At 42.4% G+C, this 57,671-nt stretch carries 55 protein-coding genes (1 of these 55 running past the window's edge); 19 read left to right on the forward strand and 36 right to left on the reverse strand.

Features of this window, described 5'->3' with window-relative positions:
- Nucleotides 1–70: 70 nt before the first annotated feature.
- Nucleotides 71–655 carry a hypothetical protein gene (locus tag WJR50_RS28820; protein ID WP_341296792.1) on the reverse strand — a complete coding sequence of 195 codons (585 nt, stop codon included), beginning with the start codon at nt 653–655 and terminating at the stop codon, nt 71–73.
- 66 nt (nt 656–721) lie between these two features.
- Nucleotides 722–847, reverse strand: coding sequence for a hypothetical protein (locus WJR50_RS28825; protein WP_341296793.1), 126 nt, complete (start codon nt 845–847; stop codon nt 722–724).
- Nucleotides 848–1,251: 404 nt separating this feature from the next.
- Here WJR50_RS28825 and WJR50_RS28830 point away from each other — a divergent pair, with 404 nt between their 5' ends.
- Nucleotides 1,252–1,677 (forward strand): hypothetical protein, encoded by a 426-nt coding sequence (locus WJR50_RS28830; RefSeq protein ID WP_341296794.1) that lies wholly within the window; start codon nt 1,252–1,254, stop codon nt 1,675–1,677.
- A 713-nt stretch (nt 1,678–2,390) separates the two neighbouring features.
- On the opposite strand, the gene WJR50_RS28835 is transcribed toward WJR50_RS28830, so the two are convergent.
- The 4 genes from WJR50_RS28835 to WJR50_RS28850 all read right to left on the reverse strand — a co-directional run bounded on the left by WJR50_RS28835 (nt 2,391) and on the right by WJR50_RS28850 (nt 5,681).
- Nucleotides 2,391–3,080, reverse strand: a complete 690-nt coding sequence (locus tag WJR50_RS28835) for a DNA-binding domain-containing protein (protein ID WP_341296795.1) — start codon at nt 3,078–3,080, stop codon at nt 2,391–2,393.
- A 184-nt stretch (nt 3,081–3,264) separates the two neighbouring features.
- On the reverse strand, nt 3,265–4,029 hold the full coding sequence (locus tag WJR50_RS28840; protein ID WP_341296796.1) for a phosphoglycerol geranylgeranyltransferase: 765 nt from the start codon (nt 4,027–4,029) through the stop codon (nt 3,265–3,267).
- A complete protein-coding gene (locus WJR50_RS28845; protein WP_341296797.1) occupies nt 4,019–4,378 on the reverse strand; it encodes a hypothetical protein in 360 nt (119 codons plus the stop codon). Before WJR50_RS28845 ends, WJR50_RS28840 begins: the two co-directional genes overlap by 11 nt.
- Before the next feature lie 127 nt (nt 4,379–4,505).
- Nucleotides 4,506–5,681, reverse strand: coding sequence for a Na/Pi symporter (locus WJR50_RS28850; RefSeq protein ID WP_341296798.1), 1,176 nt, complete (start codon nt 5,679–5,681; stop codon nt 4,506–4,508).
- 247 nt (nt 5,682–5,928) lie between these two features.
- Between WJR50_RS28850 and truA the strand changes: the two genes are divergently transcribed.
- Nucleotides 5,929–6,681 carry a tRNA pseudouridine(38-40) synthase TruA gene (gene truA, locus WJR50_RS28855; protein ID WP_341296799.1) on the forward strand — a complete coding sequence of 251 codons (753 nt, stop codon included), beginning with the start codon at nt 5,929–5,931 and terminating at the stop codon, nt 6,679–6,681.
- 50 nt (nt 6,682–6,731) lie between these two features.
- Nucleotides 6,732–8,495: an ABC transporter ATP-binding protein gene (locus tag WJR50_RS28860; protein WP_341296800.1), complete on the forward strand. Its 1,764-nt coding sequence runs from the start codon at nt 6,732–6,734 to the stop codon at nt 8,493–8,495.
- Between the two features lie 30 nt (nt 8,496–8,525).
- Here WJR50_RS28860 and WJR50_RS28865 read toward each other — a convergent pair whose 3' ends face one another.
- Nucleotides 8,526–10,829: an NADP-dependent malic enzyme gene (locus WJR50_RS28865; RefSeq protein ID WP_341296801.1), complete on the reverse strand. Its 2,304-nt coding sequence runs from the start codon at nt 10,827–10,829 to the stop codon at nt 8,526–8,528.
- Between the two features lie 93 nt (nt 10,830–10,922).
- Complete coding sequence (locus tag WJR50_RS28870; protein WP_341296802.1) at nt 10,923–11,903, reverse strand: DUF4837 family protein; 981 nt, start codon at nt 11,901–11,903, stop codon at nt 10,923–10,925.
- Between WJR50_RS28870 and WJR50_RS28875 the strand changes: the two genes are divergently transcribed.
- Entirely contained in the window at nt 11,902–12,066 is a 165-nt protein-coding gene (locus tag WJR50_RS28875; protein WP_341296803.1) for a hypothetical protein, read from the forward strand. The genes WJR50_RS28870 and WJR50_RS28875 overlap by 2 nt on opposite strands.
- Nucleotides 12,067–12,154: 88 nt before the next feature.
- Here the strand turns inward: WJR50_RS28875 and WJR50_RS28880 are convergent, their stop codons facing one another.
- The 10 genes from WJR50_RS28880 to WJR50_RS28925 form a co-directional block, all read right to left on the reverse strand.
- Complete coding sequence (locus WJR50_RS28880; protein WP_341296804.1) at nt 12,155–13,543, reverse strand: lytic transglycosylase domain-containing protein; 1,389 nt, start codon at nt 13,541–13,543, stop codon at nt 12,155–12,157.
- A gap of 119 nt (nt 13,544–13,662) precedes the next feature.
- Nucleotides 13,663–15,090 (reverse strand): Asp-tRNA(Asn)/Glu-tRNA(Gln) amidotransferase subunit GatA, encoded by a 1,428-nt coding sequence (gene gatA / locus WJR50_RS28885; RefSeq protein ID WP_341296805.1) that lies wholly within the window; start codon nt 15,088–15,090, stop codon nt 13,663–13,665.
- 9 nt (nt 15,091–15,099) lie between these two features.
- Complete coding sequence (locus tag WJR50_RS28890; protein ID WP_277476720.1) at nt 15,100–15,306, reverse strand: twin-arginine translocase TatA/TatE family subunit; 207 nt, start codon at nt 15,304–15,306, stop codon at nt 15,100–15,102.
- 191 nt (nt 15,307–15,497) lie between these two features.
- Nucleotides 15,498–16,766: a murein hydrolase activator EnvC family protein gene (locus WJR50_RS28895; RefSeq protein ID WP_341296806.1), complete on the reverse strand. Its 1,269-nt coding sequence runs from the start codon at nt 16,764–16,766 to the stop codon at nt 15,498–15,500.
- Complete coding sequence (lolB1, locus tag WJR50_RS28900) at nt 16,714–17,499, reverse strand: lipoprotein insertase outer membrane protein LolB1 (RefSeq protein WP_341296807.1); 786 nt, start codon at nt 17,497–17,499, stop codon at nt 16,714–16,716. Before lolB1 ends, WJR50_RS28895 begins: the two co-directional genes overlap by 53 nt.
- Nucleotides 17,492–19,243, reverse strand: coding sequence for a tetratricopeptide repeat protein (locus WJR50_RS28905; protein ID WP_341296808.1), 1,752 nt, complete (start codon nt 19,241–19,243; stop codon nt 17,492–17,494). The genes lolB1 and WJR50_RS28905 overlap by 8 nt, the downstream gene beginning before the upstream one ends.
- 152 nt (nt 19,244–19,395) lie before the next feature.
- Nucleotides 19,396–20,412 (reverse strand): sugar phosphate nucleotidyltransferase, encoded by a 1,017-nt coding sequence (locus WJR50_RS28910; protein WP_341296809.1) that lies wholly within the window; start codon nt 20,410–20,412, stop codon nt 19,396–19,398.
- A gap of 30 nt (nt 20,413–20,442) precedes the next feature.
- Complete coding sequence (gene dut, locus WJR50_RS28915) at nt 20,443–20,883, reverse strand: dUTP diphosphatase (RefSeq protein ID WP_341296810.1); 441 nt, start codon at nt 20,881–20,883, stop codon at nt 20,443–20,445.
- A gap of 70 nt (nt 20,884–20,953) precedes the next feature.
- Nucleotides 20,954–22,453, reverse strand: coding sequence for a lipopolysaccharide biosynthesis protein (locus WJR50_RS28920; RefSeq protein WP_341296811.1), 1,500 nt, complete (start codon nt 22,451–22,453; stop codon nt 20,954–20,956).
- A 71-nt stretch (nt 22,454–22,524) separates the two neighbouring features.
- Nucleotides 22,525–23,310: an enoyl-CoA hydratase/isomerase family protein gene (locus WJR50_RS28925; RefSeq protein WP_341296812.1), complete on the reverse strand. Its 786-nt coding sequence runs from the start codon at nt 23,308–23,310 to the stop codon at nt 22,525–22,527.
- Between the two features lie 256 nt (nt 23,311–23,566).
- Between WJR50_RS28925 and WJR50_RS28930 the strand changes: the two genes are divergently transcribed.
- Entirely contained in the window at nt 23,567–25,030 is a 1,464-nt protein-coding gene (locus tag WJR50_RS28930; protein ID WP_341296813.1) for an NADP-dependent isocitrate dehydrogenase, read from the forward strand.
- A gap of 573 nt (nt 25,031–25,603) precedes the next feature.
- Here the strand turns inward: WJR50_RS28930 and WJR50_RS28935 are convergent.
- From WJR50_RS28935 to WJR50_RS28945, 3 genes are all read right to left on the reverse strand, one after another.
- Nucleotides 25,604–26,077 carry a DUF5606 family protein gene (locus WJR50_RS28935; protein WP_341296814.1) on the reverse strand — a complete coding sequence of 158 codons (474 nt, stop codon included), beginning with the start codon at nt 26,075–26,077 and terminating at the stop codon, nt 25,604–25,606.
- Between the two features lie 134 nt (nt 26,078–26,211).
- On the reverse strand, nt 26,212–26,808 hold the full coding sequence (gene yihA, locus WJR50_RS28940) for a ribosome biogenesis GTP-binding protein YihA/YsxC (protein WP_341296815.1): 597 nt from the start codon (nt 26,806–26,808) through the stop codon (nt 26,212–26,214).
- Nucleotides 26,809–26,810: 2 nt separating this feature from the next.
- On the reverse strand, nt 26,811–27,434 hold the full coding sequence (locus WJR50_RS28945; RefSeq protein WP_341296816.1) for a hypothetical protein: 624 nt from the start codon (nt 27,432–27,434) through the stop codon (nt 26,811–26,813).
- A gap of 155 nt (nt 27,435–27,589) precedes the next feature.
- Between WJR50_RS28945 and WJR50_RS28950 the strand changes: the two genes are divergently transcribed.
- Together WJR50_RS28950 and WJR50_RS28955 are read left to right on the forward strand one after the other, a co-directional pair.
- Nucleotides 27,590–28,096 (forward strand): hypothetical protein, encoded by a 507-nt coding sequence (locus WJR50_RS28950; RefSeq protein ID WP_341296817.1) that lies wholly within the window; start codon nt 27,590–27,592, stop codon nt 28,094–28,096.
- On the forward strand, nt 28,086–28,727 hold the full coding sequence (locus WJR50_RS28955; protein WP_341296846.1) for a SprT-like domain-containing protein: 642 nt from the start codon (nt 28,086–28,088) through the stop codon (nt 28,725–28,727). Before WJR50_RS28950 ends, WJR50_RS28955 begins: the two co-directional genes overlap by 11 nt.
- Here WJR50_RS28955 and WJR50_RS28960 read toward each other — a convergent pair.
- The 3 genes from WJR50_RS28960 to WJR50_RS28970 form a co-directional block, all read right to left on the reverse strand.
- Nucleotides 28,702–29,274 (reverse strand): hypothetical protein, encoded by a 573-nt coding sequence (locus WJR50_RS28960; RefSeq protein ID WP_341296818.1) that lies wholly within the window; start codon nt 29,272–29,274, stop codon nt 28,702–28,704. The genes WJR50_RS28955 and WJR50_RS28960 overlap by 26 nt on opposite strands.
- Nucleotides 29,275–29,336: 62 nt before the next feature.
- The gene (murQ, locus tag WJR50_RS28965; protein WP_341296819.1) at nt 29,337–30,146 is read right to left on the reverse strand and encodes an N-acetylmuramic acid 6-phosphate etherase; all 810 of its coding nucleotides are present in this window, start codon (nt 30,144–30,146) and stop codon (nt 29,337–29,339) included.
- Entirely contained in the window at nt 30,143–30,991 is an 849-nt protein-coding gene (locus tag WJR50_RS28970) for a BadF/BadG/BcrA/BcrD ATPase family protein (RefSeq protein ID WP_341296820.1), read from the reverse strand. Before WJR50_RS28970 ends, murQ begins: the two co-directional genes overlap by 4 nt.
- Before the next feature lie 77 nt (nt 30,992–31,068).
- On the opposite strand from WJR50_RS28970, the gene WJR50_RS28975 reads away from it, so the two are divergent.
- Nucleotides 31,069–32,091 (forward strand): SPASM domain-containing protein, encoded by a 1,023-nt coding sequence (locus tag WJR50_RS28975; RefSeq protein ID WP_341296821.1) that lies wholly within the window; start codon nt 31,069–31,071, stop codon nt 32,089–32,091.
- Nucleotides 32,092–32,201: 110 nt separating this feature from the next.
- On the forward strand, nt 32,202–32,378 hold the full coding sequence (locus WJR50_RS28980; protein ID WP_341296822.1) for a hypothetical protein: 177 nt from the start codon (nt 32,202–32,204) through the stop codon (nt 32,376–32,378).
- Here WJR50_RS28980 and WJR50_RS28985 read toward each other — a convergent pair.
- Entirely contained in the window at nt 32,365–33,606 is a 1,242-nt protein-coding gene (locus WJR50_RS28985) for a 3-phosphoshikimate 1-carboxyvinyltransferase (protein WP_341296823.1), read from the reverse strand. The two genes, WJR50_RS28980 and WJR50_RS28985, sit on opposite strands and share 14 nt — an antisense overlap.
- 123 nt (nt 33,607–33,729) lie before the next feature.
- On the opposite strand from WJR50_RS28985, the gene WJR50_RS28990 reads away from it, so the two are divergent.
- Nucleotides 33,730–33,969 (forward strand): YtxH domain-containing protein, encoded by a 240-nt coding sequence (locus WJR50_RS28990; RefSeq protein ID WP_341296824.1) that lies wholly within the window; start codon nt 33,730–33,732, stop codon nt 33,967–33,969.
- Between the two features lie 248 nt (nt 33,970–34,217).
- On the opposite strand, the gene WJR50_RS28995 is transcribed toward WJR50_RS28990, so the two are convergent.
- The 4 genes from WJR50_RS28995 to WJR50_RS29010 form a co-directional block, all read right to left on the reverse strand.
- A complete protein-coding gene (locus WJR50_RS28995; protein WP_341296825.1) occupies nt 34,218–35,270 on the reverse strand; it encodes a linear amide C-N hydrolase in 1,053 nt (350 codons plus the stop codon).
- A gap of 396 nt (nt 35,271–35,666) precedes the next feature.
- Nucleotides 35,667–37,097, reverse strand: a complete 1,431-nt coding sequence (locus WJR50_RS29000; protein WP_341296826.1) for a sulfatase family protein — start codon at nt 37,095–37,097, stop codon at nt 35,667–35,669.
- A 76-nt stretch (nt 37,098–37,173) separates the two neighbouring features.
- Entirely contained in the window at nt 37,174–38,409 is a 1,236-nt protein-coding gene (locus WJR50_RS29005; protein WP_341296827.1) for an NAD(P)/FAD-dependent oxidoreductase, read from the reverse strand.
- Nucleotides 38,410–38,618: 209 nt separating this feature from the next.
- On the reverse strand, nt 38,619–39,290 hold the full coding sequence (locus WJR50_RS29010; RefSeq protein WP_341296828.1) for a hypothetical protein: 672 nt from the start codon (nt 39,288–39,290) through the stop codon (nt 38,619–38,621).
- Nucleotides 39,291–40,174: 884 nt separating this feature from the next.
- Between WJR50_RS29010 and WJR50_RS29015 the strand changes: the two genes are divergently transcribed.
- Nucleotides 40,175–40,816, forward strand: coding sequence for a PQLLE family protein (locus tag WJR50_RS29015; RefSeq protein WP_341296829.1), 642 nt, complete (start codon nt 40,175–40,177; stop codon nt 40,814–40,816).
- Nucleotides 40,817–41,060: 244 nt separating this feature from the next.
- Here WJR50_RS29015 and aroB read toward each other — a convergent pair whose 3' ends face one another.
- Nucleotides 41,061–42,104: a 3-dehydroquinate synthase gene (aroB, locus tag WJR50_RS29020; protein ID WP_341296830.1), complete on the reverse strand. Its 1,044-nt coding sequence runs from the start codon at nt 42,102–42,104 to the stop codon at nt 41,061–41,063.
- Between the two features lie 78 nt (nt 42,105–42,182).
- Nucleotides 42,183–43,283: a chorismate mutase gene (locus WJR50_RS29025; protein ID WP_341296831.1), complete on the reverse strand. Its 1,101-nt coding sequence runs from the start codon at nt 43,281–43,283 to the stop codon at nt 42,183–42,185.
- A 222-nt stretch (nt 43,284–43,505) separates the two neighbouring features.
- On the opposite strand from WJR50_RS29025, the gene WJR50_RS29030 reads away from it, so the two are divergent.
- Entirely contained in the window at nt 43,506–44,696 is a 1,191-nt protein-coding gene (locus WJR50_RS29030) for a proline dehydrogenase family protein (RefSeq protein ID WP_341296832.1), read from the forward strand.
- A 104-nt stretch (nt 44,697–44,800) separates the two neighbouring features.
- On the forward strand, nt 44,801–45,889 hold the full coding sequence (locus WJR50_RS29035; RefSeq protein WP_341296833.1) for a sensor histidine kinase: 1,089 nt from the start codon (nt 44,801–44,803) through the stop codon (nt 45,887–45,889).
- 3 nt (nt 45,890–45,892) lie between these two features.
- Here WJR50_RS29035 and WJR50_RS29040 read toward each other — a convergent pair whose 3' ends face one another.
- The 3 genes from WJR50_RS29040 to uvrA all read right to left on the reverse strand — a co-directional run bounded on the left by WJR50_RS29040 (nt 45,893) and on the right by uvrA (nt 50,153).
- On the reverse strand, nt 45,893–46,327 hold the full coding sequence (locus WJR50_RS29040; RefSeq protein ID WP_341296834.1) for a TerB family tellurite resistance protein: 435 nt from the start codon (nt 46,325–46,327) through the stop codon (nt 45,893–45,895).
- Between the two features lie 24 nt (nt 46,328–46,351).
- Nucleotides 46,352–47,194, reverse strand: coding sequence for an acetyl-CoA carboxylase, carboxyltransferase subunit beta (gene accD, locus WJR50_RS29045; RefSeq protein ID WP_341296835.1), 843 nt, complete (start codon nt 47,192–47,194; stop codon nt 46,352–46,354).
- 115 nt (nt 47,195–47,309) lie between these two features.
- Nucleotides 47,310–50,153 carry an excinuclease ABC subunit UvrA gene (gene uvrA / locus WJR50_RS29050; protein ID WP_341296836.1) on the reverse strand — a complete coding sequence of 948 codons (2,844 nt, stop codon included), beginning with the start codon at nt 50,151–50,153 and terminating at the stop codon, nt 47,310–47,312.
- A gap of 181 nt (nt 50,154–50,334) precedes the next feature.
- On the opposite strand from uvrA, the gene WJR50_RS29055 reads away from it, so the two are divergent.
- The 6 genes from WJR50_RS29055 to WJR50_RS29080 all read left to right on the forward strand — a co-directional run bounded on the left by WJR50_RS29055 (nt 50,335) and on the right by WJR50_RS29080 (nt 55,891).
- Nucleotides 50,335–51,879, forward strand: a complete 1,545-nt coding sequence (locus tag WJR50_RS29055; protein WP_341296837.1) for a hypothetical protein — start codon at nt 50,335–50,337, stop codon at nt 51,877–51,879.
- A 76-nt stretch (nt 51,880–51,955) separates the two neighbouring features.
- The gene (locus tag WJR50_RS29060; RefSeq protein ID WP_341296838.1) at nt 51,956–52,612 is read left to right on the forward strand and encodes a PKD domain-containing protein; all 657 of its coding nucleotides are present in this window, start codon (nt 51,956–51,958) and stop codon (nt 52,610–52,612) included.
- A gap of 301 nt (nt 52,613–52,913) precedes the next feature.
- Complete coding sequence (locus WJR50_RS29065) at nt 52,914–53,513, forward strand: RNA polymerase sigma factor (protein WP_341296839.1); 600 nt, start codon at nt 52,914–52,916, stop codon at nt 53,511–53,513.
- The gene (locus WJR50_RS29070) at nt 53,488–53,733 is read left to right on the forward strand and encodes a hypothetical protein (RefSeq protein ID WP_341296840.1); all 246 of its coding nucleotides are present in this window, start codon (nt 53,488–53,490) and stop codon (nt 53,731–53,733) included. The genes WJR50_RS29065 and WJR50_RS29070 overlap by 26 nt, the downstream gene beginning before the upstream one ends.
- A 2-nt stretch (nt 53,734–53,735) precedes the next feature.
- Nucleotides 53,736–54,383 (forward strand): endonuclease III, encoded by a 648-nt coding sequence (gene nth / locus WJR50_RS29075; protein WP_341296847.1) that lies wholly within the window; start codon nt 53,736–53,738, stop codon nt 54,381–54,383.
- Nucleotides 54,384–54,466: 83 nt separating this feature from the next.
- Nucleotides 54,467–55,891, forward strand: coding sequence for a DASH family cryptochrome (locus tag WJR50_RS29080; RefSeq protein WP_341296841.1), 1,425 nt, complete (start codon nt 54,467–54,469; stop codon nt 55,889–55,891).
- A 43-nt stretch (nt 55,892–55,934) separates the two neighbouring features.
- On the opposite strand, the gene WJR50_RS29085 is transcribed toward WJR50_RS29080, so the two are convergent.
- Both WJR50_RS29085 and WJR50_RS29090 read right to left on the reverse strand, forming a co-directional pair.
- On the reverse strand, nt 55,935–56,387 hold the full coding sequence (locus WJR50_RS29085; RefSeq protein ID WP_341296842.1) for a cytochrome B: 453 nt from the start codon (nt 56,385–56,387) through the stop codon (nt 55,935–55,937).
- A 602-nt stretch (nt 56,388–56,989) separates the two neighbouring features.
- A protein-coding gene (locus WJR50_RS29090; RefSeq protein WP_341296843.1) for a YihY/virulence factor BrkB family protein crosses the window boundary here: on the reverse strand, nt 56,990–57,671 show its 3' portion. The gene runs 269 nt beyond the window's last position; the window shows 682 of its 951 coding nt (coding positions 270–951); its start codon lies off the right edge, out of view; the stop codon is at nt 56,990–56,992.

A 57,671-nucleotide genomic window follows, 5' to 3' on the forward strand; every position in this document is an offset into this window, starting at 1 on the left:
ATTCTGCTCGGTTCTTTCTGGCTAATATCGTAACTTTAATCAACTATAATCCAATCATGCGTAACATCAGTTAATAATACTTGTAAACTTTCTTCTCCACCAAGCCAAAACCCCAGTATGGATCGTAACGTCTGCTTTCTATGCGTTGGTTCGCTTCGTTATAAAAGTATTCCTCAGCTACACCCGGTTCAATATGGTTGGAAGTGGTGTTGGGAATACCATTCGTCCAATATTTTTTTGTTAGCCTTTCCTGCTGATCATACTCATAACGATAAGCATATATCAAAGATAGTTTATTTACACCATGATTGCCACTATAAAAGCTCTCTCGGACAAGCTGCCTTTCATGATATATATGTGTAGTAGAGTCCTTGACCATGAGACTCTCCATGCAAGTCAAAGCAATTTCAGCCGTGTCACCCAGATACAGATAATTCACGCAACTGCCGTCTCCTTCTTTATCCTTTGTGTAGAATTGTTTGATTAACTTTCCTTCAGCATCATATTCATAAGTGGTATAGCCTACAGTACGGTAATTTGAAGTACCGGAAGTGAGTATATACTGCCTTTGCCCAACCAGCCTTCCTGCTTCATCATAGGTTTTGTCATAGTAAGAATATAGCTCATCAGGATACATATAGTATTCTTCCTTCACCAGTTGTGTATCCGTGTCATAAAAAAACTTCGCCAGACGTGCAGGCTGGTCCAGATCTACTGCATCTTAGATGACTATTTCTTTCAGTTTTCCTTCGGGATGAATGATTTCAATCCCCTCTTCTTCCTCTGAGCAGGCAGAGAGAATCAAGCATAAAGCAGAAAATATCAATAACTTTTGTAAGTGTTTCATAATAGTATATGATTAAGGGTAATCCCTTACTAAATATACATAAAAAGAGCCATAGTTTAAATTAAGTTTGGTGGTAATTTATGAATGTGTTGACTCAAATAGAATAACAGTGAATCATTGTTAAAAAGGACATTCTAATCCTTCACAAAGCTTTTGTGTCTCTTAGTAAAAATATTCTAAGAACATCAATAGGAAGCTTATAAAACAATTTGTAAATATACTTAAGCATATCCTCACAAAAATTTTAACCTTAAGTACTTATATATTATTCATAAATACGTTAAATAATCATTGACTAATGATCTTGCACAAGTATACACTTAAAGTACTTAAGATAGTTTTATTCTTTTAATAAACCAGTTTGCTTATGGAGGTATTATCATCACAATTTAAAACAACGTATCATGCTACTCAGAAACTTATTTCAACTGCGGGACAGAAATCTGGAAAGCACACCTGCTCCCCTTGTATTTTTATTAATTATTCTTTCTAGTATCGCCTGTGACCCCTCTGAATGTGCTGATTGCACCTCCCTATCGTGTAACCCTCAGGCTGAGACTGTCAAGAAAGTAAATGACGGGATAGGAATAGTTTCCTATGATTCACTTGAAAATAAATGGGCAATTCATCGCTCAGCCTCCGGTTACGATTCCCAGGATGTCGGTCTTCTTTGTGAACCACTTGCTGAAGAGTACCAGGAAATAGGAAAATTTGTGGTTTTCAGTGGAGAGTATAAAAAATACTCAAAAGACCGACCTGTCCGCTTTCCCGGAGAAACCTTTTACTATTTGTTCATGACTTCTATTAATACTCCTAAAGATGAAGAGTAGCTTTACTATTGGCAAGTGGAAAGGTGTAGCACTTTTCTTAACCCTGCCTTTCTCTTTTTACAAAGAAGCACAAAACTCCTCCTCAATATTGATGTAAGATTTACTGCTTATACCATTACCCTCCTCTATGATATGAGAAGTTTGCACAGGAACTTGTACATAAGCTTCTGAGCGCAACCGTTTTCATACCATTTATTTCTCATCATTTTAGATTCGGCTGGGCTACAGTGAAGCCGGGATAGCATCTACTCCTTGCTGAAAGGGCTGATTAGGTGAAGCAGGAGCTTTGGCTAATACTTGTTATAAGGCTTGCCTACTACTTGCCAGTCTCCCAGACTCCCAGGAGGCAATACGACTGACTACTACTAGGAAAAGGCCTGGTCTAGTACTTGTGAGAAGGACTGACTACTAGTTGTCAGCCCTTCTGTATTTCCTTCCTCAGCCGTTCTCTGTGACAATTCCATAACCTTACTCAGAGTTACCTGCAAGGAACTCTGAGAGTGAGGAAAGCCAAGGGTTGGGGAGCAATCTCTCTTTCTGCATCCTCATGATATGAGTAATTGGCAATACAATCGCTGGTTTCCTTCATCCCCGTCACAGACGCGGACGATACGAGGGAGGCTAGTAAAATCATTAGAACGCATATCTGAACTGGCCTGGATATAAAAAAACCGGCAGTGGGCCGGTTTCAGGTTGTTGCTTAGTAATGAAGTTTAGTTGACCGTCAGGCTATATTTCAGACGGGCACTCACAATTTCGCTATATCCCCGGTTGCGTACTTCCAGCGCATAGACGCCTGCCTTTAAGACGGGAGGTATCAGGAATAAGACCTCAGAAGGCATATTACGGCCTATAGAGCTTATTCTGGTTTCCTGGTTTTTGTCATTGATCAGGTAGATTCCTTCTTCAGCATCCTCAAGGTTGACACTCAGGTTACTTCCTTTCAGGCAAGCCATGTTGCCGGGAGTAAGCAAGCTATTGAGGGCACCACTGCCTATGTCTTCCAGTTTTTTAAGCTCGGGGCTATACTCCTTCGCCTTTACCCGCTTGAGTTTTACCTTTCTGGCAGCCGCTGTCAGCACCTCACCCGGATTGGTATTCACGTTAAAGGAGTGTTTGCCCTCAGTAAAGGATTCATCTTCCGAGTCAAATACACCACGGATGCTGAAGTTGGTATTTACAATGGAAAGGTTCACATTGCCTCCACCTTCTATGATTTCGCGTACAGCTTTTTCAAGGGCAAGATAAGTAGTACGCGCCTCTTCTTCCGTCAGTGTTTTACCTTCACGGATCATCATTTTGATGATATCATCCAGATAGTAGGTTTTTACCTCCACCACCCGTGCCGCATAATCATTGGGATCAGGCGTAAGCTTATTAAGATACAAAGCGTATTTTACCATCACATATATATTTGGTGTTTTATTAAATACTATGATGGTAGTCCCTGCAAATTTGGGGTAGTTTTGAAAGGGTAAAGGGCACTCAGCAACAGTAAAACTTACCGGGTAGGTTTTTGTATGATATTAGGTGATAGCGTTTAGGGTTTGGCGTTTAATTGAACTCAAAAAACCTAAACCCCTAACGTTATATTTTCAATTGCTGATTGTATCGGGCAGTAAGCTCTGCTATTTCAACCAGGAGTTCAGGATTCTTTTCTATGCCATTCCCAATCACAATCGTATCAGCACCCGCCTCATAAGCACGGGCAGCCTTGTGGGCATTGTTGATACCTCCTCCTATAATCAAAGGTACATCTACGGATTTTCTTACCATATTGATCATTTTGCTACTGATAGGCTGCTCGGCCCCGCTGCCTGCATCCATGTAGATAAGTTTCTGTCCCAGCATTTCTCCAGCTACCGCTGTACAGGCAGCTACTGAGGGCTTATCTGCCGGAATCGGCATGGTATTGCTCATATATGACACTGTAGTTGGGTTTCCTGAACCCACTAACATATAGCCGGTGGATAGTACCTCCAGATTGCTACGCTTCAATACTGGCGCAGCTACTACGTGCTGACCTATCAGAAGGTCAGGGTTTCTTCCGGAAATGAGTGACAGAAAGAAAATGGCATCGGCTTCGGGCTCAATATGCATGCTGCTTCCCGGAAAAATGATTACAGGAATATTTGTATGCTCCTTGATGAGCCTTACGATTTGACCGAAGTTGTTCCCGGTAATCAGGCTGCCTCCTACCAGAAAATAATCTACCTTATTCTCCAGAGCCATATTGATTATGCGCATGCAGGCGGCCTGACCTTCAATCTTATCGGGATCAATGAGTACGGCAAAGCTTTTTTTTCCTTCTGCCTGATTGTCTAAAAAGCTACGGTATATGTTAGTCTTCATCAATGAGTTCATTCTCGCGCAGGAACTCCATAATTTTCTTCCTGAAAACTGCAATCAATATCACTACTACTTGTTCTTTTATCATACGTGATATAGAAGTATTACGCTTCATTTTTACTTTAGGCATGTGGCCTTTTTTATTTTCTATATCAACACTTGAGCCCTTGAAAGCACTATTCAGCAATTTGTATATCACGTAAACAGAAATACCTGCTACTAATAATCCAAGTCCCCAATCTTTAATTTTTTGTACATCCTCATCATCGAGATCAAGGGATTCCTGTAAATGAGAGATTGCTTCAAAAAGCTTTTCTTTTTGGTCTTCCAGAGATTCAGTTTCTTTACTCATAGTTATAAAAATAAAAAATTAAGTGAATTACTTATCCAGATTAAAAATTTCCTGATGAGCAAGTTATGCATGTTCCATCAGATAATCAATAATTATAGATAAGCCTTTAGAGTAGAATTCCGCTTTACTAGCGATTGTTTAAATAAATAAGCAGGAATGGAATCAGGAAGAACATTAATACGATGTATATAAATCCGATCAAACGGTTTCGCTGAGTGAGCTTTCCAAACCTTCCGGCAAGTAATCCGGGAATACGACGTAGAGGCTTATAGGGAAGAAATACAAGTACGCCGAATGAGTTGAAAAGAAAGTGAACTAAGGCTATACTTATCGCTGCCTCAGATTTATAAATAGCCGCTATTAAGGCTGTTACAGTAGTCCCGATATTGGCTCCTATGATAAAAGGAAAAGACTTTTGCAATGACACTTTGCTGGTCGCTACCAAAGGCACCATCAATGAGGTAGTGATAGAACTGGACTGTACTGCTGCAGTAATGACACTTCCCCAGGCAAATGACTTATAAGGATTATTAAAAATATAATCCTGCATATGATCTTTTGATTTACCAATCAGCGAAGTATAGATAATCTGAGACATGATCTTAATGGCAGCAAACAGTAGCATAAAAGAGAGAACAACTAACAGCCAACTATTGTCTACCATTTCAGTAAGGTACGCACCGGGGCTCCAGCTTTGTGCTTCACCTGCCTGCTCTACCATTCTGGAATCTGAAGTAAGCCCTACCAGCCAGGCAGCAATGGCGCTACTTGTATTGGACAAAAACTGATAATAATATTCCAGTGGAAAAAGGATGACCGTAAGGATGAGGTTGTAAATATCATGGATGGACCCAGCACTGATGGCCTTTCTGAATTCCCGCTTACTGGTAATAAAGCCCAGAGATACAATGGTACTGGTAAGGGTAGTTCCGATGTTGGCCCCCATAATGATAGGTACAGCGGAAGGAAGGCTTAAGGCCCCTGAGCCAACCAGCGCTACAATCATAGCTGTGCTGGTAGAACTGCTCTGAATAATAGCAGTGAGCAATAACCCAATGAAAAGTCCGATGAAAGGATTAGCGGTAACAGACAGAATGGTCTCTGCCGCCGTTTGGCGCAACGACAGAAATGAATTCCCCATAATATCTAATGAGAGCAGAAACAGTAAAACCGTCAGTAGGACGATTAATACTTTTCCAACAACCATCAGACTATCCCTCTTTTTGCTTTTTTCGATTACTTTCACTCCTGTCTCAATGAATTTGACAGCCGACACAATCTTATTTCCAGTATTTGTGATCAAGCAGGTAAATGAATAAAAATCAGCGAATTATGTTCGCATTTAAGTTCAAGCTGCAAAATTATGAATAAGACTTCAATAAAACTTAGTTTTGTTGTGAAGCAATTGTTAAGTTTTTGTTTTTTAGACAAATAGCTTTTCAAAAGTTGAAGTTTTATTGCATAGCTTTTTGTAGTATACTTCATCATACAAACGCCATGCTTAGACCAATTCGTATACCCGGATCGTAAATGATAAGAAACTAACCACCGTGCGATATTTTCTACAAATCAGCTATAAGGGCACTCAATATCATGGATGGCAGATTCAAAAAAATGCTAAAAGCATCCAGGCTATTATCAATGATACGCTTAGCAAGATACTGGGAGAAGAGATCAGCGTAACTGGCAGCGGACGTACTGACACAGGTGTACATGCAGTACAGCAATATGCTCATTTTGACACTATTCAAAATTTAAATCCTGATGAGTATATGTATAGATTTAACGCTTTACTTCCTCATGATATCTCTATTCAGGCCGTGCTTCCCGTTACAGATAATGCGCATAGCCGTTTTGATGCTCAGCAACGGACTTACCAATACCATATTCATCAGCAGAAAAACCCTTTTTTGTATGGTTACAGTTATTACTTCCGCCCTGAGCTTGATCTTGAAAGGATGAACCTGGCTGCTGCACGACTGGCTACTGGTAAGGAGCGAGATTATGAATGTTTCAGCAAATCCAGAAGCAGTCAGCAAAATTACCTTTGTAAAATTGAGATGGCTGAATGGCAAAAAAAAGACAACTCACGAATCGTATTTCATATCTCTGCCAATCGTTTTCTCAGAAATATGGTACGAGCCATAGTAGGCACTACGTTAGATATTGGCACTCACAAGATCAGCCTTGAAGATTTTGAAAATATATTGCAGAGTAAAGATCGTAAAAAAGCGGGGAGGTCAGTTCCAGCAGAAGGTTTATACCTGAGCCAGGTGAGCTATCCTCCCGAAATTTTTTCTTAATGCAAAAGAAAAATGTATAACCTACTAACAGCTTTTGAGTATTAGTAATTATGGATAAAGAAAAAACCAGCAGTGGTGAGATTATTGATTTAGATGTTCTTCGCAGGATATTCAAGTTTGTCAAACCCTATAAAGCCCGCTTCTACGTACTGGTAGCACTAACCATACTTATTGCTTTTCTCTCTCCGGCTCTCCCCTTTCTTGTTCAAAAAACGATAGACAGCTACATATTGGTAGGTGACTATCAGGGACTAGTGTATATGAGTTTCGCTTTAGTAGGGCTGTTGGTAGTCCAGGGAGTTGCCCAGTATTCTCATACTTTTCTTTCTGGTTGGCTGGGACAGCATGTAATCAAGGATATCCGCATCAAACTCTATCGGCATTTGCTAAACCTCAAACTAAAATATTTTGATAGCACCCCCATTGGTCGTTTGGTAACCCGTAATGTATCTGACATTGAAACATTGTCCGATATCTTTAGCCAGGGCGTAGCGGCCATTATTGGAGACTTACTTCAAATTGTCGTCATCTTAAGTGTGATGCTTTACATTGACTGGAAACTTACCCTGGTAAGTTTGTCAACACTACCTCTGCTCATTATCAGTACTTATGTGTTCAAAGAAAAAATTAAAGTAGCCTTCAACGAAGTCCGTAATGCTGTTTCCAACCTTAACTCTTTTGTGCAGGAGCATATCACCGGAATGAGCATTGTGCAGATTTTTGGCAGCGAAAAAGTAGAGTATGATCGTTTTAAAGAAATTAATGAAGAACATAAGCAGGCACATCTCAAGTCTGTTATGTACTACTCGGTGTATTACCCGGTAGCTGAAGTAATACAGGCTACAGGTATTGGCCTGTTGGTTTGGTACGGTGCCCGGGGGGTATTGTACGATGATGTAACTATCGGTATACTGGTAGCTTTTATTATGTATATCAATATGTTTTTTCGTCCCATTCGCCAGATTGCTGACCGCTTCAATACGCTTCAATTAGGTATTGTTAGCTCTTCTCGTATCCTCAAAATCCTGGACAGTGATGAGCACATTCCGAATAATGGCAGCTACACCCCTGAGCGTATTCATGGCAGTGTAGTTTTTCGCAATGTGTGGTTCGCTTATAATGAGCGTGATTATGTATTGAAAGACATAAATTTTGAGGTTGCTTCAGGAGAAACGCTGGCGCTGGTAGGTGCTACCGGAGCGGGAAAATCATCCATTATCAACCTGCTTAACCGTTTCTATGATATTAAAAGGGGAGAAATTCTGGTAGATGGGGTAGAGATCAAAGAGTACGAACTCAATTTTTTGCGTCACCATATTGGGGTGGTGCTTCAGGATGTTTTCCTTTTTTCTGATACGATAGAAAAAAATATTACGCTGGGTAACCCGGACATCAGCCGTGAAAAAGTAATGGAAGCCGCAGACCTGGTAGGTGCCAGAAAGTTTATTGAAAGATTACCTGGAGGACTGGACTATAATGTGATGGAGAGAGGCGCAACCCTTTCGGTAGGGCAAAGGCAATTGATATCTTTTGTAAGGGCTATGGTATATGACCCAAAAATTATTGTACTGGATGAAGCTACCTCCTCAGTAGATACTGAAACTGAAGAACTGATTCAGGAAGCGGTGGCCAAATTGATGAAAGGAAGAACTTCTATTGTGATCGCTCACCGCCTTTCTACCATTCAGAGTGCCAACCAGATCATTGTGTTAGACCATGGAGAAATTATGGAAAGAGGAACGCATCAGGAGCTTTTGGATCTGAAAGGTTACTATGCTCAACTTCACCGTATGCAGTATAAGGAGGTAGTATAACCTCTACCTCCCAATTTATTTAATCATTAATCAAACTCTTATCCGTTCAAAAGCCTGGGCATCCAGTACTGCAATGGCTACCATATTCACAATCTCACGAATAGTACTTCCCTGCTGCAGGATATGTACCGGACGGTTCATCCCCAGCAGGATTGGGCCAATAGCTTCCGCGCCACCAACTTCCATCAATAGCTTATAGGCAATATTTCCAGAAGCCAGATCAGGAAAGATAAAGGTATTAGCGCCCTCATCTACCAAACGGCTGAAAGGATATATTTCTCTTTGCATCTCCGTATTGAGCGCGGTGTTAGCTTGTATATCTCCTTCAATGATCAGTTCGGGCCATCTTTCTCTTGCCATCTCCACCGCTTTGGCAGCCTTGGCGGGCACTTCCCCTTTGCTGGAACCAAAATTTGAATAAGATAAAACCGCTATGCGAGGCTCAATACCAAAAGAGTTCACTGATGAGGCTGTCAAACCAATAACATCTATAAGCTCCTCGGCTGTTGGGTTTACATTCACTGTGGTATCCGCAAAAAAGAATGGTCCTTTTTTGTTAGTGATGATGTACATACCCGCTACTCGTTTTACTTCATTACTTACTCCAATTACCCTGAGTGCAGGTAATATGGTTTTCGGGTAGTCACTGGTAAGACCAGAAATAAAAGCATCTGCCTCTCCTACCTCTACCATAGTGGTGCCATAGTAATTACGTGAACGCATCAGGCGGCGAGCCTCATAGCGTGTCATCCCTTTACGTTTACGCTTTTCATAAAGAAGATCTCCGTACTCATCAATCTTATCGCCATCAGCATGATAGGGGTCAATGATCGCACAGGAAGGCAGTTCCAATTTATGATCTTCTATCAGCGCCTGAATTTTTTCTTTATTTCCCAGGAGTATGGGAATGGCTATCTGCTCATCCTGAAGTATCTGGGCAGCCTTCAAAATTTTCTGATCTTCTGCTTCAGCAAACACTACACGTTTGGGCTGCTTTTTGGCTTTGCTAATCACCTGTGACATCAGTTTTTGGTCTATACCGATGCGCTGCTGTAACTCAACATGATAATGTTCCCAATCGGTAATATGAGTCCTTGCCACACCAGAATCCATAGCCGCTTTGGCTACTGCTGGTGAAATGGTGGTGATCAGACGTGGGTCAAGAGGTTTGGGAATAAGGTAATCTTTACCAAAAATAATTTTATCACTGCTGTAGGCTTTGTTAACAATCTCGGGAGTAGGTTCTTTGGCCAGGCTTGCCAATGCTTTTACCGCGGCAAGCTTCATTTCCTCATTAATTGCAGTGGCTCTGACATCCAATGCACCTCTGAAGATATAAGGAAAACCCAACACATTATTCACCTGATTGGGATGATCAGAACGACCGGTAGCCATCACAATATCATCACGGCTAGCCATGGCCAGGTCATAACTGATTTCCGGATCTGGATTAGCCAATGCAAATACAATAGGATTATCAGCCATAGAGCGTATCATATCCTGAGAGACAATATTAGCAGCTGAAAGCCCTAAAAACACCTCTGCCCCCTGCAAAGCTTCTGCCATGGAGTTCACATTTCTTTCTGTAGCAAAATGTTCCCTGATCTCATCCAGATCTTCTCTTCCTTTCTTGAGAACACCATCAATATCGCACATTACAACATTCTCCTTGCGTACACCCAATAGCAAAAACAGCCTGGTACATGCAATGGCCGATGCACCCGCTCCACTCACTACAAGTTTTATTTCTGAAATATCTTTCTCAACTACCTCCAGTGCATTTAAAAGCGCCGCACCAGTAATGATGGCCGTACCATGCTGATCATCATGAATTACAGGAATATTCATTGCTTTCTTCAGCCGCTCTTCAATCTCAAAGCATTCAGGTGCCTTAATATCTTCCAGGTTAATACCGCCAAAAGTAGGTTCTAGCGCTTTAACCGTTTGCACAAAAATATCAGGGTCAGTTACCGCTACCTCAAGGTCAAATACATCTATACCAGCAAACTTTTTGAAGAGAACTCCTTTCCCTTCCATCACTGGCTTAGAAGCTTCCGGACCAATATTTCCTAGTCCCAGAACGGCTGTACCATTAGATATAACGCCTACCAGATTACCTTTAGCAGTATACTTGTATGCATTTTCTTTGTCAGCCGCAATCTCCTTACAGGGTTCTGCTACCCCAGGAGAATATGCCAGGGCCAGGTCAATCTGTGAACTTAATAATTTGGTGGGAACCACTTCAATCTTACCTGGCTGTCCCTGGGTGTGGTAGTTAAGGGCATCTTCCCTCCTGATCTTAATAGATCTGAATTGTTGTACTTTTCCTTCCAATGTTCTTCAATTTTTGGTGCTGTAAAAGTAGTAAATATTCCTACATCTACCTTTTAATCTCAAGGAAAGAAAAAAGCATAAAAAAAGCCACGTTTAACTCGTGGCTTGATTTTGCTTCATTTCGGAAGGAGTCTTAAAGGTTTTCAGGATTGCTTCTATTTCTCTGATATAAGCTCTTTTATCTTCATTAGGCCTATATACAAACCCTTCAATATAATACAACCTACCGCTTTCTTCGTCTACAAAAGTATAACTTAAGAATGGACCACCCCTGGAATCATTACTCAGTTTCCATTGTCCTCTGGCTTCTATAGCATATTTTCCATTAAAGCTTACAGTGTCAAATTCTACTAAAGGTGTGGAAGACCAGCTTTGATGAGTCATAAAGACAGAACTATCATCAGATATCTGCTGATTAGAAAAAATTTCTTCTCTGAAATCAAGTATATTTTCTGGCTTGAATTCTTCTTCAGAAGTATAAGCTTTGTACCCCACAAATATACTCCTATCTGCCTTATCTCCCAGATTACGAATCCAAATAAAGTTATCAGTAGTATCATTTAGTGGTACTTTTTCATAACCAAAAGGCACTCTGAGATAAAAACCTTTTTCTTGTAGAAAAGTACGGTTTAACCTTCTCTTTTCATTTACTTTGTATAGATCAGATTGTATTCTATCAATTTCAACTTCATGGAAGTGATTCCTAATCTCTTTACGATTGTCTTTGAGGTTTTCAATCAATGCCTCATCAGACTGACCGAATAAAAAGAGTACTTCCTGGCCTCGGGCGAACTGATCTTTTTTACTGAACTGATAAATGTTGGGATCTTCTTCAATTCTTTCTACTGAAGACTTAGTAAAAAAGCTACGCATTTTTCTACCTGCATTACTTTGATTATCCAGAGTAGCTACAAAAAGCATATTTTTCGCATTACGCAGTACTTTGTTCAGTTTGAATGGATCTACATACTTGACTGAAAAATAGGGTTCAGCCTGTGGCAAACCTGGCATAGCTTTCAAGAAGGTCTGGCGTAGCTCATCGCCCAACTCTCCTTGCCAAAGTGCAGAGTCCATGACCAATATTACTTCACCGGATGCTCCTCTGGCTGTGGGCAATGTACTAGAAGAAGAATTTCCTCCTTCACCACAGGATATCAGTACAAATACAAGACATGAAAAGAAAAGAATTGATATGTATGTCGGTAATTTCGCTTTATTCACAATAACTCAATTTTGATGTTTACAAGCTTAAAATACAATAAACTGTTTTTTTCACCTTGTATAACACCAAATTTCTTTTTCAAGTTGTGTGAAAAGAAATTTTCTTATCGTCCAATGATAAGTTTTTGCCCTGGAGTTATTTTGTTGGTTGTCAAATTGTTAAGCTGTTTGATTCTGTCCACACTCAACCCCTGGTAGCGACGGGAAATTTCCCAAAGGGAATCTCCTGGTTGCACTAGATGCACTTTGCTATCTGGAATTGCTGTGGAGGAACCTGATGACGCAATTTGATTAGAAGATGGATGAACCCATATTGCTAGTTTTTGGCCAGCATAAATACGGCTTCCGCTGATATTATTCCAAGTGCGCAAGTCTGACAAGCGCACTCCATGACGCTCAGCAATTACGCCCAAAACATCACCGCTACGCACCCGATAATAAACTTTCTCTTTATTATAAGTATTTCCAGGAGTATTGCGTACTACATAATCCATCTGTTCCTTTAACTCCTGCTTACCGGCAGAGTCAAGAATAGCAGAAGTATTTGCTGCGATGAAATCATAAGTATCAGAAGGAATTAAGAGAGGATAATTTTTGGCAGTCTCAGGAACCGCACCTCTTTTCAATTCAGGGTTAAGTCTTGTCAGGTCTTCTTCACAAACATTGATTTGTTCTCCTAAGGCTTTTAAACTTACAAACTGACTTACCCAAAGGGTATCTGAAGCTATCATATACTCAGGAACTTCTTCTCTTAGGTTATGCTCATCCAAATAATTAAGTGTATATAATACCGCAACAAATTGAGGAACATAACTTCTTGTTTCGCGAGGCAGGTAATTATAGATTGACCAGAAATCTCTTTTATAACCGGAGCGGCGTATTGCTTTGCGCACATTACCTGGTCCGGTATTATATGCAGCGAGCGCCAACTCCCAATCGTCAAACATATTATAAAGCTGCTTCAAGTATTTACAGGCCGCTTCAGTAGACTTTTCCGGATTCATTCGTTCATCCACATACCAATCCTGGCTTAGTCCGTACATGCGTCCTGTACTTGGCATAAACTGCCACAGACCTACTGCACCTACGCGAGAACGGGCTTCAGGATTTAATCCGGATTCAACAATAGAGAGATATTTTAAATCTTCAGGAATACCATACTTTTTCAAATATTTTTCAAAAAGAGGGAAAAATACTTCTTGACGTCTAACCACCATACGAGTATACTCCCTGTTTTTTATGGTAAAGTAATCTACAAAAGCCTTTACTCTTTCATTAAAGACCAATGGCATGTCTGTTTCCAGACAGGCAAGGCGGTCTGCAACAAGTTCGTAGGAAGCATCGGGAATATATTCATAATCATAAGCAGGTTCATACAAACCGGTACCCACAGAGTCTATAGGGTCGTTTGTAACTGCAGTTGCTTCTTCACTTACCGATAAAATTGTCACCATACAAAGTGTGACAAATAGAATTCCCACATTTTTTGACATTGCCTTACTGATTTAGCTTTACTTGATATCTAAAACCTTGATTTGCTTCATACAAAATCTATACAAAATACGAAAAAAGTTGGGATATTTAAAACGTTTTTAGCAATCAAGCATTGCATTTAAGCCAAATTATCTAAAATATATTTAGAAAATGCAAATAACTTATCTTCCTGAAAATTACCACTCATGATTTGTAAGCCAATTGGTAAGCCTGTATGATCTTCTCCATTAGGTATTGAAATCGCAGGTACACCTGCGATAGAAGCTTGCACAGTAAATAAATCAGCCAAATACATTTCTAGAGGAGTATTCGTCTCCCCAATTTTAAAAGCAGTAGTAGGTGTAGTGGGTAATACTATGAATTCGTAATCTTCAAGAATTTTTAGGGTAGCATCCCGTATTAATCGCCTTACCTTTTGAGCTTTGGTATAATAAGCGTCGTAATAACTAGCACTCAGTACAAAAGTACCTAGCATTATACGCCGTTTTACCTCTTCACCAAAAGCCTCAGAACGGCTTTTTTTATACATAGCCTCCAGATTATGGGCTTCCTTATTACGATATCCATATTTCACTCCATCAAATCGGGAAAGATTGGAGGAAGCTTCTGCCATGGTGAGGATATAATAAGTAGGCAGCAGATAGTCCAGCATTGAAAAATGTACTGCTTCTACCTGATGTCCATCTTCTTTAAGAAACCTAATGGCTTTTTCCGTTTGCTCCCGCACTTCACCGTTGAGACCGTCATTATCAAGTGTCTCTTCTATATAGGCTACTTTTACTTTCTTTTTCTCAAATCCAAGTTGCTGTGTGTAAGCAGGTACTTCTCCCTGATACACTGTGCTGTCATACTCGTCTTTTCCAGCGATTATTTCTAGCAGCAGGGCATTGTCTTCAATATTGTTAGTGAAAATACCAATGGTATCAAAAGAAGATGCATAGGCTAAAAGACCATAACGCGAGATGCGTGAATAGGTAGGTTTTAACCCGACTACTCCGCAGAAAGCAGCAGGTTGCCTCACCGATCCTCCGGTGTCAGAACCCAGAGCGACTGTGCAAAGATTGGCTTGAACAGATACCGCTGATGCACCTGAAGAACCGCCTGGCACGGCCGAAGTGTCTGCTGCATTACGGGTTACTCCGTATGCAGAATTCTCATTGGAAGACCCCATTGCAAATTCATCACAATTTTGCCTACCAATGATAATAGCGTCTTCTTCCAATAAGCGCTGGATAGCCGTACCTGTAAACTGAGAATGAAAGCCATCAAGAATTTTACTACTCGCCTGTAATTTATGATCCTGATAGCACAGGATATCTTTCAGGCCGATTACCATGCCTGCAAGACGCCCAGCGGTTCCATCTTTAATTTTCAGGTCTATTTTTCTGGCGTGCTGTAAAGCTTCATCTGCATACACCTCCAGGAAAACGTTCAGATGTTTTTGCTCCTGAATATTTTTCAGGTACTCCCTTACGATCTCCTCACAGGTAAGTACCCCCTCAACCAAATACTGTTGTATGCGGCTGAAAGACCGTAAATCTTTCAAGGTATTAGATTATTTGCTGGCTGTGGTGTTGTGAGAATTGTCTTCTATTTCGTCTTTAATTTCTTTGGTGGCATCTTTAAATTCACGGATACCACGTCCCATACCACGGGCTAATTCAGGAATTTTCTTCGCACCAAAGAAAATTACTAAAACCAATACGATAAGAAGAATCTCCCATCCTCCAAGTCCGCCAACAAATGCTAATGTAGTGTGCATAGAGTCAATTTTTTAAAATGTGAAAAAGCTTTCACGAGCATGTAAATATACCCAATATATCCGCCGCGCAAAAGTTATCTGTTAATAATCAAAGGTTGGCAATGTAAAAAAAGTTCGTTCAAACATGCCAGTACAATTCAATATTTGTCTCAGAAAGGCGATAAAACGCAGCTGAGAAATGAAATAAAAGTTTATTTTTTTTGTAGCCAAGCCTCAGGGTTGAGTTTCTGGCTATTTCTCCAAATCTGAAATTGCAACATTGAGACTCCATTTCCATCAGTATATACCATGCCTACTGAGTCAGATGCTTTAAGTTCCTGGCCTGTCTTCACATTTACTTCTTTCAGGCGAGAGTAGACAGTAAAATACTCACCATGCTGCATAATTACTGCTTTAAGATCACCTGGTTCAGGGATGGGCGTAATCGCCTTGACTACCCCGTCAAACACTGCTCTTACCTCTGCATTCTGAATGGTTTGTATATCCACCCCATCGTTAGGAACCATGATATTCTTCATGATAGGGTGCGGATTACGTCCAAACTTCTGGGAAATAAAACCTGAGTTTACTGGCCAGTTGAGCTGATTTTTACTCTGTGCAAAGGAAGTGGACACTGCTTCATTGGATGAAGTTAATGCAACTCTATCTGATGTCTTATCATTGTTACTCTTTTCTATTTCTTTACGTATCAGGTTGGCAATGAGCTTATCCAGTTCTTCCACATCTTTTTGGCGCTGGGCAAGCTCCTTTCTCAATTCAGCTTCCTGTTGGTTAAGGTCTCTGACTACTGAGCGTTGCTTAGTCTTTAGAGCCAGTAAATCTTTGTTGGCCATTACCTGCTGATCCAGAAGTACCTGCTGCTCCATCTCTTTGCCTTCCAATGTATTCCTCTGATTGGTCAGTGTTTGTTTTACCTTTTGAATTTGCTCCACCTGATTTTTCCGGGCTTCAGAGTACTGCTGCATGTATTTGATCCGCATAAACATCTGATTGAAGGTAGAAGCTGAAAAAATGAACATAAGCCGATCATAACTATTACTGGTTTTACTGGTAGCATATACCATATAGGCATATTCTTTTTTCAGTCGTACCAGGTCATCTTCCAGTGCTTCTATTACTCCGGTAATCTCGCGGATCTGCCCTTTCAGAAGCTCCAACTCTTCGTTGATAGATTTTATTAAAGCTTCCCGGGCTTCAATTTGACGATTTATGGCATTGAGCTGCCCAAGGCTGGTTTTCTTACGAGAAGAGGTTTCAGTCAGAATCTGCTGCGCCTCTTTGATCTTCTGTAAAGTCTCTTTTTTTTCCTGCTCCAGCTGAGAGCGTTTGGGAGTGGTTTGCGCCCAGCCCTCTAACTGCCCGAATGATACGGACAACAGTATAGCAAGTATGCAGACTGATAAGAGATTACTTTTGTACATACTTTTCTGGTACAGAGAAGGGGAAACGTAGCGCTTCATCAGTAATGTTGGCTTTTTTATGCTGAATTTCAATCTCTGTTTTACGTTTTTTCCCATCACGCTGATAATCTAGAGAAACCAGATTTTCGTAAGGAAAAACCTGTTCGCTTAACATCTGAAAATCATTGTAACGCAACGTAAGGGTATTGTTTCGGGTACGTGTTTTGCCAAAAACCTCCTCCTTACTCCTATCCTGCATCGCTACGCGCTCCAACTTCAGGCTTCTGGCATCTACAAAATTATTGATGGTAATCGGACCTTTTTCCTGCTTTACCACATAGTAGTTACTCTCCTTCTTCACCATATCCTCATCATCCGGTTCTACCGGCATATCTCCCAACAGCACGGATTGTAGAAGGTCAAAATTGATATTAAAATTAAACTCCTTACTGAGTTCCTCAAAATTGTAGGCCGAATACTCTTTGTTCATTCGGTTGATGAAGATCAGAGAATCCTTAGTAATAATACCGCGCGCAGCTTCAATACCAAAGCCCGGAGTAATGGATACCCAAATGATACTATCCTTTTTTAATCGGATATTGGCAGTAGCACTCAGGTTTTTATCGTCATTACTAAACTTGATTTTGCTATTCGTAGTCAGGTACTCAAACACGAGATCATTGACTGCAAACTCTTCGGCAATTTCAGCATCTTTGAAGCTCAGTGTTTTTTTACTACAAGCTGCGAAGATTAGACTTAGGCAAAAAAATAAAATGAGGGTGTTTTTATTCATACAGCTTTCTGTCCGCAATTTTTTTATCAATCAAATCTGATGTATCATCCATGCCTTTGGCTTTCATCCACTGCTTCACTGCCTGATCCACTTCTCCCAGTTTAAACAATACATCACCATAGTGCTCTACAATTACGCCGCTTTCATCGTTTTTTTCTATGGCTTTCTCTAAAAGTTTACGGGCCTGCTTATACTCTCCCATCTTGTAAAGCACCCAGGCCCGAGTATCAAGGTAATTGGGATTCTCAGGATTAAGTTCCAGTAGACGAGTAGAAAGCTTATTGGCATAATCCAGCTTTTCCTGACGTAACGCCAAAAAGTAGCTATAATTGTTTAGCACATAGTCATTGGTAGGGTCCAATTTTAGTACAGTTTCATAAGCCTGCTCAGACTTCTTATAGTCTTTCATCTCGTTGTACACATCTCCCAGGTACATATTGCTGTATTTGGCCAGTTCATCATTATTAGCCAATCGCTTACTCTGTTCTAATGCATACGCAGCTTCATCATAATTTTTAGCTACAGAATTGGCAGCTCCGTTGTAGAAATAAAGGACTGCCTGATTAGGGAAAAGCTCCAATGCAGATTCGGAGTGCTTGATTACACTATCCGTATCCTGAAGGTCCTGAAACTCAATGGTTAGCAGGTTTTGCCATACATTAAAGTTGGTATCTTCATAATCTAAAGATTTCAGATAACTGTCCCTTGCGCCTTCACTATCCTTGATTGCATTCAAAAAATCTCCTTTGATCACATAAGCATCCGCTTCTTCGGGATGAGTTTCAATGAGCAGGTCGGTGAGCGCATGGAGCATTTGCTCAGTATCTTCGTTAGGCAACTCTCTGATGTACTTAGCGATTAAGTCCAGCTTTAGCTTTAAGCTCAGGTCAGGATTCGCAAAAGCTACTTCCATGCTTTCATTAGCTTTCTCTCCACTTCCTGTCTGCTGATAGATTTTGGAAAGCATCAGGCGCGCTTCAGGATTGTTAGGAGACACTTCCAAAAGTTGCTCCAGATAGGGAATGGCATCTTTTTCTCTGTCGTTAGAAACAAATATCTCTGCTAAAGCCATTACATAGGTCACTTCACCAGGATAAGCCTCCACCAGCTTTTCTCCTTCTTCAATAGCTTTGTCCAACTTATTAAGTTTCAGGTAAATCTGTTGCTTTGCCCGGGTTACTTCAGGATTTATGCCAAATACTTTTTCAGCACGATTGTATACTTCCAGCCCCTGCTCATAGTCCCCCTGATAGAGATAAATCGCTGCCAGATCAAAGAGATACTCGTCGGTATTGTCCAGGTTAGTGATCAAACGCTCATACACCTGTGCCGCTTCGGCAAAATTTGATTTACGGGTAAGAATGTCTGCCGTAAGGGTATAGAAATAGGGGTTTTCAGGATCCAGTTCCATCGCTTTGTTGGCATTTGACAGCGCATTATCCAGATCATCTCTTCCTGCCAGTATTGTGGCGATCTTGAAGTATGCTGTAGCATTATCAGCATCACTTTCCAGCGATTTTTTGAAGAGCATCAGTGCACGATCCATATTTTCGGAGTCAAAGTCGGGCTCGCTGAGTATGTAATACTTTACACCTTCAGTAAAATAAAAAGTAGCCTCCCTGACTTTCCTTTCTTCACGACTGGACTTCTTTTTCTTCTGGGCAACAGCCTCTTCTGAGGTAAAGAAAAGAGCCACAGTTATTAACAAAAACAAGAGACGTGAAAGATGACCTACAAATGACATATTCAATGTAATTAAGCGTTTTTAAGATCGCTCAGCATGGCGATGAAATAAAAACCAGACTATAACAAATCTGGCTTTCATATTAAGATTATAAACGAATTTAATATACTTTCTATTTCAAGTTTTTCAAAAACCTTAAGAATATTCTGCTGCTAGTGCATATTTTCAACTACAGAGTTATAATCTCCTATACTCAGATCAGATGAACTAAGCTTGAGTGTAACGTGATTACCCAGCATAGAATTCTCCAGATTGGCATTATCTACCATTGTATTGGTTTGTAAAATGGAATTACGAATCCTTGAATTTTTAATTCTGGTACCATCACCGATAGATACGTAAGGACCTATTACTGAATTAGTGATCTTCACATTTTTACCAATATAAACAGGAGGAATGATCGCCGAGTTCTCCATTCCCGCAGTATCTGGGTGCGCAAGAGAGTCTTTAATGTATTCAAGGTACCGCTGATTGGTATAAACTGTTGCATCTTTATTACCACAATCCAGCCATTCATCTACCTGTCCAGGTACAAATTTCACTCCTTTGCCCTTCATATTATCCAGTGCATTGGTAATCTGATACTCACCGGAGTTCATGATATTGTTATCAATCAGATACTGCAATTCACGTTTCAGGAAGTCTCCATCTTTAAAGTAATAAATCCCAATGATAGCCAGATCAGACACATAGGTAGCCGGCTTTTCCACAAAGCCGGTAATTACCTGATCTTCATCCAGTTTTACTACGCCAAAAGCAGCGGGGTCTTTCACCTTATGCACCCAGATGATGCCATCCTGCTCCTTATCCAGTGTAAATTCCGCTTTAAAAAGTGTGTCTGCATAAGCAACGATTACGTTGCCTTCCAGCATATCTTTAGCACAGTAGAGAGCATGTGCCGTACCCAGGGGCTCATCCTGATAATATATTTTGCCTGCTGCACCTATGGTGCTGGCAACTTCTTTTAAGCTATTCTCTACCTCTTCCCCAAAGCTGCGGTTGATAACAAAGCCTACTTCTTCTACTGGTTCATTCACTACTTTAGCAATATCTTCTACCAGTCGGTGAACAATCGGCTTTCCGGCAATAGGTATCAAGGGCTTGGGTATGGTAAGTGTATGGGGACGCATGCGTTTTCCCATACCGGCCATGGGTACGATAATTTTCACACTTATTAAGTTTTGTGGTTCTTTACTGCATTATTTAACATTAATTCCAGTACTGCCATAGCCTCCTGCGCCTCTGTCAGTATCGCTAAGTTTGTTGGTTTCTTCCCACTCTACCTGCGCATGAGGAGCCACCACTATCTGGGCAATTCTATCTCCATGACTGATTGTAAAGGTATCATTAGAAAGATTAACCAGCAGCACCTTAATTTCTCCCCTATAATCAGCATCAATTGTGCCAGGACTATTTAATACTGTGATACCATGCTTATAAGCCATACCGCTACGAGGCCTGATTTGCGCCTCGTAACCGATGGGCAATTCAATGTACAGTCCCGTACCTACCAATGCTCTTTCTAAGGGTTTCAATGTTACCTCTTCTTCTATGTCGGCATGAAGATCCATGCCCGCTGCATGTACTGTCTGATAGGTGGGAAGAGGCTGGTCAGATTGGTTAATAATTCTTACTTTCATCAATTTGTTGTAACGATTAGATAAATTATTGTGAGGTTTAAAAGTTCATTTTACAAACTGCCAGAATAAGTTAAGAAATACTTTGGTAAGAAAACCTTTTTCGTTCTACCAAGTAGGCCACAACTACAAACAGCATTACGGCAGTTATATTCAAAGTATTTTCAAGTAATGGGTTAGCAAGTTCAATCTGAAAAGATCCGTATACCATAAGCAGGGCTACAAAAGCATAAATGAAGCTGGGCTTAAAGTTATAAGGAATAGGATAATACTTTTGACCGTACAGATAACAGATTATACACATAATCAGATAGCAGGCGATACTAGCCAGTGCACACCCCAGAAAGCCTATATAAGGAATAAGAATGATATTTCCTGCTAATGTGATAATAGCACCCAACACACTAAAGTAAGTACCATATTTTGTTTTGTCAGTAAGTTTGAACCAGATCGTTAGATTATTATAAACACCAAAGAGTAGCTTGGCAAATAAAAGAAAAGGCACAACATAAAGCGCGTCCAGATAACCAGGACTTTGGAGAAAGATTGAACCAATCAGTTCCAGATTTACACTTACTCCTAGCAATATTAGTATACTAAGCAGTGTAAAGTAGTGCATCACTTTGGCAAAAAGCTCAGGAGCTTCTTTGTTTTCTGCCTGAGAAAAGAAGAAAGGCTCTCCGGCATAGCGAAATGCCTGTACTGCCAAAGTCATCAATACACTAATCTTAAAACAGGCCCCGTAAGCACCCAAGGCCTCTTCCGGGGTCATATCAGGATAAAAGTTTAAAGGGAGTAACTCTTCAAGAAGTATTTTGTCAATATTTTCATTGACCATTCCACCTAAACCCATAATAAGTATAGGATAGCCATAGACCAGCATCTGTCTGAATACTGGCCAGTCTATAAGTAAACGAACCTCTGCCAGTGAGCGCCATAAGAATACTGGAATAATCGCGTTTCCTATCAGGTTGGCTAAAAACACATAACCTACGCCCATATCAGGATAATACATGGCTTCCAGTACAGGTGAATAAGTGTGTATCTTGGGTAAAAGCAGTAAAAAGAAAAGGTTGAGCAAGACTGTCAGTACAATGCTGGATACTTTGGTGATCGCAAACATCAGCGGCCGGTTCTCCTGCCTGAGCTTCGCATAAGGTACGGCAACTACTGCATCGGTAAATATAATCAGGGCCAACCAGATAATGATCTGGCTGCTTTCCGGATAACCAATTAAATCTGCAACACCTCCGGAAAAACTGATGATCAATCCGGAAAATATAAAGCTGGTAGCTAGAATAGCAGTTACTGCAGAGCTATAAACCTTCTGCATACTTTCTTCATCCCCTTTATGGCGGGTAACAAAGCGGAAAAAGGCAGTCTCCATACCATAGGTATAGATAATATTGAGGAAAGCCACATAGGCATAAAGCTTAGTGATCGCCCCATATTGTGCAGTATTTTCAAAGACTGCAGTATGCAGTGGTACAAGAGCATAGCTTAGTAGTCTCCCTAATATGGTGCTTCCACCATATAGGGCAGTCTGACCAGCCAGTTTTTTAAGTGGATTCATACAGTAGAAATGCGCATCAGTAGTAAAAATTAATTTTCACTACTGCCCCACAAACAACATACCCCGCTAGATTACTCTCCGGTAAAGTGTGCTTCACGCTTGGTAAGAAAAGCCTGCGTACCTTCTTCAAAATCACTTGATTTGCAACAGGCTGCAAAACTATTGGCTTCTGTCTGATAACCATTTTCATCTCCGGCAAAAGCTGCATTAACGCAGTCTATCACCATTCCGATGGCCAATGGTGCTTTTGACAATATTTTCTTCATCAAACGAAGAGAAAATTCCATCAGCTCCTTTTTATCACTGACGAGAAAATTAGCCAAACCATACTCCTTTGCCTTTTCGGCAGAAATAGTATCAGCGGTCATCATCATTTCCAAAGCTCTGCCTTTTCCAACGAGTTGGGTCAATCTCTGGGTACCCCCAAAACCCGGTATTAAACCCAGGTTTACTTCCGGTTGCCCAAATACAGCATTGCTGGACACAACTCTAAGATGGCAAGCCATAGCCAGTTCGCATCCTCCCCCTAAAGCAAAACCATGAACTGCTGCTATTACCGGCTTATCACATTTCTCTATCAGGGCAAAAACTTCCTGACCTATCTCAGAAAACTTTCTTCCGTTAAGCTCATTTAATTCTGCGATTTCAGCAATATCAGCTCCGGCGGCAAATGCCTTTTCCCCCTCTCCGGTAATGATTACTCCTTTGATGTCTTTTTCATCATACACCTCCTGAAAAGCCTCACCTAATTCCTCCAGGGTAGCCTTGTTCAGCGCGTTCATCTTATCTGCCCGACTGATGGTGATGGTTAAAATACCCTCATTAAGGGTAGTAGTGAGAAACTTAAAGTTCGTCATCTCAATGCCTTATGTTTTGCCCAAATATAACAGGTGGTATAGTAAACTCAAAAACCCCCATCCTAATTATCAGGATATATCTTATTTAATACCTTTTTAAACTCACTGGAAGTTATGGTGTTAAAGTATTACGATTTACACATATTTATTGCATTTAGTCTGCCCTATACTGTTTTTTAAGACATATAGTTTTACTTTAGGCCGGTAAATAGAGCAGCTTCACTTATTTCATCACGCTAACCAAAATTACTTTTTTATGCCTGATAAGAAAAAAATCACTGTAGCCTATGGCGATGGCATCGGCCCTGAAATCATGAAAGCTACACTTAATATACTGGATGCCGCCGGAGCACAGATAGACCCGCAAGTTATTGAGATAGGAGAAAAAGTTTTTAAGCAAGGTAACCCTGCCGGTATTGAGCCATCCTCCTGGGACTCTCTACGGGAAACGCAGGTTTTCCTGAAAGCTCCGATCACCACTCCTCAGGGAGGTGGATTTAAATCACTGAATGTGACGACCCGTACTACGCTTGGCTTATATGCCAATGTGCGCCCTTGTCGTTCTTACAGCCCTTACGTAGCTACCCGTCACAATGCGCTGGACATGGTGATCATAAGGGAAAATGAAGAAGATCTGTATGCTGGTATCGAGCACCAGCAGACTGAAGAGGTAGTACAAAGCCTTAAGCTAATCAGCCGCCCAGGTTGCGAAAAGATCATTCGCTACGCTTTTGAGTATGCCAAAGCTTACAACCGTAAGAAGGTTACCTGCTTTACCAAAGATAACATAATGAAGCTCGCAGACGGACTTTTCCACCGAGTTTTTAATGAAATTGGTGAGGAGTATCCAGAGATTGAGAAAGAGCATATGATCATTGATATTGGTTCTGCTATCCTGGCTGATAAGCCGGAAACCCTGGATGTTGTCGTTACATTAAATCTCTATGGAGACATTATCTCTGATATTGCCGCCCAGATCGCTGGCTCGGTAGGCTTAGGGGGCTCAGCCAATGTGGGAGAAATCTGTGCTATGTTTGAAGCCATTCACGGCTCTGCTCCTCCAATTGCTGGCAAAGATATCGCTAACCCCTCCGGTTTGATCAATGCCGCCATCATGATGCTGGTACACATTGGCCAACCAGATATTGCTACTAATATCAACAATGCCTGGCTTAAAACGATGGAAGACGGCATACATACCGCGGATATCTATCGTCCTGGCTCCAGCACAGAGATCGTAGGTACGCAAGGTTTTGCCAAAGCCGTAATTAATAATTTAGGTAAACTTCCCAAACAGCTTAAGCCCGCTGAGTTTATGCCGGTAAAGGGAAGCAAACTGCATCAGACGACTCCTTCTGATCCCAATTTGAAGAAAGAATTGATTGGAGTGGATGTGTTTCTTGACTGGAAAGAAGGAAAAAGAGATCCACAGGTTTTGGGAAAAAAACTTGAAGAAGTGAGTGGAGATAAGCTGAAACTGGATATGATTACCAACCGTGGGGTAAAAGTATACCCGGAAGGTAAGCCGGAGACCTTCGCGACCGACCACTGGCGCTGCCGCTTCGTATCCTCCGAATCAGAAGATAGCCTGGTGAGCCATGCACAGATTCTGGATCTGCTACGCAGAGTGCACGATGAGGCCAAGTTTGATTTTATCAAAACAGAAAATCTTTACACTTTCAATGGCAAACGTGCTTTTTCCTCTGCAAGAGGGGATTAATCTTGTATATAAATGAGAAAGCAGGCTTGAAACCTGCTTTTCTTTGTTTTTTTTTCTTTACTCTCTCAGTTTCTCTTCAGTTTTTGCTTCAGCCCCTCCCTGAACTTACCTCTCATTCCTTAAGCATCATAAAAAACCTAAAAACAGCAATGGTCAACCATTAAGCTGTCCTGATAAACTATTTTTTGCGACCACCAAGGTAGTAAGCAGTGATGAAATGCGGTGAAACGTGTGTAGTCAGTAGCTAAGCGGTACCGAAAAATGGTTTTTCATGACTGTTTACCAGCGAAACAGTGACAAAGTGTCATGAAATGTGGGTGGTCAGTAGGGAAACAGTGACAAAAAACGGTTTTTTGTCACTGTTTCCCTGCTAAATGGTGTAGATGATGTATGTTTTGTGACTGAGGAGTAGGTGACCAGTAAGGTCGCCGTAAGTTTTAAGGCTTGTAAGCAGTTAACACTTAACTAAAAATGACAATTTGTTAGCAAAAACAGCCTACAAAGGGGCTTTTATTACTTTTTTTCATAAAGTTTACTCCGTAATAATACTGCCCCTTATGCTATTGTCTCCGGTTAGTCTTCTTTCTTCTCGCTTTCCGCGTCTTGCTGCGTATTGGTTTCAGAAGTTTCTTTTTCGGAAGGCTTTTCTTCTTTCTCTTCAAACACTTCAGGAGCGTATTTCAATAAAACGCCGTACCAGTTGACCAGCTTCTTCATATCAGAAGGATAAACTCTTTCCTCATCATATTCAGGGATGATGTGCTTGGTAAATGCCTTGAGTTCTTCACTGTCAGAAGTATCTACTCCGGGATCATCGCCAAACTCTTCGTGTATCTTTTTAAACACTTCTTCCAAGGGCACTGAACCCTCAGCATCGGTCGTATAAATAGAGACTTCCTTTAATACAGATACACGATGATTGGCACCGACTACCAACTTCTTTTTCTGCTCATCTAGTGATTCTACAATCACACCACTACGCGTAGGCTTAACGATATGAAATAATCCTCCCTTTCCTGAAATGGACGCAATCTCGTTCAAATCCATGAATCTTTTCTTTTTGGGTTATTCAACTTAGAAAATTAAATATTTAGTATGTCAACACTAATACGCAACAAAGTAAAGGTGAATTGTTGAGAATTCTGTTTTTAAATAAGCAATTTTTTTAGCAACTGTTATTTTTATACCACATTCATAGTATCATGAATGTAGTCCAGAATTTCTTCCTTCCCGGTACTATCAATAGAAGAGGTAGCAAACATAGGAGGGAGTTCTACCCATGTCTTCTTCATGGTTTTACGGTAGGCAGCAATAGCTTTCTGAGTCTTATTAATAGACTGCTTGTCTACCTTGGTAAACACCATCACAAAAGGAATCTGATTCCCTCCTGCCCACTCCATAAAACTTAGGTCTATTTCCTGCGGAGGTATACGGGAATCAATCAGGATAAAGAGACAAACCAGTTGGGATCGCTTAAGCAAGTAGTCCTCAATCATATCGCCCCAGTCTGCTCTTTTACTTTTACTCACCTTTGCCCAGCCGTAGCCGGGTAAATCTACCAGATGCCATTGCTGATTGATCAAAAAATGGTTGATGAGCTGCGTTTTACCGGGTTTAGCAGAAATTTTGGCCAGCTTTTTCCGTCCGGTCAGCATATTGATCAGCGATGACTTGCCCACATTAGAGCGTCCGATAAAAGCATACTCTGGTAGTTTGCTATCTGGGCATTGATTAAGCTTTGATGCACTTTTTATGAACTCCGCTTCCTTTACCTGCATAATTATTTTTCTTCTTCCTCTCTAAAATCATTGACCAGCCGAAACATAGGTCGTTTGTACACCGGGCCTCCGCTACTGTCTATATTAGACATCACATTTTTATATTTCTCCAAAAAAATATTAAAGTCTTCGCTGAAACGATCGTAACGAATGCGATACAATAACACACTATTATTGGCACTCATTACCTGATCTACCAGTACATTGATCATCGGATTATACTCAGCCTCTGGTATCTTTTCCACATAATCAAGCACCGCATTACTCACTGCTGTATTGGCACTGTCGTACTTATCAATCCGCTCTGAATTACGTACGGTTACAGAATCATAACGCATTTCTTCCAGCATACTCACCATTTGCCTGAGTGAATCAAGGGTATCTGTTCCGTTGCTTTTTAGTTTTTGGATTTCATCCAGCAGAAGCTGCAGGTTGCTGATTTTCTTGCTATCATCTTCCATCATCACAGTCCAGGCATGGCTGAGGCTATCATCCAGGCCATAATATACCGTACGCAAAGAATCAAACTGCTCATCGGTCAGTTGCTCTTCTGTCTGCTGATTGATGCGCGAGCTACAGGCGGCAGCAAAAAGAAATAATAGCAAAATCCAGATTGCATTCTTCATCAAAAAACTATGTGATTTTATACAGAAAGATTAGTTTTACAGCACTGCTTGGCCTTCGTCAGAGGCAGATTTATGGTATAAATATAATACAATCTCTTGCATAATATTGTTTGAAGAGTCATTAATCCTTGAAATCAGCGTATTTAACTAATCTTATGTCCAGGAAAAGACATTTTTTGAGCAATGCTTATGAATATTTCAACACCCTCACGCTGGTATTCTATCTGATGGTCGGTATTCCGCTGATCTTTTTTGTACTTGTCTATTTGCAGTATGAAGAGCAGGGAGGGCTGAAGGCTACAGAAAGCATGCAAATACTGCCTCACATTATTATTCCTCTGGCAACGATCGCCAGTATATATTTTGCTTATAAGCTCTACAATCAGAAATTATATCAGCAACAGCCTGCTCGTTTTCAGGAAAAGCTCAAAACTTTTCACGAGGTATCTTTATATAAATACGGACTGCTCAGTCTGGCCAATTTTCTGCCAGTGATCGGGATGTACTTCACCGGTGAACAGCTTTTTGCAGGGCTATATGCTATTGCTTTGGTGGTCTTTTCTCTCAACCGCCCTACCCATCAAAGAATAAGCAAAGACATGAAGCTCAGCGACGAAGAAAAACAGTGGTTAAGAAGCGACAAAAACTTTGATGAACTCTAATCGCAACCAACAGATTACACAGGTCATGAGCCGTCATGTGCCTGAGGCAGCTCAGGCCTACAGTATTGACCTGTGGCTACAGCATCCTTTTAGCCTGCACATTACCCCTAAGCGCGTCAGCAAGTTGGGCGATTATCGTTACCACAAAAAAAAGAATACCCACATCATTTCGTTGAACGCTACGCTTAACCCTTACGCTTTTCTGATTACCTATCTGCATGAGATCGCACATCTTATTGCTTTTCAGCAGCATGGCTTTAGGATTGCACCTCATGGTAAGGAATGGAAGAAATGTTTTCAACAACTGATGGAGCCTATGCTACATGAAAAGGTATTTCCTCAGGATGTCCTCAGGCCGCTCAGGAAATATATGCTCAACCCTAAGGCTGCCAGCGGCTCGGATCATAAGCTATCTTTGGCCTTACAAAACTACGACGACCATCAGGATGGAAGTATGCCCCTCTCCAAAATTCAGCCAGAGCAGACTTTCCAGTTCAGAAATATGATTTTTATAAAAGAATCGGTACGCCGTACCAGAGCACTCTGCCGCGATCTGGCTAGCGGTAAGCGCTACCTGGTATCAGAAATTGCGAGAGTACAATTAGTTATGGAAGAGACAAGCGACGAGTAATCAGCGAACTAACCACTTCATAAAACTGTAGGGGCTTGAGTGTTCGCCAGTTCTCTATTTGTAGGCTTCCTCCGTAATTGATATAAGAATCAATATTGAAGACTGTCATTTCAGAAAGCACAAAATCACGAAAGCCAACGCCTGCAATCCAGCCATCTTCCACATCCTCAAACCACTCTTCATAGTAGCAGTCGTCTGAGCCATGAAAGTTAAGAATATTCTCCCCTACCAGGATAAACTTATTGATGTCTCTTTTGGTAAGGTGGTCAATGATGTTCCTTTTCAGATGCATGATATCATTATAGAGAGCATCATTCCATTCACCGATCAGTTCAATGACACAAAACCCTCTTTGATAGTCAGCAAAAAGAATTTTGATGTATAGCGTTTCCGAGCCCATATAATCCCAGGCCGGATCTATGTAGTAGCCATAAATCGTATTGGAATAAAGCTCGTAATTGTATTCTTTCCCGAAAAAAGGCGATTGCTCATCTTCTGCCGGATTGTAGTATTTATGCCAATTGTAAAAAGGTTCAATATCGTGCATACGCCTTATGTTATAGCAATTTATAACCTCAATTTCGGGAAAGAAGGCGTCTGGAAGTGCGCTTAAAAGTCGTGCTTCTCAGCAGCCAGCGCCTGACGTACAGAGCCGTGCTTCCTGAGTAATGCCTCAGCTTTTTCCCTGTCCACATTTAACTCTTCCATGAGCATTCTCGTTCCCCTATCCACCAGTTTATTATTGCTCAATTGCATGTCTACCATACGGTTGCCTTTTACCCTGCCCAGACCAATCATGGTAGCGGTGGAAATCATATTTAGCACTAGCTTTTGGGCTGTACCAGCTTTCATACGGGTACTTCCGGTCACAAACTCAGGACCTACCACTACTTCTATGGGAATCTCAGCGGCCTCCGCCAGGGCAGAATCCAGATTACAGGTGATGCAACCGGTAAGAATTCCTCTGGACCTCGCATCTTTGACCCCTCCAATCACATAAGGAGTACGCCCGGAAGCGGCAATACCGATCAAAGTATCTTTTTCATTGATATCATAAACCTGTAGATCTTTCCAGGCCTGGTTTGGGTCATCTTCGGCAAACTCTACTGCCTTACGGATGGCATCATCTCCTCCGGCCATGATACCAATTACCCAATCGTGGGGCACACCATAGGTAGGAGGACATTCGGATGCGTCTACCACGCCGAGGCGGCCGCTGGTACCTGCCCCAATATAGAAAATACGTCCGCCCTTTTTCATTCTGGCTACAATTCCCTCTACCAGCTTTTCTATCTGAGGGATTACTTTTTCTACTGCATAGGCTACCTTCTTATCTTCATTATTGATGCCCTGTAGCAGTTCGCGGGTGGGCATTTTTTCCAGGTCATTATAGAGAGATGAGGATTCCGTTGTGCTCATGATTGTAAAGCTTCTTGGTGATATAAAGTTAGTCCGGCAATAGGGGTTTCCAGTATGTTGAATACCCGCAACCCTTTGTCATTGGCTACCTGCCGCAGCAGATTACCAAAATAAAACGCGATAGAGCCGGTAAAGTGTATTTTGTATTGCTCGTAATTGTCGTAATGGGAAATCGTTTTATCAAAGAAATTACCCAAGATATCGTATACCATATGAGTCAGATAAGGGTCTTTCAGGTTCTGGAATACAAATTTAGCGAAAGAAGCCATGTATCGGTTGGGATAAGACTTTCCGTACACGCTGTCCAGCACTGCTTCCTTACTCATATCAAAACGTTTCTCAAGTCTTTCCTTTATCTCAGCAGGCAGCTCACGCCTGAAGTAACGGTTCAGCAGTTCTTTACCAATGTTGGAGCCGCTACCTTCATCCCCGATAATGTATCCCATAGGAGGAATATTGTCAATAATTTTTTCACCATCGTAGAGACAGGTGTTAGAACCTGTACCCAGAATGCAGGCAATACCCGCTTCTTTCCCGCAGAGTGCTCTGGCAGCACCTAACTGATCGTTATTTACCGCAATTTCAGCATCATGAAATACCTCAGCAAGGGCATTTTTCACCTTGTTGCAGGCCGAGTTGGTAGCGCAACCAGCACCGTAAAAATGAATCTCCCGGATGGTAGCCCGAAGCTGCGGATATAGCTCTTCCCGTAAGACGGCTATCATCTTATCCTGGGTTTCCAGATAAGGATTGAGCCCTACCGTCTTGGCCTGGCTTACCTTTCCGGCTTCATCAATTACCCGCCAGTCGGTTTTGGTAGAGCCACTATCTGCGATTAATATCATCTCTGCTTGATTAAAGTTCAAAGACTCTTTATGCTTGATAAGCAAAATTATAACTTTCGCCTTAAATTAGCGCTACTATGGAGATCAATCTGCGGGACAGCCTTAATTTTATTTCTAAACTTACTTTAAAGCGTAGTTTTAATACTCTGAAAGTATTGGGCAGTTATTATATTTCCCGACTTAGTGGCACTGCCCGGCAATCCGGCTTGCCCATCAGCCTTTCCATAGAACCTACCACTGCCTGTAACCTGCGCTGCCCGGAGTGCCCTAGCGGATTGCGCTCCTTCACCCGCCCTACCGGTATGTTGCAGGAGAAAGTCTTTAAGAAAACGATTGACGAATTAAAAGACACACTTTGTTACCTGCTTTTCTACTTTCAGGGAGAGCCTTACCTGCATCCTCAGTTTCTGGAATGGGTACGCTATGCATCCAGGCAAGGAATTTATACCGCTACCTCTACCAATGCTCATTACCTCAACGATCAAAACGCCCGTAAAACAATTGAGTCCGGGCTGGACCGCCTGATCATCTCCATTGACGGTACTACGCAGGAAACTTATGAAGCTTATCGCAAAGGGGGAAAGCTGGAAAAAGTGATTGAAGGCACCCAAAACATTATCCGCTGGAAGAAAAAACTCAGGTCTTCTACCCCTCATGTGATCTTCCAGTTTCTGGTAGTACGTCCCAATGAACATCAGGTAGAAGAGGTAAAACAGTTAGCCAGATCCTTGGGCGTAGATACGGTTGGCTTTAAAACGGCACAGATTTACGATTACCAGCATGGCTCCCCTCTAATTCCTCAGCAGGAAAAATACTCTCGCTACCGGAAACTGGCTGATCGCACCTATGCTATCAAGAACAAGATTCTGAATCATTGCTGGAAGATGTGGCACTCTTGTGTGATGACCTGGGATGGAAAAATAGTACCCTGCTGCTTTGACAAAGACGCGCACTATCAGTTGGGCGATATGCAGACTGATAATTTTCAATCCATCTGGCAGAGCCAGGCATACACACGATTTAGGCAGAATCTATTACACTCCCGCAGCGAGATAGAAATGTGTAAAAACTGCACAGAAGGCACAAAAGTGTGGGCTTAAGGGGAGATAAACTTACAAAAAACGCACTATAGCAAACTTTTTGTCGTTTATTCTTTTATTAAAGTGAAATAAATTCTTACTTTCTGAAACCAATTACAAAGTAAAAGACTATGAAACTACTAAAAACAGGCTTAGTAGCAGTATGTGTTATGGCTTTGGCAGCTAGTTGTTCTACCTATAAGACTTGCCCTGCTTATGCCAAGGAAGATGTCATTAGGAAACAACAGATGATTCAGGTGTTAAATGCACCCGACAAAGAAAAACAAGCGTCTACTAAACGCCTGTAATTTCCTGTTCCACACCAGCCTGATCTAAATCTTTCCAGAATCCCGGATAAGATTTGACCACAACATCCGGGTCTTCTATTATCACATCCATCAGGGCCGCCAGAGGAGCGAAAGCCATTGCCATCCTATGGTCCTCGTAGGTGTGTATCTGTACGCCTTCTGTTTCCTTAAGATTCACTCCAGGTTTAAGTTCCCAGGTTTCTTTATCTTCCAGCAGGCTTGCTCCCAGTTTACTAAGTTCTTCCCGCAGTGCCGCTACCCTATCCGTTTCTTTGATGTATAAGCTCTCCAAACCTGTCATCGTGCAGGGAATACCTTTAGCGGCACAGGTGACAGCTACAGTTTGTGCCAGATCAGGACAGTCGCTGAAGTCATACGCCAGTTCTTCTACCGCTTCTTTTTTCTGAAGCAATACGCCTTCCTCATCAAAGGTGGAGATTACGCCCAGCTTATCCATGATCTCTACAATAGTGATATCTCCCTGCAAAGAGTCTTCTCTCAGCCCCAGTAATTTTATCTCCGCATCATCTGCCAATGCCACCAGGCTGTACCAGTAGCTGGCGCCCGACCAGTCAGATTCTATGGTATAGCTACCTTTACCATAGGCCTGGGGTTCAATGGTGATGATATTGTCTTCCCATAGGTACTCAATGCCAAAGCGCTTCATCAATCCTAAAGTCATGGCGATATATGGGCGACTACCAATCTTTCCTTCCAGAGTCAGTTTCAGGCCCTGAGGTAAGGTGGGAGCAATCATCAGCAGGGCAGAAATATACTGGCTACTCACATCTCCTCTGATGCTTACGGCTGACTGCTTCTGTCCATCAGGCAGACCATTAAGGCGTACCGGAGGGTAGCCTTCATTTTGCAGATAATCTATACTAGCGCCCAGTTTGTTGAGAGCATCTACCAGCAGCTTGACCGGACGCTGATGCATACGGGGCGTGCCCTTTAGCACTCTGCCAGGTTTGGCAACCGTACAATAGGCCAGCAGAAAGCGCATGGTAGTACCGGCATCCAGCACATCAAGTTCTTCCTCATCGGATTTTAGCAGGCGCATCATGGTCTGGGTGTCGCGTGCTTCAGCGAGATTTTGCAGCTCAATATTTTCTTTGGAAAGCGCCTGTATGATCAATGAACGATTACTTTCACTCTTGGATGATGCCAGTCGGATTCTGGCATGGAGGGGCTTGCTTACCCTTTGCAGTCTAATAGTTTTATCTCCCACAATAATAATTAAGTTTAATGGCTCTAATTTAGCATCTGTCTGCCCTCTTTAAAACAAATGCGTTTTTTTTTCGTAACTTAGAGCAACTTCACCTAATTTTTTACACAATAATACACCACAAACATGGATAATTCTGGTAAAGTAATTTCTGCACTTTTAATCGGAGCAGCTGCCGGTGCTATCGCTGGCCTATTGTTAGCCCCTGAGAGCGGAGATAAGACCCGACGTAAACTCAACAAATCAGCCAAAAATATGCTGGATGACCTGGAAGACGCCTGGGAAGACAGTGCTGAACGAATCAAAGACCTGGCAGACAGTGCTGTTGAAGAGATTGAAAAATATAATAAGAAGATTAACAGCTAGTTTTAGCCAAATCTCATTAACATAGCCTCTTTGTGAGGCTATTTTTTTGCTTCAGTCTCAGCTTTACAGGAAATATCTTTACATAAACTTACTCTCCCTCTCACGCTGATTGGAGTGAAAAAGCAAATACTGCCTTTGAGACAGCCCATTGGTCAAAAGGGGTAAATGATAAGCTCGCTGAAGTATGCTAAATACTGGCGTCAGCATGCCCTCCGCCAAGGACAGACTACATACCTTTTCGCCCTTAGTTATGGTAAACCCGCAAAGCGTAGTGGAGCCGACACCTGAAAGCTGGCTGATGATTCTCCCGAATAGTTCTCATTATTAGCCAGACTCAGTTTTTTAACTTCTGCACCTTCGCTGAAATCCAGTTTGCTAAACTCTACCCATACTACATTGGGGTTCAATACATTGTCAAAATAGTAGACCAGATTCTTCTGGTCGGCTACCGTCCTCCATCGGGTAGAAGAAATATTGGGTTCCGTTTCCGAAGATATGCCCAGGGGTACCGAGCAGTTCCTGATAACGCCAAAGACACTAGCCAGTGCCATGCGAGTATCATCAGTCTGGGGGATGGCATCTATATAATAGGAAGCTCTCACATATCTGTCGGCGGCGCGATTGGTACCTGGCAGCATGATATTGCCAGGTATGCTTTTCCAGTATTGATTGATGGCCAGTTGTTGCTCAAATATGGGGGAATTGGTCATAACATGATAAGACCTGTCGTGATGGATGACCAGCTTACCTTCAATATATTCCAGAATAGCGTTATCTCCCGAGGCATCGGACATGGATAAGTGCAGGGTAGTAAACCGGTCGGTACCGGGAATTATGCTGGAGACCACCACAAACGCTTCTTTCTCCATGGCCCTGACCGCTTCTTCTACCGTAGCAAAATTGTCTAACACATACTGAAGCCATAAAGATATCGCCAGTCCCTTTTTACCTCCCTGACTATCAAATTCGGGATATTGAGATTCTGCCAACCACAGCATATTGGCAACCAGCCCTTTCTCATTCATCCCATCCGAAGTGGCTATGTCCCAGGAACTGGTCACTACACTTCCGTACTTGGATGTCCATTGAATAGAGTTTGGTCCGGCTTCTCCGTTTCTTTGCATACCCCGGGGCAATACCCACAGGTTGGCAGGTATATTTTCTTTCCAGTCCATAGAGCGGGCAGTGATGATGGTACCATTGGGTCCCTGGTAAACAACACGTGTACAGGCAAACAAAGGCTGAAGGCCTGTTAAGAGGAATGCGCATAATAAAGTTATTGCTTGATGGAGCTTTTGCATATGAGGTGTACTTAGGTTTTCTGCCCTTGGGCCGATGTGGTATGTGTATTCTTACAAAATCATCTTTATAAATACATTCGCAACCTACTCCTCTGCCAACTCAGCTACGCTATCTCTCCTTCACCCTTTATCTATGTCTTTGGCGTACTTCTTCTCCTGCTTCCTACTCTCTTAAGATAGCACATTTTTCTAATAATCTTGGGCTAAGCGCCTCCATTCCTGCTGTATTGTGATCTCTTTCTGTAGTTAACCCTATACCTTTACTGCTATCCCTTAGCATTTCCCGGAGATAAAAGATCTTTGCCAAGGTGTAAACTTATGGGGGTTGAGTTCTACGCTATGTTTGAGGAAGACGATAACCTATGGTGAATCGGAACAGCAGTATTTATAAGCCACTTAATTCTGTGTCATCGGCTGCTTTTCTGCTTCCCGCACAGGCATGGACTTATACCATGAGGTTAGCTTTTGCGTCAGGGTTTCAACTCTCTCCCTATGTTCATCAGCGAAATTGTGGGTCTCTCCCGGATCATCTACAATATTGTAGAGTTCCGGTCTACCACCATCATAATCGCATAAAAGTTTCCATGCGCCATCGCGTACAGCCAGATCAGGAAGGTTCTCAAAACCATAAAAGTTCTTCCTGTCAGGGGGGCGGCTGTAGAAGATGGGAGATGTGCGGGATGCATCGGATTCGCCCAGCATGGTTTTTACTACGTTTTCTCCGTCAGCAGCAGCAGTATGCTCGGGTGCCTCTGTACCGGTAAACGCCAGCAGGGAAGGCACTATATCTATGGCAGAAAAGACTGACTCCTGGTTTCGGCTTCCCTTCACCGCTTCGTCCATAAAACCCGGACCCCAAACGATCAGGGATGAACGGATGCCGCCTTCGTACAGATGTGTTTTATAGCCTTTTAGCTCTCCTGCCCTCCCCGCACCCAGCTCCGGGCCATTGTCAGAGCAAAACACAATCAGGGTATTATCGCGCAACTCTTCATCGGACTGGATGTAGCTGAAAAGTTTGCCAAACTGCTCATCCATGGCTTCCAGCACGGCAAGGTACAATCCTCTTTTGCCATCTTCTTTGGCCAGGCCGTATTCTTCATAGGGTGGCCAGAAAGGACTGTGCACATCGTCCGGCCAGATGTTGACGTAAAAGGGTTTTTGCTCTTTCCGGGCTTTGTTCATAAACGCTATCGCAGCATCAATAAAGCCGGTAGTGATCTCCGAGCGTTGCATCCAGGTATAAGGTTCGCCCAGTATTTCTGCCTCTTCCCAGATCCGCCCGACTTCTCCGTTTTCATCTTTGGTAAGAGGGAGCAGTTTGGCCCCCATACCTTCAAAATTGGTCAGCGATTCGTCAAAACCATAGTCCGTGATGTAGGGAGCATTGATCACGTCGCGCTGTCCGCCCATATGCCATTTTCCGAAATGACCGGTGGCATAACCTGCCTGATGGAGGCTTCGGGCTAGCATAGGCGCCGAAGGGTCCAGCCAGTTGGCTATGCCCCGTTCCTGATTGTCTTCACGATAGGAAAGATAAGAAGTAATATTCCATCGCTGGGGATAGGTACCGGTGGAGATCGCTACCCGGGAGGGTGAGCAGATAGGAGCGTTCACATAAAACTGCTCAAAGCTAATCCCTTCCGAAGCCAGCCGATCAATATTAGGGGTCTGGGCATCCGTATTGCCAAAAGAAGATAGGTCTGCCCATCCCATATCATCAATAAAGATGAGGATTACATTGGGCTTAGGCTCATCTTCCGGCATGGAGCACCCGCCCACATAGAGTGAAGTACAAATGATAAACAGATACAATATTTTTCTCATAGGGGGCCAAGATACTTACTTAGAAATAAAGTTTTGCACAACATTCTATATACCATCCTAACAGGGGATAAAACCTTCATTTGAAGATCAGCCGGGTATAAAAGGAGGGCCTGCGCAGTTCTTTCCTGAGATCGGTATTGTTGAGCATGGACGTTAGTAGTGTGCGCACTGATTCATTTTTACTGGCTTTGTTGACCAGGAAATTAAATATGCCGGGGTACCGCAACATCTTCTGCATGGACCTGCTGACCCTTAATTCCGTCCCCATTCTCCGGTAGATTTCTCTGTCATAACGGATGTTGAAATCCGCGTCAAAGCGGTTTTGGGCAAAAGCCTGGGTCAGATGATCCGCCGCTATTCTCCCGCTACGTATGGCATTGCCAATACCTTCTCCGGTAAAAGGGTCTATCAGGCTGGCGGCGTCTCCCAGCAGTAAGAAGCGGTTGCCGGAACACTGTACTTTTCTGGAACCGATGGGTAAACCAAAACCCTGTATCCCTTCCAGCGGGCTGGCGTTTATGAACCTGTGCTTCACCTGAGGATGATGCTGAATGATGTCGGTCAGCTTTTCTTTCAGGTTGAGCCGCTGCCGGCTTACTTCACTGGAAAGCATCCCTATGCCTACATTGGCCTGCCCATTGGGCAAAGCGAAAATCCAGAAATAACCGGGAAGCAATTCCTTATAAAAGTGTAACTCTATACAATCGGTCTGGTGGAGGTCATCTACTCCCTCAAAATACTGCCTTATCCCTGCGCAATAGTGATCCCGCTCCACTTTATTGCGGGCAAGTTGCCGGTTGACGACAGAATTGGCTCCGTCTGCTCCTACCACCAGACTGGCACTAAAACTACGCTTGTCCGTGTACACCCTCACCGCCTCTGCTGAGGTCTCCAGCCTTGTTACTTTATGATCCTGAAACACAGTAATATCCTCCAAACCCTCTAGCTGCCTGAAAAGAAAATAATCAAAGTCAAAGCGCCTGGCGATATAGCCGGCAGCATCAGGATGCTTAGGATTGGTAAAATGAAAATCCAGCGGCTTGCCATTAGGCGCGACAAAGCGAATACGGTTCACATCCTTTTTGCGGACACTTTGCAGGAAGCGCTGCGATAAATTTACGTCAATAAGCTTCAGTTGATTGATCACGTCCGGGCTCAGGGCATCACCACAGATCTTATCCCGCGGAAAAGTAGCGCTTTCCAGCAGGGCGATCTTCAGCCCTTTACCGGCCAACTGTAAGGCACATATACAACCTGCCGGGCCGGCCCCTACGATGATCAGGTCAAAGTCATGCTGTGCAGTAGTATTCATGTATGCGGATGTACAGTAGCCTCAAATGTATTGCTTTTTCTTCAATCCTCACGGAAGCTACTACTAAAGATACTTATCCCAAGGGCTGTATCCCTACAGACCTTTGCCTCTAAGATGAGAATGGCTTATTGAGATTTCTGATTGATGAGCTAGCGTGAAGGAATGGCTGCCATTACCAGTCTGTGAGACACAGAGCAAAGGGAGGAAAGCTACGGTTTGTGTATAGCTTCTTGGCTGACTTGCACCGACGAATATCTCCAGTAAGATGCCCCCAAGAATAGGGGCACAAAGAAACAGGCAATGGCAAAGACCGTGAAGGAAGCAAAACCGACAGATACCAATACGATAGAGACAATGATACAGGACAGCGCGGCAATGGCCCATTTGCGAGACACTATACCCTGCTTACTAAACCCTTCATAGAAATAGATAATAAATAGTACTAAACCACTTATTGCGCCAAGATCAAACAGGTACAAAGGAGTTCCTCTGAGTGCCACAAAAATAGCTGGTTGTTGCTCTATTACTTCCAGTGCAGGATAATAGCTACCCAGACTAAGACCAAAGGATATGATGAGCAGCAGGCAGCCGATAAAATAAATGGACCATAATACACTTGCTGGAAACACTCCAACATTACTAGCATTCTTTTGCAGCAAAAGTGCCGCGATTGCCAGAAATACATTACCAAATAGTGACCAACCCCATATTGATTTCATCTGAGGCCAGTGATTGAACAGGAATACGCCAGCTTCATAATCAGTTCTCTTCATTTCTACTGAAAGCGATGCCCAACCAGCATAAACTTCCATAAGTATACAAACGATTGTAATTAATGAGCCTATACTTAACAGAAGGCCAGCGGTTCGTACTTCAGCCATGGAAATGGGGGTCTTTTGTACTTTCATCTTGTATGTCATTGCATGTATTTACCAACCTACAACAAAGCTCTCTCCTCTTGCTTGCCTGCCCTTAGATCACAATTATCAGTAATATACTTAGGAATAAGATTTTGCACAATGTTCTTGAGTACGCTACCCTTTCTTTTCTTCTGCTATAGCCTTGTGCCGTGATGGTATAGCGTTTACATTGTTGGTTTTTATGCTTACCTAGCCGGGGTAAAGTCGGCGGCAGCGGACGTAGCTCACCAACAAAGCCGTTGATGCGCTGCGGACTGAGACTTCACATTTACCGACCGTAGGTAAGGGCCACGACCTCAGTCGCAGACCTAAAACGATGTCGTTTATACTCCACGCCCCGGGATTTCATGCTTACCTGGCGTAGGTAAGGGCAACGAACATAGTCGTGTGTAAGAAACGAGTAGGGTTTTGCATGACGCCCGAGGTTTTCATGCTTACCGACGGTAGGTAAGGGCCACGGCAGCAGTCGTACGTAAGGTATATGTAAGGTTTTGCATGGCACCTCAGAATTTCATGTCCAAACGATTTTTGCACAAGCCACGATAATGGATGAGTGCACCTTTCAGGTAATGTTTAGCGCGTACCTTGACACCCAGACTTAGCAGTATATACTTTACTGCATGCCTGTCAGCAGCTTATGCACTCTGCTGAGGCCTGGATCAGGCTAAAGTATCCTCTTTTATCTCCTTTTTCTTAAAACACTACCCTGGTAGTATTTCGGGGCTATACTACTGAAAGTCAGCACAATACTGCCTATAATTTGCCGATAGAACCCTGCGGACCGATGGTAGCATTCCTGCGCATGCTATCCGTCATTCCTGCTAAACCCTATAAATCAGAAAAGGATGAAGTTAAACGCTGAACACAGAGTATTGGAAGCCGCCCAGCTTGCGCTGTCTAGCATGAAGGAGGAAAGGGTAAAGCTACAGATGGAAGCTTACGGACTTAGTCCCGAAAGGAAGCAGAAGGGCCAAAGCCTGATAGACAAAGTACTGGAATGCCAGAAAAAGCATAAGGCGCTCTACGATGCTCAATGGAGTTTGTCGCAGCAGCTTAACGCACAGTTGGGTATGCTGGAAGTACAGTTCAAAGAGCATGCCTGGGTGGCTCGCACTGCTTTCCGCAAGCAGCCTGAGGTACTGCATGCCCTGAAAATCAAACGCTTTGCCGATCATGGCTGGGCCATTGTGCGGCAGGCAGCCTACTTCTATGCCCGCATAGCGGAGATGGAGCTTAACTTCCAACCCTTTGGCATTAGTAAAAAAGAACTGGAACAGGCTACTGCATCTGTAGACCAGGCCATGCGCATGAAAGAAGAGCGGATACGCAGGAAAGGGATGGCAGAAAGCTGTACAGAGGAGAAGAACGCCGCTTTCAAAGCTTTGCGCCTGTGGGTCATGGAGTTTCGTGCCATCGCCCGCCTCACTTTCCGGGACAATCCGCAGATGCTGGAGATGTTCGGCATACTAGTACCGAGTGGGGTGTAGAGGTTAAAGGTTGATGGTTAAAAGTTTAGGAGTTTCATTACTCGCGGAGGGCTCTGAGTACCTGTTACACATGCTTGCAAACAAATGAGAAATGTCAGTGAGACTCCCCCCTCAGATTTCCTTACACTTAACTCTGAGGGAAGATTAACACGCATCAGATTCTCAGAAACCTGTAACTTCTATCAGCGTCCTCTGCGAGTGACGCTGATAACTTCCTGATAAACTTAGCAGAGAAAGGAAGGTCCTACGGTTGGTACTGCCGGTAGTAGGCCAGTCCTTCGGCTACGTCACGGGCGGTGATGTCAATGTCGTAGACGGCTTTGCCAATTCCTTCCAGCAAGGTGCATTTGATTATCCCCTTTTCATTCTTCTTATCCTGTAAGGTGAGCTTGATGATGGCATCCTCCTCAGCGGTATTGATGGCGTGGTAACCATAAATGGAAAGCATGAAGCGGCTCATTTCATCTACTTCGGCCTGGGGCATGCCGCAAAGTTTGGCGGAAAGTATCCCTTCGGCTACCATACCAATGGCGATGGCTTCCCCATGCAGCAGGCGCTTCTCAGTTTCCAGGAAGTAACTCTCAATAGCATGGCCAATGGTATGTCCGTAGTTGAGTATCTTCCGCAATCCGCCTTCCCTGAAGTCGGCATCCACTACGGAGGATTTGATGTCAATGGAGTGGGCAATGTGCTTGGTCCAGTCTTCCACTTCCAGCCCCTGCTCTTTCACATTGGGCCAGTAGGCCGCATCACGAATGAGGCTATGTTTGATGACCTCGGCAAAGCCGGAACGTACTTCTTCCGGAGGTAATGTCTTGACAAAGTGAGGATACACAAATACATGCTCCGGCTCCTGAAACAGACCGATATGGTTTTTGTAGCCCTGGAAGTCAATGCCCAGCTTTCCTCCTACCGATGCATCCACCTGAGCCAGCAGACTGGTAGGCAGATTGATGAAGGGAATGCCTCGCTTATAAGTAGCCGCGCAAAAACCACCCATATCGCCAATTACGCCACCACCCAGGTTGATCAGTAGCGCCTTACGGTCAAAATGTTCGTTGGTCATCCATTCCCAGATGTCGGAGCAGGTGTTGAGGTTCTTATTCAGTTCCCCACTTCTGATCTCACATACACTATGTTCAGGTAGGCTGTCTTTGATGATAGGATAACAATATTCCCTGGTATTCTCATCCAGCAGCACACCTATCTGGCTGGGATTAAATTCACTAAAATGCGCCTTGAGGGTCAGGGCAATGTCCTGAGTCAGGGTAACGTTCTTTGCGGGCATGGTTTAGATAGAGGTTGAAGGTTAAAAGTTAAAGGTTGGTTGTTGGACTTATTTATCCAAACCTTTAACCTTAAACTTTTAACTTTTAGCAACTTTTTCCTCATCCATTTTGTCCATTACTTCGGTCTGCTTCTTGATAGACTCCACGTGCAGCAGGTTGAAAAGCTCGGTAATAAACTTCTCACGGAGGCCCAGAGACTCTGCCCACTCTTTACGGCTACGAAACACCTCGTTCCAGCGGTCCAGCTGAAAGGCAGCCACATTATTTTTCTTTTTCCACTCTCCTATCTTGGCTACCATTTCCATACGCTGCGCCAGTACTTCCACCATTTCGCGGTCGGCATGGTCAATCTGGGTACGGAGTTCTTCCAGATGGGTGATGTATTCAATATCTTCGGAAGAAGCCTTACGTATCTGAAGGTTCTTGATGATTTCTCCCAGAGAAGCCGGTGTTACCTGCTGACGGGCATCACTCCAGGCATGCTCAGGATCACGATGGGTTTCAATGATGAGTCCATCAAAGTTCACATCCATGGCTACCTGCGATATCTCGGCAATCATCTCCCGCTTACCGGCAATATGACTGGGATCGCAGATGATAGGGAGGTCAGGAAGCTGACGCTTAAGTTCTATCGGAATCTGCCACATAGGCACGTTTCTATAGCGGGTCTTCTGGTGGGTAGAGAAGCCACGGTGAATAGCTCCCAGTTTGTTTACACCTGCCTGATTCAGCCTTTCCAAAGCACCCATCCATAGGGCAAGGTCAGGGTTGATTGGGTTTTTGACCAATACGGGAATATCCACACCTTTCAGTGCATCGGCGATTTCCTGCACGATAAAGGGACTTACCGTACTGCGGGCACCAATCCATAGGATGTCAATCCCGAAGTGAAGTGCTTCTTCCACATGCATGGCATTGGCTACCTCTACCGCAAACTGTACGTTGAGCTCTTTCTTGATGTCACTGATCCACTGCAGAGCTTCCTGTCCAATACCTTCAAAAGTGTTGGGACGGGTACGGGGTTTCCATACCCCTGCCCGGATGACAGAAACGCCCTGCTCCTTTACGGCTTTGGCGGTTTCGTACAATTGCTCTTCAGTTTCGGCACTACAGGGGCCAGCGATAATTAGGGGGTGGGTACTGCCTGTATTCCAAGACTCTATGCTTTCAATTTTCATTGCTCAAACGTTTTAAACGGTATTATGAGGTTTACTCCTACTGAATATTTTGTTGTTACACAATATGATGAGTACCCTAAAACTTTTACTGATAGATGGATATTCATTTTGTCGTAAAACAATATTATTGCGTTTTGTTTTAGGGTAACAGTATCTACACAAAAATAATTGCCCTTGCCTTTAGGCAAGGCTCATGATTTTCAACATTAAACCAAGCTCAGAATGTTCGCTGTACAACCGGTTTCCTTAGATAATACAGAGATTGCCTTTTCCTACAAGTCGGATGAAGAATTGAGGAAGACCTATCTGATTTTTTCTGCGATTAACTCACCCTTACTGACAAAAGCAGGCACAAAGTTGGTGAAAATTGCCTTAAAATTAAAACTACCGGTACACGGTATTTTGCGTAAAACCATTTTCTGGCAGTTTTGCGGAGGCGAAAGCATCAGCCAATGCGAACCTACCATAAAAATGCTGGCCTCGCACAATGTCAAAACCATTCTGGATTATTCCGCTGAAGGGGAGAAAACGGAGAAGGGCTTTGAAAAGGTAACCAAAGAAACCTTAGCAACTATAGAGAAGGCCCAAGCTTCAGAGCATCTTCCTTTTTGTGTATTTAAGCTAACGGGAATAGCCAGTACTAAGCTACTGGAAAAGGTACAGGCTCAGAAAAAGCTTAGTTCAGCAGAGCAGGAAGCCTTTGAGCGTGTAAGAAAGAGAGTAGATACGCTATGTAAAGCCGCTTATGAAGCGGGAGTAGGCATTTTGATTGATGGAGAAGAAAGCTGGATACAGGAGGTAATTGACGATCTGGCCGAAGAAATGATGGCCAAGTATAATCGTGAACGGGTTACGGTATTCAACACCTACCAGATGTATCGCAAAGATATGCTCAGTAATTTGAAACTAGCATTCCAGAAAGCAGCAACGCATCAGTACCTGCTGGGAGCGAAGCTGGTAAGGGGAGCTTACATGGAAAAGGAACGTGAACGGGCAGAAGAGGAAGATTACCCTGACCCCATCCAGCCTAATAAGGAAGCTACTGATAATGACTATAACAAGGCGCTACTTTATTGTATTAATAATAAGCAGCGTATCACTTTGGTATCCGGTTCTCATAATGAATACAGTAATCAATACCTGGTACTGCTGATGCAAAAACACAGCATGAACCCCTCCGATCCCCGGGTTTATTTTTCTCAGCTTTATGGGATGAGTGACAATATATCTTTTAACCTCGCCTACGCAGGATACAATGTTACCAAGTACCTTCCCTATGGCCCTATTGATGCGGTAATGCCCTATTTATTTAGGAGAGCGGAAGAAAATACCTCAGTGGCCGGGCAAAGTAGTCGGGAATATCGCCTGGTGAAAAGTGAATTGCAAAGGCGGAAAACAGCACAGAAAGCATAAGTATGTTTTTATGATAAATCGCTGGTTTTTTTTCTCTTATATCCCCCTTTCTATTATATGATTGGAAATAAATTTGCGTTCCTAATAGTGGAGTAAGTACAGGTATGCCTAAGAATTTATTTTATACGAAGCGGGGAGTTTACATACTCACCTATGTACTTGTTGCATTTATTACTGTCATAGACTATCAAACAGGCTATGAAGTATCTACTTCTATTCTATACCTTTTACCCATCTATTATATTGCTTCCAGCAAGCTTACCAGCCACAATTCGGTCCTCATCATTGCTGCCATATGTAGTATAGCCTGGTTCAGTATAGAGCTTATCACACATCATCCTTACTCCAGTGCCTGGATATTGTATTGGAATGCTTCGGTAAGGGCAGGAATCTTTTTTTCCATAGCCATTTTTGTAAATGCGCTCAGCAGAGAACAACAGAAACTGAAACTGGCAAACCTGGAACTGAAAAGGCTTAATGCGGAGAAAAACAAATACATCGGTATCACTGCCCATGACCTCCGAAGTCCGGTAGGTAATATCTACAACCTTTCTGACCTGATGCTTGACCCTAAAAGCAGCGCCAACCTTACAGCGAGCCAACATGAGTTTCTGGCTTTGATCAACAGAACCAGTTTCAATGCACTCAACTTACTGGATAATCTTTTGGATGTAGCACAGATTGAAGCCGGCACCCTCAAAATCAGCAAAGAAAAGCATGACTATCTGGAGTTTGTGCGGGAGATCATAGCAATTAACCAACATATAGCTGCCAAGAAAGATCAAAAAATTACTTTAGAAAGTACTACTCCGGTCATGAGGCTGGATTTTGACAGGTCATACCTGGGTCAGGTGCTGAACAATCTGCTTACCAATGCCCTAAAGTATTCATTTCCTAAAACTGAAGTCAAGATCAATGTAAGTATAAATGGCCCATACGTTAAGACAGAAGTAATTGACCAGGGCATGGGCATCAAAGATCAGGATAAAGACAAAATTTTTCGTCCCTTTGAAAAAGCCCAGAACGTACCTACCGGTGGAGAACGTTCCAGCGGACTAGGGCTGGCAATCGTAAGAAAAATTATTGAGGCCCATCAGGGAGAAATAGGCTTTAGCAGCACCTACGGTAAAGGAAGTACGTTTTACTTTTTCCTTCCTTCCCAGGTAGCCCAGCTTGAGGAATCTGTATCCTGAATATCAGGAAAGCCTCTTCTTCAGATTTTGGTAGGTCTCTTCTACAGAGATATTATTTGCCTGGTTTCGGCGGATTACATCTAAAATTACGTCAACAGTATCCGGTGCATACCCCAGTTTAAGTACCATTTGCTTCGCAATGATGAGCTCTTTCTCATGCATTTCTTCATCCACCAAAATCAGGTTGATCATATAAAAAAGTGTGAAGAAGCTTTCGCCGGAAGGAGGCTTCAGATATTTGATATCTTCTTCAGCATACTGCTTGCGCAGCTCATTTACTCTTTCGCGTGTCAAACCGAGTTTATTACCAATACCATGGATATATTCCATCTCCACTTTGTCCAGGTTACCATCAGCCAGAGCCAGATGAAACAACTGACGAATAAAATCTTCTTCTCGCGCTCTTTTTCCAGGACTGAAAAGATTCCAGAGACTCATAGGCAGTAAATAATGGGTGAATAATTAATTTTCCAGCATCTTAAACAGGGTAGTCAGCTCTGCCTTAAGGTTTCTACGGTCTACGATAAAATCAAGGAAACCATGCTCTAAAACAAACTCTGAACTTTGGAAACCCTTAGGAAGGCTCTTACCGATGGTCTGCTCAATAACCCGGGGACCGGCAAAGCCGATAAGTGCTCCCGGCTCAGCAATATTAAAGTCACCCAGCATTGCAAAAGATGCTGTTACTCCTCCAGTAGTAGGGTCAGTGAGTAAAGAAACGTAGGGTATTTTTGCTTCGGAAAGCAGGGCAAGCTTAGCAGAAGTTTTAGCCATCTGCATAAGAGAGAATCCAGCCTCCATCATGCGCGCTCCTCCCGATTTGGAGATCATAAGAAAAGGAGCTTTATGTTTGATGGAATAATCAATAGCTCTGGCAATTTTTTCGCCTACTACTGAACCCATAGAGCCGCCAATAAAGCTAAAATCCATGCAAGCTATTACAAGCTCAAGGCCATTCATTTTACCATGAGCAGAACGCAGTGCATCTTTTAGTTGAGTTTTAGCCTGAGAATCTTTGATCCGCTTAGGGTAAGGTTTACTGTCTACAAAGCTCAGTGGATCACCTGACTCCATGTTGGCATCTAATTCCGTAAACTTATTGTCGTCAAAAAGAATCTCAAAATACTCGGCTGAGCCTATACGTACATGATAACCATCTTCAGGGGCTACATAAGCATTATTTTTCAACTCCCGTGTATGAATGATCTTCCCGCCAGGAGTTTTATACCATAAGCCATCAGGAGCTTCCTTTTTTGCTTCGGTAGGGGTCTGTATTCCTTTATCTTTTCTTCTAAACCATGCCATATTTACTGCATTTTGAAGAACCTAGCTTATGTTGCTGAGTTCTTACTGTTTCAGGGCCGCTAAGTTATTGAGAATTTTGCTATTCCAAAAAATTTATAAAAGAAGCTAAACCGTTTCAGAACTTGTCTTTTAAATATTGAGCCGTATAATTATCGTCCAATTTGATCATTTCTTCAGGGGTTCCGGAAAAAATCAGCTTTCCTCCCTGTTCTCCCCCTTCAGGTCCAAGATCAATGACCCAGTCGGCACTTTTGATCACTTCCATGTTGTGCTCAATGATGACTACGCTATTCCCCTTCTCTATTAAGGCATTAATAGCATCCATCAGCTTACGAATGTCATGGAAATGCAAACCGGTAGTGGGTTCATCAAAGATAAAAAGTATATGCTCCTGCTGACTACGGGTAGTATTTCCCTTACCCAGAAAAGAGGCCAGCTTAACTCTTTGGGCCTCTCCCCCACTCAATGAGCTGGATGACTGCCCCAACCTTACGTAGCCCAGGCCAACATCCTGTAAAGGTTGAAGTTTGTTGACGATCGTATTTTGCTCAGAAAAGAATTCAACGCTGTCGTCTACTGTCATATCCAGTACATCAGCGATGTCCTTACCTTCATACTTGACTTCCAGTATTTCTTTTTTGAACCTTTTGCCTCCACAGGCCTCGCAGGTAAGATAAATATCTGCCATAAATTGCATTTCTATCTTAACTTCACCTTCACCCTGGCAGTTTTCGCAGCGACCTCCATCTACGTTAAAGGAGAAAAAAGCAGGCTTATACCCTCTTTGCTTAGCCAATGGCTGGTCGGAAAACAGTTGGCGGATACCATCATAAGCTTTCACATAAGTGACCGGGTTAGAGCGTGAGGACTTACCAATGGGATTCTGGTCCACAAATTCAACCTGGCTTACTTTCTTTACATCGCCTTCCAGTTTATCAAACTTTCCGGTAGTCTCATTCACCGTACCGAAGATTTTACCCAGTGCAGGATAAAGTATACTTTTAATCAGCGTAGATTTACCGGAACCACTCACTCCTGTTACAACTGACAGTACGCCCAATGGAATATCTACATTGATATGTTTAAGATTATTCTCCCGGGCTCCCAATATGCTGATCTTATGCTTGAATTTACGTCTCTGCTTAGGAATTAAAATACTATCCCTGCCACTCAGATAGCGCGATGTATGGGTATTAGCATGGCCATTCTGCTTCTCCAGGTCCTGAATGGTGCCCTGAAAAACAAGTTCCCCACCGTGCGAACCAGCATCCGGTCCGATGTCAATAATCTGGTCGGCAGCCCGCATTACTTCTTCTTCGTGCTCTACCACGATTACCGTATTGCCCAGATTACGCAGGGTTTTGAGCACTTCTACGAGTCGGGCAGTATCACGAGGGTGCAGACCGATGCTAGGCTCATCCAGTATATACATTGAACCTACCAGAGCACTGCCCAGTGAGGTAGCCAGCTTAATGCGTTGGTACTCTCCTCCTGAAAGTGTACTGGTTAAGCGATTAAGCGTTAAGTAGCCCAACCCTACCTTATTGAGATATTCCAGCCTGCTTTTGATTTCTTTCAGAATACGGTCAGAAACCCTGACATCATGCTCATCCAACTGCAAACGCTCAAAAAAACTGATTACCTGCTCTATCTGCATCAGTACCAGTTCTGTAATGGCAGTACCATCAATTTTCACGTAAGAAACATCTTTACGTAATCTGGTACCTTTACAATCGGGACAAGTTGTGCGCCCCCGGTAGCGGGAAAGCATTACCCGATATTGTATTTTATGGGTCTTAGACTCCAGGTATTTAAAAAAGGCATTCAGACCTTTGAAATACTGATTTCCTGTCCACAGCAGCTCCTTTTGTTCTTCACTTAGATCTACATACGCCCGGTGAATAGGAAAATCAAATTCTATCCCATGCCTGAGCAAAGGTTCCAGCCACTTTTTCATGGAATGGCTACGCCAGGGAGCTATGGCTCCTTCGTAGACAGAAAGACTCTTGTCAGGAATTACAAGATCTACATCTATACCTAGCACCTTACCAAAGCCTTCGCAGGTGCGGCAGGCTCCGTAGGGGTTATTAAATGTAAAAAGGTTGACACTAGGTTCTTCAAACACTATCCCATCCTGCTCAAATTTATCAGAAAAATGATGTCGCTCTGTGCCTTCCCGGTCAACGATATCCACCTGACAAATACCTTCACCTTCAAAAAAGGCAGTTTGTACAGAGTCTGCAATTCTGTAGGCCAAATCCTGATCCTCCTGCCTTACAGAGGCACGGTCTATCATAATTTTGATTTCAGCACCCGCATACTCTTCGGGGTTCTTTTCCAGCAGTTCTTCAATGAAGAGTACCTCATCATTAACCATGATACGGGTAAAACCTTTCTGCATCAGAATATTCAGCTCGTCTGCCAGAGGTCGGTCTTCTTTTGGATGTAAGGGACAAAGTACCATAAGTTTGGTACCATCAGGCTGACTAAAGATAAAGTCCACAATGCTACTTACGGTGTCACGTGTTACCAACTCTCCACTTACGGGTGAATAGGTCTTACCAATACGGGCATACAACAGTTTGAGATAGTCGTAGATTTCAGTGGTAGTTCCCACTGTTGAGCGAGGGTTACGGGTATTTACCTTTTGCTCAATAGCGATTGCCGGTGATACGCCTTTGATATATTCTACTTCCGGTTTTTCCATTCTACCCAAAAACTGCCTTGCGTAGGAACTTAAGCTCTCCACATACATACGCTGACCTTCGGCAAAGAGGGTATCAAAAGCCAGTGAAGATTTACCAGAACCAGAGAGGCCAGTCACCACCACCAGTTTGTTGCGGGGAATCGCTACCGTCAGGTTCTTAAGATTATTGACCTTAGCTCCTTTAATCAGGATAAACTGCTTAGGATCAAGGTCTTCAATACTATTATTTTTAGATATACTAGCCGTGCTCATAGGCTTGCAAATGTACTATATTTTATCGTTTTCAAATAGAGGATATATCTCTCCCTTACTAAGAGGAGAGCTTGCTCTATTCCACAAGACTACAAAGCAGGGAAAGGTTCTGATTTCTTCATTTTTTTGTTTACAATTATCCCGAAAAAGGCATTAAGATTAAAACACAAACCTGACAACTATGAAACTGCTTCAACTTACAGTATTTATTACTACCCTTATTTATTTTACTCCTCTCTGCCTACAGGCACAGGATGCTGCTATCAGTGATTACGTTAATGTGGGTAATGATGAAGACCTCTATATTATCGGAGGGAACAGTGATGGCTTTTTTGTAGGATTGACTGAAGATTATTATTACAGTGGAACTGGCAATAAGCAAGTAATTTCTTACTATAATATGGAAGGCCCTGAAGAAGTAGAATCTGTAGTAATGAAGCCTGAGGACCGCTCAAGAGATTATTTCTACACCTTTTCCTTCAAGGATCAACTCCATACGCTTTCTCATGATACTAAAGAGTCTGATGACGGTCTTTTTCACATTTATCTTAACAGCTATAACCAGCAAATGGAAAGCATAGGCGAAGAAAAGAACCTGGATCAGATTTACCCCTATATCTTCACGTATGATGTAAGCTCCGCTTTCCGCAGCTTTTTTTCCAGCCAGTTTGGCAAAATGCGCAGAGGACTTTTTATCACCCACAAAACTAATGCTGCTGAAGACAAATTAGCGCTCTTTTTTGACTTCAATTATTTCTCATCCACAGTAGCCAATTTCCAATGTGTAGTACTCAACGAAAACCTGGAAGAAGAGTGGTCAGATATCATTGACCTGCCTGCTGAGGGAAGCAACTTACTGTTGGAAGATTATGCACTGGCAAATGACGGAAAGCTCTACATTCTTATGGCTTCCTTTGATGATGATAATTTTAAGAAGTCTGCCAATGATTTTGAATATCTTCTGTATAGCTACGATCCCGAAAGCGGAGAAGTGAGTAGCCTGGATTTTGATACGCAGGGACAATTTATCATTAATATGGGCTTGACTCTGGATAAAAATCAGCAAGCGGTATTAGCAGGCGTATTTGCCAATCCACAAAACAATGATATTGAGGGCGGAATCATGATTCAGCTAAAAGCAGATGGTTCTTCCCAGGCTCAGCAATTTGCCTTTGAATCCTCAGTAATGAAAGAAATTAATGAGAAGGAAGATAAAGATTATGCTGAGGAATATACGGTCAACAATATGATGCTGGAAGATGATGGTAGCCTGGTGTTTTTTGCTGAGTCATATAAGAGAGGGCCACTGCTTAAACCCAAACTTAGCCTGAGTGCCTTTAATCCAGTAAGTGCGGATGTTGAAATGGGCGATATCTACAAAAAGATACTCGCCGTCAAACTTACGCCCGACCAAAGTGGGGAGTGGGTAAAAATCATTGATAAAAACCAGCGATCCAGTGAGCCCAAAGACATTTATGCTTCGTACGCCTTTGCCTATGACGATGATGCCTACTATCTGCTGTTTAATAATGACATCAAAAATGCATCAGATATCTCCCTGGTCACGCTCAAAAAAGGAGGCGACATCAGCTTAACCAATTATATGGATAGAAGTGATTATCGCGTACGGTTGATCCCAGCTTTTAGCAAAATGATTGAGCCTGGCGTACTCACTGTACCGGTGGAGAAATCTGGCAAGCAGGGAGTGCTAAGAGTAAAGTTCTAAGCTCTGCTTGGGCAAAAGTCAGAAAAAAGTCCTATCTTATACATCTGAGATTTAGATTTTTTAAAAACAGGTGTGTATGTATTTTCAAAAATGGGGCTTATTGCTTTTGCCTTTCCTCTGCTTTTTCCGTTGTAGTTCGGACGAAGACATTCCCGGATCGCCTCCCGTAGCCGATGCAGGAGATGATGTGGAAGTTCCCCTTGACTTAGCTGGCACCATAGCCCTTAGCGGATCAGGTTCCTCTGACCCCGATGGAGACCAGCTTACTTACCAATGGACACTCAATTCCCAGCCGGATGGCAGCTCAGCCACTCTCAATAATGATGAAGAAATGAATGCTTCTATTACCCCTGATAGGGAAGGAATGTATGAGATTACATTATCGGTTGATGATGGCAACCATCCTCCGGTGCAGGATAATGTAAGTATTAATATATTACCCCCTACCGGAGGACCTCCTGTGGCAAATGCCGGAGAAAATCAAACTGTACAGGTGAATACTACCGTAACGCTTGATGGCAGCGCTTCCTCAGACCCAGATGGTGATGAGCTTGCATACGAATGGATTTCTAATACTACCCCTATTGACGTGGAAGTTACACTTGAAAATGCAGATGAAGCAGTCGCCACCTTTGTACCAAGCGCTACCGGACTATACAGTTTTAGATTAGAAGTAACCGACCCTAGCGGAAAGTCAGATACTGATAATATTGATATCACTGTGAATCAATAATCAAAAACTTTGTTTAAGGAGTAATAAATTGACAATCAGAAGATTAACTTTAACATTTAAAAAGTCATTTTTTCTCAAAAAGAAAGGAAGCTCAAAAAAAGTTATTGCATCTGTTAAGCAGATTTTGAAAAATATGCAAGATTTCACCTTTATTCTTTCTTTATTTCAATTGGAAAAATAAAAGTTGCATATTATTTGCTACTTTTTTAGATTTGAAAAATGTGCCTATAAAATTTTATGTTCCATTACTAACCGGAGACAATATGAAATAAACTTCTACGTTAACTAAACAATTGGATTAATGAAGAAGTATTCAGTCAGCGACAGCAAGCTAGTTTCTCAGTACAAAAGAGGAAATGAGACAGCTTTTGAACAGTTAGTTAACCGTCACAGGTCAAGAGTATTTACTACTATTTACCTGATTGTAAAAGACGAATCTGTGGCAGAAGACATACTGCAAGAGACTTTTATCAAAGTAATAAAAACGATAAAGTCTGGCAGATACAATGAAGAAGGTAAGTTTTTACCGTGGGTCATGCGTATAGCCCATAACTTATCCATAGATTATTTCCGTAAGAACAAAAGGTATCCTACGGTAGTAATGGAGGATGGGAAAAGCGTGTTTAATACTTTGGATTTTTCAGAAGACTCAGCAGAGTCTCTGCAAATCAGGAAAGATACACATGCATTATTGAGACAGTTGATTAAAGAATTGCCTGAGGCACAAAGACAGGTACTGACCATGCGCCATTATATGGACATGAGTTTTAAAGAAATCGCCGATGCGACAGGGGTCAGTATCAACACAGCTTTAGGGCGTATGCGTTATGCACTCATTAACCTGAGGAAAAAAATGCAAAAACATAATATAGCCTATGATCCAAACATTTACCCTAGATGATGTAGTACGCTTTCTTTATGATGAAATGAATGAAGATGAAGCGCACAAATTTCAGGAATCCCTGCTGCTTGATGATGAGCTCATGGATGAATATCAGCAAATGCTGACCGTAAAAAATACCCTTGACAATAATCCTGTTAGGGAAGAACCGCGTCAATCTTCAATCAATAAGATTCTGGAGTATTCCCGATCTTATGACCTGCAGATGGCTGAAGAATAATGATGAATAAAAAGGAGCGTTTTAAGGCTTTTGTTCATCATTTTGCTGAAACAAAGCCTGAACCTCAAACTGAATTAAGCTACCGTAACCCTTACGAGTTACTGGTAGCTGTTATTTTAAGTGCCCAATGCACTGATAAGCGCGTCAATATTGTGACGCCTTCTTTATTTGAGCACTACCCTACCTCTGAGCTCCTTGCTCAGGCTACTTTTGATGAGTTATTTCCCTTCATCAAAAGTATTTCTTACCCAAATAATAAAACCAAGCACCTGATCGGCATGGCAAAAATGCTGGTTGAGCAGTTTGATAATAAAGTACCGGAAACGGTTGAGCAGCTTCAAAAGCTACCAGGTGTAGGAAGAAAAACAGCCAATGTGATCTCTTCAGTCATTTTCAATCAGCCGGCTATGGCAGTAGATACCCATGTCTTTAGAGTTTCCAAGAGAATTGGCCTGGTCACCCAGTCTGCAAAAACTCCGATGGAAGTAGAAAAACAACTAGTTCGACATATTCCTGAGAAATATATTGGTAAAGCTCACCACTGGCTTATTCTTCATGGACGCTATGTCTGTACTGCCAGAAACCCTCAATGTTCCAAATGCGAACTCACTCATTTCTGCAGGTACTTCCAGAATAATTTACACGTATAAGTAAAATATCTTCACAAAAAGCCTAAACCATAGCTTCTTCAGGACGTTATTGTTTAATATTACTATATAAATATTAAACAAAAATGCACCGCAATATAATCGTATGGTTCAGAAATGATCTCAGATTACATGATAACATATCTCTGCACCATGCCATACAAAAATCTGATGTTGTATACCCCGTATACTGTTTTGATCCCAGACACTATGAAGTGACAGAAATTGGCCTTCCCAAAACAGGCTCATTTCGCGGCCAGTTTATATTAGAATCTATTCGTGATCTTCGGCAGAACTTGCAAAATATAGGCTCGGACTTAATTGTAAGACAGGGACTTCCGGAGAAAATCATCCCCTCACTTGCCAGAGAACTGGATGCGACAGCTGTTTATTCCAGCAAAGAAGTGAGTGCAGAGGAACTGAAAGTAGAGCAGGCTCTGGAAACTGCCCTACACAAAGAAAGTATTAGCCTGGAGCTTTACTGGCAGTCAACACTACTACATATTGATGAAATTCCCTGGCCTATCAAAAACATTCCGGATACGTTTACTCAGTTCAGAAAAGAGGCAGAACACACTACTGCTATAAGAAAGACTGTACCTCCCCCTCATGAGATGTATGCTTTTAATGGAGTCAGAGCAGGCCGTATCCCTTCTTTAGATGAATTGGGGCTGAGTGAACCTCCTAATGATAAACGTGCAGTACTAAAGTATGTGGGAGGTGAGACTAGCGGACTAGCCCGATTGGAAGATTATATCTGGCAAAAAGATTTACTGAAAAATTACAAAGAAACCCGTAACGGTCTTTTAGGGGATCAATATTCATCCAAACTTTCTGCCTGGCTATCCATCGGTGCATTATCGCCCCGCAAAGTGTACGAAGAAATTCAGAAATATGAGCAAGAGCGACAGAAAAACGATTCTACTTATTGGCTCTTTTTTGAACTGCTGTGGAGAGATTACTTCCGCTTCATGGCCAAGAAATATGGAAACCGCATTTTTAAAATCGGAGGTATTCAGGACAAGGAAATAGAATACTACAACGACTTAATAAGATTTGAACGCTGGAAACAGGGAGATACAGGTATTCCATTTATTGATGCCAATATGCGTGAGATTAATTCTAGTGGATATATGTCAAACCGGGGACGGCAGAATGTGGCAAGCTTTTTAGTCAAAGATCTGAAAGTTAACTGGACCTGGGGAGCATCTTACTTTGAAAGCCTGCTGATTGATTATGATGTCTGTAGCAACTGGGGAAACTGGAATTATATTGCCGGGGTAGGCAATGACCCTCGGGAAGGCCGGTATTTCAATATCATGAGTCAGGCTCAACGCTATGATCCTCAGGGTGAGTATGTCAGACATTGGATACCAGAATTATCCGAATTAAAAGGGAAACATGCTCATTTTCCTTCAAGGCTAGAGAAGCAAAACCTTGATTGTGCTAAAGTAAAGTTAGGCACAGATTATCCGCAACCTATGGTTAATTTTGATAAGTGGATGTACTAAGTAAAGAAGGCAGCTTTACAAGCTGCCTTCTTTATGCGTTTACTTAAAACCAGGGTCTGGCGACATTACTAAAGGGCCATGGAATTGAAATCAATATCAGCACCAAGCCGATCAGATAAAAAATTGCTACTCTTTTGTGTTTAGCCACCGCAACTGCTACTCTTTTGGATGATGAATAACCAATGGTAATGAGAATGATGGCAATCAGCATCACCACAAAATGTTCTACTCCCCAGAACCTAAGCGTTGCATCCTTCATCGCTGCACCAAAATCGGCATATACCTGATCTACAATTGGACTTACGAAGTATAGCACCAAACCTACCAGCAATTGAATATGAGTAGCAATCAGGGTGAAAAGATAAATTTTCTTATCGCCTGGCCTAAAATCTTTTTTACCCTGCCAGTTTATTAAAGCTTTTATTACCGCAATGACCAATAATATCAGGACGATGTAGCGAAGGGTAGAATGTAAATGAAGAAGACCTGTATACATAAAATTTAGTTTTTGTGTGTATAAGTTTAAGCGAGACTTGTGGCAGAGTAAGTTCCACATTACATATGAGGACAACTCAAATTCAAGTTCACGCCAACCCTTGAATTAACCTGGGGGTAAAAGTAATAAAAGACTTGAAGCAATAAGCAGGAAACAAAAAAAAAGCGACAGTCTCTACTGTCGCTGAAAAGCTTTTTGATCATTGATTTAAGCAGCTTTTGGCAATCGGTGATTTTTATCACCTTTGGGGTCAAGCGGTTTAATTTGAGTATTTCCTTTCTTCACCACGAGATAAAACATCCAACCAAAGAAAAACAAAGACCCACCCAAAAACAGGGCTAGTACTAAGTATGATAAGATTGCAAACATCTTTTATGTTATAGTAATATTTACTGCTAATACAGCATATACGCAGAAAAAGTTGCACTTAAAAAAAATAAAAGTAGAGTACTAATTCAGGCATTATTTCTCCTTCACATTTAGTGACATTACTATAAAAATAAGATATCAAATAAGCCTTTTTGATGTGAAAATTTAGAAATAATGGAGAATATTTTAATTTTCATGCATAAAAGTAAAACTGTTTTCGCAGCTATGTTTTCCTAACTTTTTTCTTCCTGTTTTACTTCTCTTTCTATTTCTCTCTTTTCTACTTTAACGGCGTTCTTCTTGGGACGAATGGCCTTACCTACTCTCTGCGAATAGGCTTTGGTAAATTCTGCGCCGATCAGAAAAATCACTGCTGAATAATAAATCCATAAAAGAATAATGACTAGTGAACCTGCCGCACCATAGGTTGAAGAAAAGCTGCTGGTACTCAAATAAATCCCGATCAGGTTTTTACCAATGACAAAGAGAATAGTGGTTACGATAGACCCTACCCATACATCTTTCCAGCGAATTCTGGCGTCGGGAAGTAGCTTGAATACCAATGCAAACACCAGGGTCACGATAGCGATGTTAGTCACTGAGCTGGCTACTTCTATCAGATATATCGTATAATCTGAGAAAATTTTGACTAGAAGATGGCGGAAGCCACTTAGTAAAGCCTCTATCAAAATAGAAGCCAGCAACAATACTCCCAAAAAAATGACAATTGCGAAAGAAAAAAGCCTATCTATGATCAGCTTAAGCCAACCTTTTTGGGGCTTTGCTCTTACTCCCCATATGGCATTTAATGCCAACTGAATATTTACAAAAACTGTGGTGGCACTAAAGGTAAGGGTAGCGATACCGACTATTCTGGCCACATAGCCTGCCTCGTCAATTGCAGCATTCTTGATA

This window comes from Catalinimonas locisalis (assembly GCF_038039535.1).
Taxonomy (GTDB): Bacteria; Bacteroidota; Bacteroidia; order Cytophagales; family Cyclobacteriaceae; genus Catalinimonas.

What these genes read in the sequence shown, in the direction of transcription:
- WJR50_RS28825 (WP_341296793.1), bottom strand. Translation starts at nt 847, where the DNA reads ATGAAACACTTACAAAAGTTATTGATATTTTCTGCTTTATGCTTGATT.
- WJR50_RS28830 (WP_341296794.1), top strand. Translation starts at nt 1,252, where the DNA reads ATGCTACTCAGAAACTTATTTCAACTGCGGGACAGAAATCTGGAAAGC.
- WJR50_RS28835 (WP_341296795.1), bottom strand. Translation starts at nt 3,080, where the DNA reads ATGGTAAAATACGCTTTGTATCTTAATAAGCTTACGCCTGATCCCAAT.
- WJR50_RS28840 (WP_341296796.1), bottom strand. Translation starts at nt 4,029, where the DNA reads ATGAAGACTAACATATACCGTAGCTTTTTAGACAATCAGGCAGAAGGA.
- WJR50_RS28845 (WP_341296797.1), bottom strand. Translation starts at nt 4,378, where the DNA reads ATGAGTAAAGAAACTGAATCTCTGGAAGACCAAAAAGAAAAGCTTTTT.
- WJR50_RS28860 (WP_341296800.1), top strand. Translation starts at nt 6,732, where the DNA reads ATGGATAAAGAAAAAACCAGCAGTGGTGAGATTATTGATTTAGATGTT.
- WJR50_RS28875 (WP_341296803.1), top strand. Translation starts at nt 11,902, where the DNA reads ATGACCAATATTACTTCACCGGATGCTCCTCTGGCTGTGGGCAATGTA.
- WJR50_RS28870 (WP_341296802.1), bottom strand. Translation starts at nt 11,903, where the DNA reads ATGGACTCTGCACTTTGGCAAGGAGAGTTGGGCGATGAGCTACGCCAG.
- WJR50_RS28880 (WP_341296804.1), bottom strand. Translation starts at nt 13,543, where the DNA reads ATGTCAAAAAATGTGGGAATTCTATTTGTCACACTTTGTATGGTGACA.
- WJR50_RS28890 (WP_277476720.1), bottom strand. Translation starts at nt 15,306, where the DNA reads ATGCACACTACATTAGCATTTGTTGGCGGACTTGGAGGATGGGAGATT.
- WJR50_RS28895 (WP_341296806.1), bottom strand. Translation starts at nt 16,766, where the DNA reads ATGAAGCGCTACGTTTCCCCTTCTCTGTACCAGAAAAGTATGTACAAA.
- lolB1 (WP_341296807.1), bottom strand. Translation starts at nt 17,499, where the DNA reads ATGAATAAAAACACCCTCATTTTATTTTTTTGCCTAAGTCTAATCTTC.
- WJR50_RS28905 (WP_341296808.1), bottom strand. Translation starts at nt 19,243, where the DNA reads ATGTCATTTGTAGGTCATCTTTCACGTCTCTTGTTTTTGTTAATAACT.
- dut (WP_341296810.1), bottom strand. Translation starts at nt 20,883, where the DNA reads ATGAAAGTAAGAATTATTAACCAATCTGACCAGCCTCTTCCCACCTAT.
- WJR50_RS28920 (WP_341296811.1), bottom strand. Translation starts at nt 22,453, where the DNA reads ATGAATCCACTTAAAAAACTGGCTGGTCAGACTGCCCTATATGGTGGA.
- WJR50_RS28925 (WP_341296812.1), bottom strand. Translation starts at nt 23,310, where the DNA reads ATGACGAACTTTAAGTTTCTCACTACTACCCTTAATGAGGGTATTTTA.
- WJR50_RS28930 (WP_341296813.1), top strand. Translation starts at nt 23,567, where the DNA reads ATGCCTGATAAGAAAAAAATCACTGTAGCCTATGGCGATGGCATCGGC.
- WJR50_RS28935 (WP_341296814.1), bottom strand. Translation starts at nt 26,077, where the DNA reads ATGGATTTGAACGAGATTGCGTCCATTTCAGGAAAGGGAGGATTATTT.
- yihA (WP_341296815.1), bottom strand. Translation starts at nt 26,808, where the DNA reads ATGCAGGTAAAGGAAGCGGAGTTCATAAAAAGTGCATCAAAGCTTAAT.
- WJR50_RS28945 (WP_341296816.1), bottom strand. Translation starts at nt 27,434, where the DNA reads ATGAAGAATGCAATCTGGATTTTGCTATTATTTCTTTTTGCTGCCGCC.
- WJR50_RS28950 (WP_341296817.1), top strand. Translation starts at nt 27,590, where the DNA reads ATGTCCAGGAAAAGACATTTTTTGAGCAATGCTTATGAATATTTCAAC.
- WJR50_RS28955 (WP_341296846.1), top strand. Translation starts at nt 28,086, where the DNA reads ATGAACTCTAATCGCAACCAACAGATTACACAGGTCATGAGCCGTCAT.
- WJR50_RS28960 (WP_341296818.1), bottom strand. Translation starts at nt 29,274, where the DNA reads ATGCACGATATTGAACCTTTTTACAATTGGCATAAATACTACAATCCG.
- murQ (WP_341296819.1), bottom strand. Translation starts at nt 30,146, where the DNA reads ATGAGCACAACGGAATCCTCATCTCTCTATAATGACCTGGAAAAAATG.
- WJR50_RS28970 (WP_341296820.1), bottom strand. Translation starts at nt 30,991, where the DNA reads ATGATATTAATCGCAGATAGTGGCTCTACCAAAACCGACTGGCGGGTA.
- WJR50_RS28975 (WP_341296821.1), top strand. Translation starts at nt 31,069, where the DNA reads ATGGAGATCAATCTGCGGGACAGCCTTAATTTTATTTCTAAACTTACT.
- WJR50_RS28980 (WP_341296822.1), top strand. Translation starts at nt 32,202, where the DNA reads ATGAAACTACTAAAAACAGGCTTAGTAGCAGTATGTGTTATGGCTTTG.
- WJR50_RS28990 (WP_341296824.1), top strand. Translation starts at nt 33,730, where the DNA reads ATGGATAATTCTGGTAAAGTAATTTCTGCACTTTTAATCGGAGCAGCT.
- WJR50_RS28995 (WP_341296825.1), bottom strand. Translation starts at nt 35,270, where the DNA reads ATGCAAAAGCTCCATCAAGCAATAACTTTATTATGCGCATTCCTCTTA.
- WJR50_RS29000 (WP_341296826.1), bottom strand. Translation starts at nt 37,097, where the DNA reads ATGAGAAAAATATTGTATCTGTTTATCATTTGTACTTCACTCTATGTG.
- WJR50_RS29005 (WP_341296827.1), bottom strand. Translation starts at nt 38,409, where the DNA reads ATGAATACTACTGCACAGCATGACTTTGACCTGATCATCGTAGGGGCC.
- WJR50_RS29010 (WP_341296828.1), bottom strand. Translation starts at nt 39,290, where the DNA reads ATGGCTGAAGTACGAACCGCTGGCCTTCTGTTAAGTATAGGCTCATTA.
- WJR50_RS29015 (WP_341296829.1), top strand. Translation starts at nt 40,175, where the DNA reads ATGAAGTTAAACGCTGAACACAGAGTATTGGAAGCCGCCCAGCTTGCG.
- aroB (WP_341296830.1), bottom strand. Translation starts at nt 42,104, where the DNA reads ATGCCCGCAAAGAACGTTACCCTGACTCAGGACATTGCCCTGACCCTC.
- WJR50_RS29025 (WP_341296831.1), bottom strand. Translation starts at nt 43,283, where the DNA reads ATGAAAATTGAAAGCATAGAGTCTTGGAATACAGGCAGTACCCACCCC.
- WJR50_RS29030 (WP_341296832.1), top strand. Translation starts at nt 43,506, where the DNA reads ATGTTCGCTGTACAACCGGTTTCCTTAGATAATACAGAGATTGCCTTT.
- WJR50_RS29035 (WP_341296833.1), top strand. Translation starts at nt 44,801, where the DNA reads ATGCCTAAGAATTTATTTTATACGAAGCGGGGAGTTTACATACTCACC.
- WJR50_RS29040 (WP_341296834.1), bottom strand. Translation starts at nt 46,327, where the DNA reads ATGAGTCTCTGGAATCTTTTCAGTCCTGGAAAAAGAGCGCGAGAAGAA.
- accD (WP_341296835.1), bottom strand. Translation starts at nt 47,194, where the DNA reads ATGGCATGGTTTAGAAGAAAAGATAAAGGAATACAGACCCCTACCGAA.
- uvrA (WP_341296836.1), bottom strand. Translation starts at nt 50,153, where the DNA reads ATGAGCACGGCTAGTATATCTAAAAATAATAGTATTGAAGACCTTGAT.
- WJR50_RS29055 (WP_341296837.1), top strand. Translation starts at nt 50,335, where the DNA reads ATGAAACTGCTTCAACTTACAGTATTTATTACTACCCTTATTTATTTT.
- WJR50_RS29060 (WP_341296838.1), top strand. Translation starts at nt 51,956, where the DNA reads ATGTATTTTCAAAAATGGGGCTTATTGCTTTTGCCTTTCCTCTGCTTT.
- WJR50_RS29065 (WP_341296839.1), top strand. Translation starts at nt 52,914, where the DNA reads ATGAAGAAGTATTCAGTCAGCGACAGCAAGCTAGTTTCTCAGTACAAA.
- WJR50_RS29070 (WP_341296840.1), top strand. Translation starts at nt 53,488, where the DNA reads ATGATCCAAACATTTACCCTAGATGATGTAGTACGCTTTCTTTATGAT.
- nth (WP_341296847.1), top strand. Translation starts at nt 53,736, where the DNA reads ATGAATAAAAAGGAGCGTTTTAAGGCTTTTGTTCATCATTTTGCTGAA.
- WJR50_RS29080 (WP_341296841.1), top strand. Translation starts at nt 54,467, where the DNA reads ATGCACCGCAATATAATCGTATGGTTCAGAAATGATCTCAGATTACAT.
- WJR50_RS29085 (WP_341296842.1), bottom strand. Translation starts at nt 56,387, where the DNA reads ATGTATACAGGTCTTCTTCATTTACATTCTACCCTTCGCTACATCGTC.